The sequence below is a fragment of the Levilactobacillus enshiensis genome (assembly GCF_007115095.1).
Lineage (GTDB): Bacteria > Bacillota > Bacilli > Lactobacillales > Lactobacillaceae > Levilactobacillus > Levilactobacillus enshiensis.
Genome location: NZ_SULH01000013.1, coordinates 57,672 through 109,255, shown reverse-complemented (window position 1 = coordinate 109,255; position 51,584 = coordinate 57,672). Strand labels below are relative to the sequence as shown.

At 46.5% G+C, this 51,584-nt stretch carries 52 protein-coding genes (1 of these 52 only partly in view); 14 read left to right on the top strand and 38 right to left on the bottom strand.

Annotated elements, in window-relative coordinates:
- The 9 genes from FAY32_RS12450 to FAY32_RS12410 all read right to left on the bottom strand — a co-directional run.
- Positions 1-891 (bottom strand): DnaB-like helicase C-terminal domain-containing protein (locus FAY32_RS12450; protein ID WP_143463750.1); only part of this gene is annotated, 891 nt, incomplete at its 3' end.
- Positions 884-1,648 carry a conserved phage C-terminal domain-containing protein gene (locus FAY32_RS14685; RefSeq protein ID WP_158727593.1) on the bottom strand — a complete coding sequence of 255 codons (765 nt, stop codon included), beginning with the start codon at positions 1,646-1,648 and terminating at the stop codon, positions 884-886. The genes FAY32_RS12450 and FAY32_RS14685, both read right to left, overlap by 8 nt.
- Positions 1,649-1,665: 17 nt before the next feature.
- The gene (locus FAY32_RS12440; RefSeq protein WP_143463749.1) at positions 1,666-2,226 is read right to left on the bottom strand and encodes a DUF669 domain-containing protein; all 561 of its coding nucleotides are present in this window, start codon (positions 2,224-2,226) and stop codon (positions 1,666-1,668) included.
- Positions 2,226-2,909, bottom strand: coding sequence for an AAA family ATPase (locus FAY32_RS12435; RefSeq protein WP_143463748.1), 684 nt, complete (start codon positions 2,907-2,909; stop codon positions 2,226-2,228). The genes FAY32_RS12440 and FAY32_RS12435 overlap by 1 nt, the downstream gene beginning before the upstream one ends.
- Positions 2,910-3,824, bottom strand: coding sequence for a DUF1351 domain-containing protein (locus FAY32_RS12430; RefSeq protein ID WP_143463747.1), 915 nt, complete (start codon positions 3,822-3,824; stop codon positions 2,910-2,912).
- Positions 3,814-3,996, bottom strand: a complete 183-nt coding sequence (locus FAY32_RS12425) for a hypothetical protein (protein WP_143463746.1) — start codon at positions 3,994-3,996, stop codon at positions 3,814-3,816. The genes FAY32_RS12430 and FAY32_RS12425 overlap by 11 nt, the downstream gene beginning before the upstream one ends.
- A 198-nt stretch (positions 3,997-4,194) precedes the next feature.
- The gene (locus tag FAY32_RS12420) at positions 4,195-4,416 is read right to left on the bottom strand and encodes a hypothetical protein (protein ID WP_143463745.1); all 222 of its coding nucleotides are present in this window, start codon (positions 4,414-4,416) and stop codon (positions 4,195-4,197) included.
- A gap of 127 nt (positions 4,417-4,543) precedes the next feature.
- Positions 4,544-4,819 carry a hypothetical protein gene (locus FAY32_RS12415; RefSeq protein WP_143463744.1) on the bottom strand — a complete coding sequence of 92 codons (276 nt, stop codon included), beginning with the start codon at positions 4,817-4,819 and terminating at the stop codon, positions 4,544-4,546.
- Between the two features lie 87 nt (positions 4,820-4,906).
- Positions 4,907-5,173, bottom strand: coding sequence for a hypothetical protein (locus FAY32_RS12410; RefSeq protein WP_143463743.1), 267 nt, complete (start codon positions 5,171-5,173; stop codon positions 4,907-4,909).
- A gap of 69 nt (positions 5,174-5,242) precedes the next feature.
- Here FAY32_RS12410 and FAY32_RS12405 point away from each other — a divergent pair, with 69 nt between their 5' ends.
- Complete coding sequence (locus FAY32_RS12405; protein WP_143463742.1) at positions 5,243-5,764, top strand: hypothetical protein; 522 nt, start codon at positions 5,243-5,245, stop codon at positions 5,762-5,764.
- Here FAY32_RS12405 and FAY32_RS15005 read toward each other — a convergent pair.
- From FAY32_RS15005 to FAY32_RS12390, 4 genes are read right to left on the bottom strand one after another with little or no spacing between them, the layout of a single operon-like run.
- Positions 5,761-5,886, bottom strand: a complete 126-nt coding sequence (locus FAY32_RS15005; protein WP_263862557.1) for a hypothetical protein — start codon at positions 5,884-5,886, stop codon at positions 5,761-5,763. The genes FAY32_RS12405 and FAY32_RS15005 overlap by 4 nt on opposite strands.
- Before the next feature lie 33 nt (positions 5,887-5,919).
- The gene (locus FAY32_RS12400; RefSeq protein WP_143463741.1) at positions 5,920-6,762 is read right to left on the bottom strand and encodes a ParB N-terminal domain-containing protein; all 843 of its coding nucleotides are present in this window, start codon (positions 6,760-6,762) and stop codon (positions 5,920-5,922) included.
- Positions 6,752-7,561, bottom strand: coding sequence for a DUF3102 domain-containing protein (locus FAY32_RS12395; RefSeq protein WP_143463740.1), 810 nt, complete (start codon positions 7,559-7,561; stop codon positions 6,752-6,754). The genes FAY32_RS12400 and FAY32_RS12395 overlap by 11 nt, the downstream gene beginning before the upstream one ends.
- Before the next feature lie 14 nt (positions 7,562-7,575).
- The gene (locus FAY32_RS12390; RefSeq protein ID WP_143463739.1) at positions 7,576-7,791 is read right to left on the bottom strand and encodes a hypothetical protein; all 216 of its coding nucleotides are present in this window, start codon (positions 7,789-7,791) and stop codon (positions 7,576-7,578) included.
- 276 nt (positions 7,792-8,067) lie between these two features.
- Here FAY32_RS12390 and FAY32_RS12385 point away from each other — a divergent pair, with 276 nt between their 5' ends.
- The 6 genes from FAY32_RS12385 (at position 8,068) to FAY32_RS12360 (ending at position 12,355) form a co-directional block, all read left to right on the top strand.
- Positions 8,068-8,481 (top strand): helix-turn-helix domain-containing protein, encoded by a 414-nt coding sequence (locus FAY32_RS12385; RefSeq protein ID WP_143463738.1) that lies wholly within the window; start codon positions 8,068-8,070, stop codon positions 8,479-8,481.
- A 3-nt stretch (positions 8,482-8,484) separates the two neighbouring features.
- Positions 8,485-8,961 (top strand): hypothetical protein, encoded by a 477-nt coding sequence (locus tag FAY32_RS12380; protein WP_143463737.1) that lies wholly within the window; start codon positions 8,485-8,487, stop codon positions 8,959-8,961.
- 63 nt (positions 8,962-9,024) lie between these two features.
- Complete coding sequence (locus FAY32_RS12375) at positions 9,025-9,831, top strand: DUF5067 domain-containing protein (RefSeq protein ID WP_143463736.1); 807 nt, start codon at positions 9,025-9,027, stop codon at positions 9,829-9,831.
- A 70-nt stretch (positions 9,832-9,901) separates the two neighbouring features.
- Entirely contained in the window at positions 9,902-10,276 is a 375-nt protein-coding gene (locus tag FAY32_RS12370; RefSeq protein ID WP_143463735.1) for a hypothetical protein, read from the top strand.
- 144 nt (positions 10,277-10,420) lie between these two features.
- Entirely contained in the window at positions 10,421-10,999 is a 579-nt protein-coding gene (locus tag FAY32_RS12365) for an SHOCT domain-containing protein (protein WP_143463734.1), read from the top strand.
- Between the two features lie 231 nt (positions 11,000-11,230).
- Positions 11,231-12,355: a site-specific integrase gene (locus FAY32_RS12360; RefSeq protein ID WP_143463733.1), complete on the top strand. Its 1,125-nt coding sequence runs from the start codon at positions 11,231-11,233 to the stop codon at positions 12,353-12,355.
- A 198-nt stretch (positions 12,356-12,553) separates the two neighbouring features.
- On the opposite strand, the gene typA is transcribed toward FAY32_RS12360, so the two are convergent.
- The 8 genes from typA to pdhA all read right to left on the bottom strand — a co-directional run bounded on the left by typA (position 12,554) and on the right by pdhA (position 21,899).
- Positions 12,554-14,398 (bottom strand): translational GTPase TypA, encoded by a 1,845-nt coding sequence (typA, locus tag FAY32_RS12355; protein ID WP_143463732.1) that lies wholly within the window; start codon positions 14,396-14,398, stop codon positions 12,554-12,556.
- A 138-nt stretch (positions 14,399-14,536) separates the two neighbouring features.
- A complete protein-coding gene (locus FAY32_RS12350; RefSeq protein ID WP_143463731.1) occupies positions 14,537-15,328 on the bottom strand; it encodes an inositol monophosphatase family protein in 792 nt (263 codons plus the stop codon).
- Entirely contained in the window at positions 15,325-15,621 is a 297-nt protein-coding gene (locus FAY32_RS12345) for a UPF0223 family protein (protein WP_143463730.1), read from the bottom strand. The genes FAY32_RS12350 and FAY32_RS12345 overlap by 4 nt, the downstream gene beginning before the upstream one ends.
- 2 nt (positions 15,622-15,623) lie before the next feature.
- Positions 15,624-16,526: a Rossmann-fold NAD(P)-binding domain-containing protein gene (locus FAY32_RS12340; RefSeq protein WP_143463729.1), complete on the bottom strand. Its 903-nt coding sequence runs from the start codon at positions 16,524-16,526 to the stop codon at positions 15,624-15,626.
- A 445-nt stretch (positions 16,527-16,971) separates the two neighbouring features.
- Positions 16,972-18,399, bottom strand: coding sequence for a dihydrolipoyl dehydrogenase (gene lpdA / locus FAY32_RS12335; RefSeq protein WP_143463728.1), 1,428 nt, complete (start codon positions 18,397-18,399; stop codon positions 16,972-16,974).
- A 7-nt stretch (positions 18,400-18,406) separates the two neighbouring features.
- Entirely contained in the window at positions 18,407-19,729 is a 1,323-nt protein-coding gene (locus FAY32_RS12330) for a 2-oxo acid dehydrogenase subunit E2 (RefSeq protein WP_143463727.1), read from the bottom strand.
- Between the two features lie 74 nt (positions 19,730-19,803).
- Entirely contained in the window at positions 19,804-20,781 is a 978-nt protein-coding gene (locus FAY32_RS12325; RefSeq protein WP_143463726.1) for an alpha-ketoacid dehydrogenase subunit beta, read from the bottom strand.
- Between the two features lie 2 nt (positions 20,782-20,783).
- A complete protein-coding gene (pdhA, locus tag FAY32_RS12320; RefSeq protein WP_143463725.1) occupies positions 20,784-21,899 on the bottom strand; it encodes a pyruvate dehydrogenase (acetyl-transferring) E1 component subunit alpha in 1,116 nt (371 codons plus the stop codon).
- A gap of 283 nt (positions 21,900-22,182) precedes the next feature.
- Here pdhA and def point away from each other — a divergent pair, with 283 nt between their 5' ends.
- A complete protein-coding gene (gene def / locus FAY32_RS12315) occupies positions 22,183-22,743 on the top strand; it encodes a peptide deformylase (RefSeq protein ID WP_143463724.1) in 561 nt (186 codons plus the stop codon).
- Positions 22,744-23,021: 278 nt separating this feature from the next.
- On the opposite strand, the gene FAY32_RS12310 is transcribed toward def, so the two are convergent.
- A complete protein-coding gene (locus FAY32_RS12310; protein ID WP_143463723.1) occupies positions 23,022-23,519 on the bottom strand; it encodes a hypothetical protein in 498 nt (165 codons plus the stop codon).
- Between the two features lie 202 nt (positions 23,520-23,721).
- On the opposite strand from FAY32_RS12310, the gene FAY32_RS12305 reads away from it, so the two are divergent.
- The 4 genes from FAY32_RS12305 to FAY32_RS12290 all read left to right on the top strand — a co-directional run bounded on the left by FAY32_RS12305 (position 23,722) and on the right by FAY32_RS12290 (position 28,147).
- Positions 23,722-23,940 (top strand): DNA-directed RNA polymerase subunit epsilon, encoded by a 219-nt coding sequence (locus FAY32_RS12305; protein WP_048735845.1) that lies wholly within the window; start codon positions 23,722-23,724, stop codon positions 23,938-23,940.
- Positions 23,937-25,616, top strand: coding sequence for a ribonuclease J1 (gene rnjA, locus FAY32_RS12300; protein ID WP_143463722.1), 1,680 nt, complete (start codon positions 23,937-23,939; stop codon positions 25,614-25,616). Before FAY32_RS12305 ends, rnjA begins: the two co-directional genes overlap by 4 nt.
- 781 nt (positions 25,617-26,397) lie before the next feature.
- Positions 26,398-27,357: a diacylglycerol/lipid kinase family protein gene (locus tag FAY32_RS12295; RefSeq protein ID WP_143463721.1), complete on the top strand. Its 960-nt coding sequence runs from the start codon at positions 26,398-26,400 to the stop codon at positions 27,355-27,357.
- A gap of 274 nt (positions 27,358-27,631) precedes the next feature.
- Complete coding sequence (locus tag FAY32_RS12290; protein ID WP_143463720.1) at positions 27,632-28,147, top strand: ATP-binding protein; 516 nt, start codon at positions 27,632-27,634, stop codon at positions 28,145-28,147.
- 155 nt (positions 28,148-28,302) lie between these two features.
- Here FAY32_RS12290 and FAY32_RS12285 read toward each other — a convergent pair whose 3' ends face one another.
- From FAY32_RS12285 to FAY32_RS12235, 11 genes are all read right to left on the bottom strand, one after another.
- Positions 28,303-28,509, bottom strand: coding sequence for a hypothetical protein (locus FAY32_RS12285; protein WP_125685667.1), 207 nt, complete (start codon positions 28,507-28,509; stop codon positions 28,303-28,305).
- Positions 28,510-28,671: 162 nt separating this feature from the next.
- Positions 28,672-30,381 (bottom strand): LysM peptidoglycan-binding domain-containing protein, encoded by a 1,710-nt coding sequence (locus FAY32_RS12280; RefSeq protein WP_143463719.1) that lies wholly within the window; start codon positions 30,379-30,381, stop codon positions 28,672-28,674.
- 493 nt (positions 30,382-30,874) lie between these two features.
- Positions 30,875-31,891 carry a DUF1002 domain-containing protein gene (locus FAY32_RS12275; protein WP_143463718.1) on the bottom strand — a complete coding sequence of 339 codons (1,017 nt, stop codon included), beginning with the start codon at positions 31,889-31,891 and terminating at the stop codon, positions 30,875-30,877.
- Between the two features lie 112 nt (positions 31,892-32,003).
- Positions 32,004-32,894 carry a C40 family peptidase gene (locus FAY32_RS12270; protein WP_143463717.1) on the bottom strand — a complete coding sequence of 297 codons (891 nt, stop codon included), beginning with the start codon at positions 32,892-32,894 and terminating at the stop codon, positions 32,004-32,006.
- Between the two features lie 470 nt (positions 32,895-33,364).
- A complete protein-coding gene (gene tkt / locus FAY32_RS12265) occupies positions 33,365-35,386 on the bottom strand; it encodes a transketolase (RefSeq protein ID WP_143463716.1) in 2,022 nt (673 codons plus the stop codon).
- Between the two features lie 312 nt (positions 35,387-35,698).
- A complete protein-coding gene (gene rbsK / locus FAY32_RS12260; RefSeq protein ID WP_143463715.1) occupies positions 35,699-36,616 on the bottom strand; it encodes a ribokinase in 918 nt (305 codons plus the stop codon).
- Between the two features lie 132 nt (positions 36,617-36,748).
- On the bottom strand, positions 36,749-37,756 hold the full coding sequence (rbsR, locus tag FAY32_RS12255) for a ribose utilization transcriptional repressor RbsR (RefSeq protein WP_143463714.1): 1,008 nt from the start codon (positions 37,754-37,756) through the stop codon (positions 36,749-36,751).
- 281 nt (positions 37,757-38,037) lie between these two features.
- A complete protein-coding gene (locus FAY32_RS12250) occupies positions 38,038-39,027 on the bottom strand; it encodes an aldo/keto reductase (RefSeq protein ID WP_143463713.1) in 990 nt (329 codons plus the stop codon).
- Positions 39,028-39,420: 393 nt separating this feature from the next.
- Positions 39,421-40,326, bottom strand: a complete 906-nt coding sequence (murQ, locus tag FAY32_RS12245; RefSeq protein ID WP_143463712.1) for an N-acetylmuramic acid 6-phosphate etherase — start codon at positions 40,324-40,326, stop codon at positions 39,421-39,423.
- Between the two features lie 232 nt (positions 40,327-40,558).
- Positions 40,559-42,208, bottom strand: coding sequence for a peptide ABC transporter substrate-binding protein (locus FAY32_RS12240; protein ID WP_143463711.1), 1,650 nt, complete (start codon positions 42,206-42,208; stop codon positions 40,559-40,561).
- Positions 42,209-42,220: 12 nt separating this feature from the next.
- Positions 42,221-43,708 (bottom strand): amidase, encoded by a 1,488-nt coding sequence (locus FAY32_RS12235; RefSeq protein WP_143463710.1) that lies wholly within the window; start codon positions 43,706-43,708, stop codon positions 42,221-42,223.
- A 580-nt stretch (positions 43,709-44,288) separates the two neighbouring features.
- Between FAY32_RS12235 and FAY32_RS12230 the strand changes: the two genes are divergently transcribed.
- Positions 44,289-45,170 (top strand): transporter substrate-binding domain-containing protein, encoded by an 882-nt coding sequence (locus FAY32_RS12230; RefSeq protein ID WP_143463709.1) that lies wholly within the window; start codon positions 44,289-44,291, stop codon positions 45,168-45,170.
- A 19-nt stretch (positions 45,171-45,189) separates the two neighbouring features.
- The gene (locus FAY32_RS12225) at positions 45,190-45,879 is read left to right on the top strand and encodes an amino acid ABC transporter permease (RefSeq protein WP_143463708.1); all 690 of its coding nucleotides are present in this window, start codon (positions 45,190-45,192) and stop codon (positions 45,877-45,879) included.
- A 93-nt stretch (positions 45,880-45,972) separates the two neighbouring features.
- Here the strand turns inward: FAY32_RS12225 and FAY32_RS12220 are convergent, their stop codons facing one another.
- From FAY32_RS12220 to mnmA, 5 genes are all read right to left on the bottom strand, one after another.
- Positions 45,973-46,956 carry a ribose-phosphate diphosphokinase gene (locus tag FAY32_RS12220; RefSeq protein ID WP_143463707.1) on the bottom strand — a complete coding sequence of 328 codons (984 nt, stop codon included), beginning with the start codon at positions 46,954-46,956 and terminating at the stop codon, positions 45,973-45,975.
- Between the two features lie 88 nt (positions 46,957-47,044).
- Complete coding sequence (gene recD2 / locus FAY32_RS12215; RefSeq protein ID WP_143463706.1) at positions 47,045-49,603, bottom strand: SF1B family DNA helicase RecD2; 2,559 nt, start codon at positions 49,601-49,603, stop codon at positions 47,045-47,047.
- Positions 49,604-49,620: 17 nt separating this feature from the next.
- On the bottom strand, positions 49,621-50,304 hold the full coding sequence (locus FAY32_RS12210; protein WP_143463705.1) for a tetratricopeptide repeat protein: 684 nt from the start codon (positions 50,302-50,304) through the stop codon (positions 49,621-49,623).
- Between the two features lie 10 nt (positions 50,305-50,314).
- A complete protein-coding gene (locus FAY32_RS12205; RefSeq protein ID WP_143463704.1) occupies positions 50,315-50,971 on the bottom strand; it encodes a histidine phosphatase family protein in 657 nt (218 codons plus the stop codon).
- A gap of 453 nt (positions 50,972-51,424) precedes the next feature.
- Positions 51,425-51,584 carry the end of a tRNA 2-thiouridine(34) synthase MnmA gene (gene mnmA, locus FAY32_RS12200; protein WP_143463703.1) on the bottom strand. It continues 968 nt past the right edge of the window, so only the last 160 of its 1,128 coding nucleotides appear in the window; the start codon falls outside the window, past its right edge; the stop codon is at positions 51,425-51,427.

The window sequence follows — 51,584 nt, the reverse complement described above, 5'->3', positions numbered from 1 at the left end:
AATATAGTCGACAAACGCAACATACTCATTTTGCTTAGCCTCACTCGCATGTCGTCGAATCACACTAGCAATTTGAGCAAGCGTCTTCGTCTGGTCATAAACGGCTAAATTTAGCCTCTCCATCTTCTCTGACGACTGCTTGACTACTTGCTTAATAGTTGGCGTCAATTCGTTAGCATTCGCACGCAGAGCCGTGCTAGGCACTCCAGTGTCACGACTGATAAAACGATTCAACATCTCACGTTTCGTCATTTCTAGCGTGAAATAGTCGACATGAAGCTTGGGGTCCTTAGCCATCATTTGAGCGGCCAGATTGACGCTGTACGCCGTTTTACCAATGCCAGGTCTTGCACCTAGGGTAAATAGCATACCGCCGTAAAAACCGCCTGCCAGACACGTATCCAGTTGCGGATATGACTTGATACCAGACTGGACTGGGTGTTCCAAGTTATATCGCAGTTCTTCCGCTTCGGCGTCAATGCTCCCGTCGTCAACATGCTCGTCAATTGAGTTGACGTTATTAATGGCAACCGATAATTTTTCCAAATTGTCATCGTAAGGTGCATCTTGGTACATTTGAATCACTTGGTCTAACTGGTCTTCAGCGTAAACACGGTGTAAGTCCCTAACCATTTCGCCGATGTGCGCATCAGTGACGGCACTACCCCGTATAGCAATCACGTCACTGTAACTTAACGTCATTTGCTCAAATAAGGTCTTGGCCTTCCCAAAAATTGTCATGAGCGAAGGATCGTTGGCTTCCTTCAATGCCAAGTACAAAGCTCGATAGTTTCTGTCAGAGAACCACTCGGGATTGATGTTTACCAATTCAACGTCTTTTGGCGTTTTAAGCAAAACTGCAATAATCCCTTGTTCAATTTCATCATTCACTTAGCTCACCTGTCCCATATCTTTTTTCCAATTCCGCCATGTAGTCGGCGGCGCGGGCGGAACCTTCTCCAACACTTAAACCCGGTTGTTCAGGGGTCTTACCCTTTTGCTTTCTACTCTGCTTAGCTTCATCCAGATACTGGTCAAACTTCTTAGATGATCCAAATAGTGTCCCTGGTCTCAGGTATTGTTCCATCTTTGAATCACCTAGCCATTGCTTACACTTGAAGACAATGACTAATGCAAAGTCATGTTCCGAATACCCTTCATTGATTCTTGCTCGAATTAACTTTTGATTACCTTCAACATTCTTGAAGTCTCTTCCAGCCTTTTCATTCAAGAAATCAATAATTTCTTTATAGTGGATGGGGTCTTTCTTTTCTTCTGCCCCACTATGGTTCTTATTAATACTTGTACTATTATCTCTAAAGTTTTTTTGGGTAGGGGTACCCAAATTTTTTTGGGTAGGGGGTACCGACATTCGAATGAATCGATGCTCGATTTCTCGCGTATTTTTCTTGTAAGTTACCTCTCGTGAAATGTACCCGTTCTTCTCCAGAGACTTAAGCCAGTTTTGAATGGACATCTTTGTTACGCCGTATAGCTTCGCAAAATAATCATCGCTGGCCCAACAGAACCCCTTTTGATTGCAAAGAGCTGTAATTTCTCCGTACAGCAGGATTGCTTTACCAGGAAGACTTTTGTCATACCTAACGTTAGCTGGAATGATGGCATAGTAATTAGGTGCTTCTACCATCAGCTTTCACCACCCTTCTAGAACGGCAAGTCGTCTTCACTGATATCAATCGAATCACCCGTGTTAGCAAATGGATCACTTGATGTTGCTGAAGGTGCAGCTGTTCCTTTACCTTTTCCGCTTGGTTGGCTTTCGTTTGGACGACGAACGCCATTTGGCTTACTACCTTCAGGGTCCAACAAATGGTAACCGCGAACTTCCAAATACACGTTCCCCTTGTTGTTAGGTTCAGCCCAGTCAACATCAACAGTTAGTTTTTTGTTGAGCACTGACTTAGCAAGTTGTGGAATAGATTCAATCTTTACACCGTCGCCAACTCCTAGTGCTACGACTAGCGTATTGAATCGACGAATTGATTGTTTTAGCTTCTCGTTGTCATCATTAATCCAGGTCATGGTCTGATAACGAATTTCCCCGCCAGCATATTTTCCATCCAATACTTGGTAATCGAGAGTTAATTTTTCGCGGCCACTGTTGGCCTTTCCAGCTTCTGCCTTAATAATTTGAACGTTATAAGACCCCGCTTCTTGAACCCCTGTACCAAATACGTTGTTGCTATCTGTCGTAAATAAACTCATTATTTTTTAGTCTCCTTTTTTGTTGTTGCTTCCTTTGGCATCAATAGTTCATCGGCACTAATCAGTTTCCGATTATCCAGTCGATTCTTGGCATGGTTCCCGTTTTCGGGATCTAAGTCAATCATTCGCTGACCATCTTTAAGGTAGATACGCCCGACAAGGTCAAACATCGAAGTGAAAGCATTGAACGTCTTTTCATTCATGTCAGCCGCAAAACGTCCCTTACTGCTCAATCCATCTCCATTACCGGTGTCGATTTGGTGTGCCGTGGCATAGACGGTCTTGCCACTTTCCTTAAGCGCCATCCCCAGTTTGCGGAACCAGAGCTGAAGCTTTTGGTAATTTTGACGACCGTCCTTAGATGCGCCGTCGATATTTTCTAATACCAGATTTTGGAGCGAAGTCATGTTATCCAAAACAATCACGTCATACTTTTCATTGGCGAAGGCTCGAACAATCATCGTCGACACAATATTCTGAATTTTCGGCGCATCCTTTTCTTCAATAAGAGCCACGTCAACGTCCTTGTCGCCGATTAGCACATTACTAGACAGGTCGAAGCTAAACACGAGCTTATGGCCCTTAAACTGCTTAATCAGCGTTGTCTTACCTGTACCTCCATCTCCGTAGATGAAGTACATGTTAGGAACGGGCTGAATCGCGCCATCCTTATAAAATTTCATCTAACCCTCCTCTTTGACTAACTCGACCTTGACGCCTAGTTGCTTAGCACCAGCCCATACTTGACCGAGAGCTTTGTGCGTCCCAGTCAGCTTGACGGTAATGGATTGTGGGACAACCTCGCCGGTGTCAGTATCGATAGTCTCACCGCCTTGTTTGACCTGATGTGTAGCGTCAATGGCCGCTTGTGCTTCCTTATGCTTGGCCTCACGGTCAGCCTTCTCTTTGACCTCCTGATCACGTTTGGCAGCAGCCTGGTTGATTTGCTTGAAGATATCCGTCAAGGACACACCCTGATTCAATAACGCCGCCCAGCCAGCAGGCTCAATATCCATTTGGTCAGCATAGGTCTTGATAGTTTCAATGTCGGTAGCTCGTTGATCCTGGTCTTTCTTGAGCTGTGTCATATCAGCCGCAATCTCATCAATGGTAGATTTGGTCAGTGCTGTATCAGCCGAATTGGTGGCCGCCTTATTCAGCCATGCCGGCCGTACTTCAATGTCGCTAGCTGACACACCATAGTTCGGAGCCATTTCAGCGATTGTGTCGGTCACCAGCTTGTAGCGTGCTTGGCGTTCCTGCTCGGCAACCTCGGTAATCTTTTCATCCAGTGGGTCAATGATGGCTTTAATACGGTCCTTGTAGCCATTCATGATGGCGTCAAATTCAGCAATTGGTTTCTTGTACTCACGATTAGTTGCCAGCCGCGTATCGTTGACGGCCTTCATAATCTTGTTGATGTGAGTGCGCATCTTCTTGGTTTCCGTGATGTTGTCGGCGGTTACCACGAAGTCCTGCCCGTACTTAGCAACGACCTCATCAATAGCTTTCTCGACCTGCTCACGGTTGTTGATGACAATGGGTGAAGGATTAACCTCAATGCTTGGTTTGAAGTCTACAAGCTCGTTATTTGCCATTGACAATCACCCCTTTTAACTTGGCCAATTTCATCTGAGTTCGATAGAGTTGTGTGAAATCGTGCATGAGAGGCTTGTGTTGGCAAACTTGCGTAATGGCAATCCGATTTTTAAGTGTTCTCTCAATCGTTTCATATGCTTCAATCAAGAATCCTGTGTTCTTACGTTTCATTAGTGCCCTCCTAGTTTTAGAAACAGTTGCAAAATTCGTCGTTTCCGTCTACTCTTGGAGTAGATAATTCTCGCAAAGGAATTTCTACCGCTCGTTGGCACTGCAATGCTGACGGGCTTTTTTCGTGCATTTAATTGCTCAAAGCCAGCAATTCTTAACTTGTGAACCGTCTTTTTACTTATGATGTCTGTCACCTCCTCAATAAAAATCCCGATAAAATAAGCCGCGAATGACCATTTGATATTCAAGATCATTTGCCGAGAGAATAAACATTTCATTAATCATTCGGTTAGTGATTCGTAAACACTTCAAGTTGGCCCAATCGACATAATCCATGAGGTTATTCTTAACGAATCGCCGTTCAGCAGGTTTTGCCATGTAAAACGGCTCGTCAATTTTCTTTGCTACTCTCTTATTCACTATTCCGTCACCACCTCTCAAAAATGCCTGTCATACCAGAACCTCAGTAGTCCGCCGATTCCAAAAATTAAAACGAAGATAATTACTGCTACCATTTCATCACCACCTGACGCTGCCCGCGACTTGATTAATCCATGAGGGATAAAACAGCTTGTTTTAATTCGTTTGGATCGTAGAAGACTTTCTTCGAGCCCGGTACATGATGCTCAATCAACTTGAGTTGCGGTTGTTTGTACAAATACTTCTCGAAGAACGTTCGTGACATCGACATGAGCTCACATGCCTGGTTACGGTCAACCATCAGGTATTCGCGTGTCACACGCTCAACCAATGGTTCCAACATCCCTTTGGCTTCCACTCTAACCAGGTCGTCGTAATGCTGGATTAGTGCTTCATCAGCCATGTAATCACCTCCTTTAGTTGAATAAGTTGCTACCGTAGTGACCAATGACAATACCTAAGGCTAGGAAGAAAACTAAGCGTAAAGCAATCATTCGTAATCACCCAATTCACTAATATCAAATTCTGTAGTTACACTGTCATCGGAGTTATGAGTAATTCCTGCAAAGTGAATATTTCGAACATCTAGCGCGTCCAAAACCTCTTGAGGAAATACACCATCAGTTGTGACTGAAAACTCTGTCTTGTCTGTGCCAACGGCAACCATTAGCTTAGTTTGAAATTTTTCGTATTTTCGCCGGTCTTTGGCTAGTAAAGCTTCGGCTTCCATTTGTTGTGCAAAATATTCTGCGTTCATAATGATTCCTTCTTTCAATAATTTTTAAGGTATAATTCAGTTAGTCCAATTAACCGAGGTGAATTACTAATGCTAAAACTTGAAATTGACAATTTTGAAATGCAAGTTTCTGATTATAAATTGCAAAACGGAGCATTCTTTTTTGTTGGGACAATGACCGTAGATACGATTGTGTCTGAATTTATTCCATTCCTTTCGAAACACCAAGATAACCCTGCCACTGTTAAATTCGACGCTAAGCAATACAGTTTATATGCTGGAAATGCTTTCTACGACAAATTTGGGAATATTGAAGTGTCCTTCTTCACACCTGAGGTAAAGAAGAGTGCTTTTGAAGATGTTGGATCAATGGTTATTACAGAGTCAGACGTGTCGTATACGAATCTTCAAAAGATGGTTGGATTACAGGACAAAGTTCTACGCAAGCTTTTTGAACTGCTTCCCAATCTAAAGAATTCTCCTGAAGGAACTGCTTACCTTGAACAGTTCCCAAACATTGGAATCTGGTCTCGTCAAGTTGATAATCTTACTGATTGGCGAAACTCAGAGAATGGAATCGACTTCATGGATGGGCTTCAGCTAGATGACTAGAATTTCATCATTTGTCGTCTACGAATTTCATCCTTGCTTTCTCTACGCAAGACCTTCGTATTGTTTGCGATAATGCGAAGGTCTTTTTCTATTGCCCATAAAACGTTGATTAACTTCTTCATACGTTGGTTCCTCCTTTGTAGGAATTTTGTTGTCTATTCTTGAATAGCCCAATCAGACATCTCTTCATCAATTACAATTGCTCCGGTACTGGCGATATGATAATTGATATACTTCGAATTTTTTGGAGAGAATCGAGCATTGTAGGAATCAATTAGTTCCTTTAAAATGTCTGAATGATTAAAGGTCTTAATTTTGATGTCTTCGTTAAGTCCTGTAGCAATAACTTTTTTAGCCATTCGATCTTTATCAAACTTTTCAATTTTAAAAAGTGTATACAATGCTGTCGTTACAGTCGAACGTTTCGGGGTCTTCGTCTTCTTACGAAAGCTCTCGTAAAAATGCAGAAATTCAACAGTCTTCCCATAGTTGAAGAACGCGAATTTGCCATTCTCAATCTTTTCTCGGGCACCGGAAGGGCTTAATAGATTAACCGCAACTTCGACAGTAGTTGTAATATCAGCATATTTTTGATTAATGAGCGCTGCCAACTGAACATATGTTGGATTGCCTTGATTAGCAAAAGCATCAACATAATCTTCAAGACTCCATTTACGCTGAATCGTATTCATTCGAACAATGTCATTCTTCCCTAAACCGGGTTTAACAATGTACTCAACCGGAACTTTGGCGACTTTTGAAGCGGCTAAACGATGTTGCCCATCAATCACAACAAAGTTTTCATTTACCACAATTGGCGCAATTAATCCTTCTTTCGCTTGTTCGATCATCGCCTTACGGAGAATAACTGTTCGATTGAATTTGCTCAGCTTGAACAGGCTGTAGTCATCCGTCTTAAACACTTCGCCAATCTTGTATCCCCGATTAGGACGAATTACATCTTTGGCTGAAAATAAATTAAAATCATCATTTGTCATTTGAAAAATCTCCTTCGATTACGGTTGCATTTCTAAAACGTTCTTGAAGTTCCTTACACCACTTATCAATAGCCGCAATGTTTATTCGGATTGATTTAGCTTGGCTTGGGTCTCTCATCAACGCAGAAAACTCATCTGAATCCACCAGCGGGAATGCCTGGCCTATAAAGTTAGCAAGTAGGTCATTAAATGAAGACGATGTCTCTGGTTCAGCATTCGCTAGCTGCTCATGTAGACCGTCTATTTCATTTCGCAAATCAGCATTGTCTTTCACATATCTATCAAGTGTCGCCTTCTGGTTATCGACCATGCCTTTCAACATGTCATAGTCCTCAGGAAGCTTCTCGACCACCTCAGGCTCTTTATCAGATAGCTCTTGGATTTGTGCATCCTTATCGGCAATCTCACTGTCACGTGCTCTAAGCTGCTTCTTAGCCTCGCGCAGTTCACGCACAGTCATTTCATCAGGCTTCTTGACTTCGCCAGACGGAAGATGCTGTGGCTTGTCACGTTCGGATTCAGGCATGGTGGCAATTTCGCTTAGAACTCGCATTCCTAAATGTTGGTACGTGCCATCATTAGGAAGCTCACTTACTATCTTGATAAATCGACTTGCTTGTGTCCTATCCATATGAATAGAAGACAACCATTTAAGATATTCTCCATGAGCCAAATCATTCTCTTTCACCCATTTCAATCGACGACCAATCTCAAAGATTGCTTGTCCACCAATTGACTGGTAAGTCTTAATCTCAGTTGTTAACTGGGTTAAATCATTTGTTAACGTAACTTCTTCCAATCAGGTTCACCTTCTTAAATTCCATATTTTTCTACAAGATATTCATAGATGTCATTAACAATCTGTTCAGACGCCTTAGTTACAGATTGCTTATTTAATGACAGGCTTACAAATGTTCTTGATTTTCCAAACCGGTTAGCCAAGCTCTTTTGCGTTTCTTGCTTCTTATGCGACCCAAGCCAAGATAGGACTGATTCTGCTTTAGTATTCGTTTCACTATGAATAAACAACTGTGTACCTCCTTTCGCAGTTTCGTTAAACGTTGTTAAGAAATTATTCTAGACATGTTGATTTTTCTATAAAATAGTTCTAGAATAAAGCCATAGTTAAATAAGCATTGAACAGCTACTTATCTCCCGCCAAGTTGATTAATAGCACTTTTTCTTTGCCTAGTTTGTTAACAATATTTCTTAACAACAATTATTCTAGAACTTATTTATAGATTTGTCTGGCTATTTCTATAATTGTTTTCTAGTTAATTGTTGTAGACTGGAAGGAACGCCGATATGACACTGTTTGAGCGTACAAAAGAAATTGCCCAAAAAAGAGGCTATAGTATTGCAGAAGTAGAGAGAAAAGCCGGTTTGAGTGAAAACTACTTATATACGTGGAAGCGAACTGATAATCCCCGTAAAGCTAGTATTGAAGCTGTTGCTAATGTACTAAACGTCTCAACTTCCGAATTACTTGGTGAAGAACCAACTGATACAAGTAACACTGCTCCAGACCATATCGACGTCGAAGACATTGTCGACAACGCTGCTATGCTAACCAGTCGTAATCACGCTCTCTCTGACGAAGATCGTTCCGCTATTAAAGCCATGCTTACTGGCTACCTGAACTCCAAGGAAGGTCAACGCCGACTGAAGAAATATGGTGGTTATGGGGATAAAAATGTTGGGGAGAACGGGGACGATTAGTTGATGGCACTTTTTGATGGTTTGGACTCGGCTCTTGCCGACATCGATACATTACAGGATTATAATTTGGATAGGCTCATAGATAGGTATGACATTGATTTCCAGAGTGTTCTACTCCCTGCTGATATTAATGGCTATAGCATGCCTTTAACACGTACCATGTTTATCAACCAAAACGCTGAGTACACTGACCGCGTAAAAGCACATGAATTGATTCACTGCTTGGTTGATAACTCAGTAGAACCATTGATAGAAGGAAGTCTTGTCAACGGTTCAAAAATTGAACGACGGGCTGACTGGGGAGGTTTCTACTTGATGGTCAAGGAATATCAAAGCCTATATGATGTTGAACCAGAAGTCTTTAATATTGTGAATTTCTGTGAGTTCGCGCATGTGCCAAGTAAGTATTTCTATACGGCCGCTGATGCTGCCGAAAAGGTATTTAATATCACTATTTCGGATAAAGCATTCTATAGATAACGAAATCGTCCAAAAACTGATAGACGTTAAAAGCTGTACATATTCATTAGGAGGAGAAACAACATGAAACATATCATTGTTAAGTCGTTGTTAATAACCAGTATGGTAGTGGGATCATCCATTCCTGCTAACAATGTATTTGCAAAGAAACATTCACTAAAAACACAACATCTATCCAGCCTCACCTTCAACAATTACCAAATGAAAGGTAAAGGAACTAAGGGTTCTAAGATTAGTGTTTATCATGGTAAGAATAAACTCGGGTCAACCACTATTAAGAAGTCTAAGTTTACGTTCAAGTGGTCTAAACTAAAGACTGTGAAAAATAACTGGAAGCTCAAAATCTCTGCAACGAAAAAGGGATACAAAAAAGCTACAGTCAATATGACTGTCTTTGTATCCTCAGCTAAAACTAAGACGCCAAAAGCAACATCAACCGTCACTAAAATTGTTCAACCTGTGAAAAAGACTGCCTATCTTTCTGGAAGCACATTATATACGGAGGAAGGAAACATTACGTTTGCTAACTCAGTTCGTGAATCAGATGGTGTTGATGGTACAAATTTACTAGTCTTCATGACTTACACCAACACAACCAACAAAATGCAAGATCTTAGCAGCATAGTTTACTATGATTGCACTCCAACTCAGAATTTAGGGGCCATTACTAAGGAATTAGATATCAGTAGCGTTGATATTGATTCTCAATATTACGACATGGCGCAGGTCATTGATGGCGAGGAATATGTCAATCCTGGTCAAACTGTTTCAACCGTAGCTGCTTGGACATTAGATAATCCAACCACTCCAGTTAAAATTGACCTACAAGCGCCTTCTGTCTACAAATCTTTGGGCAGTATTTCGTACTAAACCAACGGTCTGTATCGTCCAAAAAAGTTGATGACGTAAAAAGCTAATTACATAAGGGAGGTTGTTTTCTTTGAAAACGACAAAATTAGTAACTGGTATCATCATGATTATCTTCGCTGTCTTTATTTTCTTCCAGTCCATGGCTGTCGGTGTCGGTGACGCATTGGAAGGTGGAAAGCATGTCTCTGGAACATCTGGTATGTTCGTAGCTATTCTGTATCTCGCTTCTGGCATTGTTTATTTAGCCACTCGAAAAGCAGAAAAGATGGGTGGAGATATTGCTACTTTCGTTATGATGATTCTCGCTTGGATCATCGGCTTGTCTGATGTTGGCTTCTACACCGACTTACAAATCTGGGCTTGGTTAGCATTCATTATCGGAGTTGGCTTCTTCGTATGGCATATCATGGCTAATCGCAAACTTAAGCACATTAGCAACAACTAGCTTCTGTCTGGTGACTCTTCACGGTTCGATTCCGTGAAGAAGCGTTGCTTCAACCTGATTATATGAATCATGCTGTACAGAAATCATAACAAATGATTCTAAGTGATTCGTTGATTAAATTGCAATTGGAAGGATGTGCTTACATTGTCTGATCTCATCGGAATAGTTATATCCGTAGTCGTTTTTGCTGTTGGTGCACTGTACCCTTTTTACCTCTATGAACACTTAAGCATGATAGAACAAAGATTATTAACAGAGAACAAACGGTACAAAATTGCACTTACAACAACGGGGGTAATTATGCTTGGTGCGCTTATATACAGTGTGATAGCCCTTTATTACTTTCAGATTAAGGAAAACCATCCAACCCTTCTCACTGTGTCCCTGATAATAATTTTAGTAATTTATGCCATCGTAATGCTTTTAGATCAAAGAGAAAAAAATCAAGAAATTATTTTAATCCCTCGAAATGATGAAACCAGTTTAGCTAATTATCGACTCAGATCACGTCTTGATAACGATCACCTCACAGTTGAGAACCCTGTAACTGGAGGAATCATATCCATATCTTTTAGCAGCATTACCAACTACGAGTTAATAAAAGAACCAAAGAAAAGATCCAAAATACCTGCTGAATTACGGGAACTTAAAAGATTGCTTGATGACGGTGTAATTACTCCAGAAGACTTTGAAAAAGCAAAGAAAAAAATTCTTGGAATTTAATTGAGAAAATAACTTTCCACCGTCACATCAACGTTTCTTAGACATATGTATTTAATTCAGAAAATAAAAAAAGCGCACCCCCTACCCGCCAAGATAATGAGATGCGCTAACATATAAGCTCCAAGGGATAAGTACACCCTTTTTACATATTCAATTATAAATTAAAGGAGGTGATGCCACAAGTTTCTTCTAAGAATTGACGCTGCCCGCGCAATTAAAGGAGAATTTAAAATGAAACTAACAAAGGTAATCAAATACAATAACGTCTACTCTTACGTCACAAATAAAGGCACCCTCTACGCCTTTCGCTATCCTTACTATGATTCTCTTGGTAATCGGCACGAAAAGCAACAGCGGGGATTCAGTAGCCCCATGGCAGCACATAAAGCTGAACTTCAAGTTGAGATGCAAGTTGCAAATGATGAGCTATCCGCCTTGGAAAATTCAGATATAACCGTTAAGGAATGGTCCAAAAAATATTATGAAATGACCAAGGCAAAATGGCGGCCAAGTACCGAACAGCATTATCACGTTATCATAAATCGGTATGTCATCCCCTTAATTGGCGATAAAAAGCTCTCTAAGCTCAATCGAATGGAATACGAGTACCTTTTCATTGACCCTCAGCTAAAACACCTGAAATCTTCAACTGTTAAGACTTGTCATACGATGTTTATGGCAATTGTTAATTCAGCTGTAGCCAATGACGTTATCCCGCGCAATAGGCTACACGGTGTCAAGTTCAAGCCCACTCCTAAGAGGCGTGCGTTCAGTGAAACTGATCTTGCTAAAATAAACGACCAACTAAAACAATCATCTTTAGCTGACCACACCTTTTTCATGTTGCTTGAGCTGACGGGCATGCGCGATGGTGAAAGCTTGGGCTTGAAATGGAGTGACATAAATCTCAAAGACAAAACCATTTCCATCAAGCACTCACTTTCCGTTGGCGAGCTTGGTCCCACTAAAACGCCGGCCGGTGTCCGAACTATTTCAATTCCAGAAACGTTGGTTAAGTTGCTCAAGGAATATCGCTTGGATCGTAAAAAGGTGGGTATGAAACGTGGAAAAATTGTTGGCAGAAACAGCTTCGTGTTTACCTTCAAAAAAGATATCATGTACAAGCACTTCAAGACTCTACTAGAAAATGCCAACGTTGAAAAAGATAAATACGTTGTCTACAGTTTTCGGCATACTCATGCTACCTTGCTCATTGGAGCCGGGGTAAGTCCAGTCGATGTGGCTAAAAGACTAGGCCATTCTGACCCATCAGTGACGCTAAAAAATTATGCGCATGCTATCGAGGGGAACGACCAAAAAGATGCTGAACTTTTTGCTAAAATTGCCAACGTTTAGAGCTGTGGGAGATTCTGTGGGAGATTTTTAAACAAAAAGCGTCAACCCACTGATACCAACGGGTTGACGCTTATGTTTTACGATTTGAGAATGTTTATATTATAGCATAGCTCCCTAGCAATTTTACGACAAAAAAACCGGCAGGACACGTGGTTAACCCACTTATCCTACCGGTAAAGATTCATTTAAAATTTAGGTTTACTTCCGAGCAGCAGTCTTCCGCTTCTTGGCAGCCTTTTCCCGTTCGCTCGTGTTCAAGATTTGCTTCCGCAGACGAACATGGTCTGGCGTGATTTCACAGTATTCATCTTCGTTGATGAATTCAAGAGATTCTTCCAGAGACATCTTCAATGGCGTCTTAACCTTGGCAATATCTTCTGAACCAGCGGCACGGACGTTGGTTTGGTTACGACCACGCGTGATGTTGACAGAAATGTCGTTATCACGGCTGTTTTGGCCGATAATCATCCCTTCGTAAACTTCAGTCCCAGCTTCAGTAAAGATCGTTCCACGGTCTTGAACGGCCATGATAGCGTAAGTCGTTACCTTACCAGAGTTGATTGAAACCAGAGTCCCGTTGTGACGACCAGGGTTCCAGTTCTTAATAACTGGCAGATACTTCGAGAACGTGTGGTTCATGATCCCGTATCCACGAGTCAAGGACAAGAATTCAGTTGAGTAACCAATCAACCCACGTGATGGGGCCAAGAAAGTCAACCGAGTTTGACCGTTACCAACGGCCTCCATGTTCTTCATTTCACCCTTCCGTTGAGAAAGTGTGTCAATGATTGAACCGGTATATTCGTCAGGCGTATCGATCTGCACAGATTCGAATGGTTCGCAACGAACGTTATCGACTGTTCTGTAGATAACTTCTGGACGAGAGGCTTGTAATTCGTAACCTTCACGACGCATCGTTTCAATCAAGATGGACAAGTGAAGTTCACCACGACCAGAAACGACCCAGGCACCAGGATTGTCGGTGTCATCAACACGCAAGGAAACGTCAGTATGCAATTCACGCTTCAAACGTTCTTCGATTTGACGAGACGTTACAAACTTACCTTCACGACCAGCAAATGGTGAGTCGTTGGTCCGGAAAGTCATTTGCAGCGTTGGTTCGTCAATCCGCAGAACTGGTAGTGGTTCCAACGTGTCAGGAGCAACAACTGTTTCCCCAACGTTGATTTCTTCCATCCCGGAAACGGCAATCAAGTCACCAGCTTTGGCTTCCTTGATTTCCAAACGCTTCAAACCGAAGAAACCAAATAACTTGGTAACTCGGAAGTTTTGTTTCGTACCGTCAAGCTTCATAACCGTAACGCTGTCGCCGACTTTGATCTTACCCCGGAAAATCCGGCCGATCCCAATCCGACCAACGAAATCGTTGTAGTCCAGCATGGCAACTTGGAATTGTAAAGGTTCATCTGTGTTGTCGATTGGTGCTGGAATGTGCTTAACAATGGTGTCAAAGACTGGCTTCATGGTGTGTTCTTGCGTGTCGAGTTCTGGCTCGTAGCTAGAAGTCCCGTTCATAGCAGAAGCGTAAACCACTGGGAAGTCCAGTTGGTCTTCGTCAGCACCTAATTCGATGAAGAGGTCCAAGACTTCGTCAACAACTTCGCTAGGGCGTGCGCCTTCACGGTCAACCTTGTTGATAACAACGATTGGCGTTAAGTGTTGGTCTAAGGCTTTCTTCAAAACGAAACGGGTCTGAGGCATCGTACCTTCGTAGGCGTCAACAACTAATAAAACGCCATCAACCATGCGCATGATCCGTTCAACTTCACCACCGAAGTCGGCGTGTCCTGGGGTATCCAAGATGTTAATTTGCTTGTCACCGTACCGCACAGCGGTGTTCTTGGACAAGATCGTGATGCCCCGTTCTTTTTCGATAGCGTTTGTATCCATGGCACGGTCCTCGATTGACGCATGCTCATCCAACGTATCGGATTGTTTTAACATTTCGTTAACTAGGGTCGTCTTCCCGTGGTCAACGTGGGCAATGATGGCAATGTTGCGGATATCATCTCTGATTTTCAAGTGTATTTCTTCCTTTCGTGCTTGGTGAAATTAGATGGATCACGGCATGCTTACCTCAGTAAGTACGCTTATTGTAGCTTTTCTAGCTGGTAAAGTCCATCCGTACCAGCCAGCCGCATAAAAAAACTGTGACAGGTGTCACAGTGAGACGTCATCTTCTTCAATTTGGAGAATATCACGTTGCGCTTTTTCCGTCGCTACTAGTACAAGGTTAGATGATAGCATATTCAGCGGCTGGCCGTCAATAGTTGAGACCCGAACACCCAAGGTATTCAGTAAAACTTGTCCCGCTGCGAAGTCCCAAGGCTTGAGATGTGAAATATAGCCCAGGGTCTTTCCTCGCAACACATTAATCATTTCAATCCCGGCACTGCCGTAGATTCTCATCCCCGCACTGGCGTGAACTATTGTCTGCATGTGCGCCACGTCATGGATGACCAAGGGACCACTTGCGCCAATCAATCCGTCACGTAAAGCCAAATTAGCCGGCGCTTTAACGGGTTCTTGATTGGCCCAGACACCGCCAAGTTGTGGTCCACCATGATACAAGACGTCACGCATCACATCATAGATGTAGCCCAACTGGCCGACACCATCCTGGTAGATACCGATCATCATGGCGAAGTTATCTTGCTGTTTAACAAAATTCATGGTGCCATCAATGGGATCAACAATCCAAACGCGACCTTGAACATCCGTCAACTGATCCCCAAAACCTTCTTCACCCAACACCTTAGCATTGGGATCAATTCGGCGAATACCCGTAATCAAAAACTGCTCATTACCCTTATCGACGTTGGTAACTAAGTCTTTGCGTCCGGTCTTCTCATCAACGGTCAAGGGATCCCGCATTTTCTCCAAGACACGTTGCCGGGCTTCCTTTAACAATGCTGTAACGTCTTGATCCAACTGTTGCCAATCCAAACTCATGACCTTGTCGTCCCTTTCATCTTGACCTGACCATCCTGCTGACGCGCTTGCTTCATGGTACGATAAATGCTGTAGCCAGAAACCGCTTCAAACTCTTGATCGATGTTCTTTTCTTCAAATTTTTGAGGTACAATCGTTTGAAATTTCCGGTAAGCCGCAATAAGCTCTGCCGCTTGAACACCCTGTGACCGCTCATAGGCTGCTTCTATCAATTGATAAAATGTCGTGACCGTCACGATCTCTGCCGTTGTCCAATCCGCACGCAACGGATAGGCATAATCTTCTTCCGCCATCGCTATTTTCCCTCCGTTTGTTGATTTTCAATCGTCTGAATCGTCGTCTGTAACTCTGCCGTTTGGGCGGCATAATCCTGTTGTTCATCTTCCGATAAAGCCAATGGCATGAGGTCCTTGACTCCATTTTTGGCTATCAGTACCGGTGCAGCCGCCGCAAACCCGAGTTCTTCGGGATAAACGTGGGTCACCGCCGCAATAACGGGTTGATTCTCCACAGCCGCTTGGAGTAAGTGAATCAACGCCAAGAAACGTAACGTCACTTGCTGTTCCCCCGCCTCACGTGCCAACCAAGTGCCCATCTTGGACAAATCATCCGCACCAAACTTAGCATCTGCATTGGCTAAATACATTAAAAGTGGTGTCGGTCCAATGGCCGTCCGACTCCAGGCCACGATTGGCGCACTCGCTGTTCCCACAACGGTCGCTTGCACCGTTGAATGACCAACATGCAGGCGTTCTGCTAGTCGGGCTGTTATCAGCCGTGCCAACGGATACGTGCCGAGTCCCCAAATTTGTTGACGTGGAAACCCAGAAAATTTCCAAGCAAAATACGTCAAGATCTCATCCTGACGGCCACAGAAAATCAATTGGCCGCCAAAGCCATTCTCAACGATTCTATTCATCAGGAGCCGCAGTTCCGCCACACGCTCATTCGCTGGCGTCTCTACCGAATCCCGGTCCAAGACAACTAACCAAGTCGCCTGGCCATAATCTGCCGTTGTTCCCACGCGAATCGTCAAATGTGGACACACCGCACTTGCAACCACCAAGGGTTGGTAACGTGGTGTGTCATCAGTCGTATTCGGCATGATGACGCAATCAAGTGGCAAATCCGCTACTAGTAATTGTTGCAGTAATTGATTTGCTTGATCAAAGTTCCCCTGAATCAATAACGTTGGCATCTTGATGACCTCCTCTTTCAAGCTAAAGCCTGTTTTCTCCGTAATAACTGGCCAGTGGCCACCCCATTGGGATCCCTTAGCCACTGGTTATGATGCTGAAATACCGTGCCATATCCACGTGCGTCGCGCTCTTCAATCCCACGCGAATACCGTCATAGCTCCATTATAAGTGAACGGTTGGGGATAGCAAGCCGTAACCGTTATCTTTAAGGTTCTGTTCGGTACCAGTTCTAAAACAGACTGGTTTTTCTGTCCAGCCTGTTAAAACATGGCGCTACGAGCCGATTTTATGCCCCCTTATCCCGCACTTTTCTCGTGAAGCCCTGCTTAAAGACCGGTGACATCGCTGCCAGATACAGCACCCAATGATGTCTGTCACGCATATCGCCACAAAAAAGGACCCCCGCCCGCAAGCAGAGATCCTTTTTTAAGTTCAATAGTCGCTTTAGAGATGTGTTGGGAAGCCCAGCGCAATGTCCGCAGCTTCTTGAATTGGTTCGTTTAACGTTGGGTGTGGGTGAATCGTCAAAGCAACGTCTTCAACGTTCAAACCGTCGTTAACGATGATTGAGAGTTCACCAGCCATCGTGCTGGCTTCAGGGCCAACCGCTTCGGCACCAACGATATTCTTGTTGTCGTCATCCGTGTAGATGAACCGAACAAAACCATCTGGTGCGTCCAAGGAAACAGCCCGAGCGTTCCCAGCAAATGGGAACTTCGCAGTCTTAACCTTGATACCCTTGTCCTTGGCAGCAGCCTCGCTGTAACCAACTGTAGCGATTTCAGGATCGGAGAAGCAAACCGCTGGAACACTTAACCAGTCATTAGCTGTCTTCTTACCAGAGATTGCGCCAGCGGCAGTCTTAGCTTCAGCAAAGGCCTTGTGAGCCAATGCAGCACCAGGAACAACGTCACCAACGGCCCAGATGTGTTCTGAGGCAGTCCGACCTTGGTTATCAACTTCGATTTGACCATGGTCGTTCAACTTAACCTTGGTGTATTCCAAGCCTAAGTCATCAGTGTTTGGCCGACGACCAACGGTGACCATGCAGTAGTCAGCCTTGATCGTAGATTCCTTGCCGTCAACGGCATAGGTTACACTGACACTCTTGTCGTCTTGCGTAGAACCCTTAGCCATAGCGTTGGTGATAACATCAACGCCCTTCTTCTTTAGCTTCTTCAAGACAACGGCAACCATGTCCTTTTCGAAGTTAGGCAGAATTGACTTCGTTCCTTCGATGATCGTTACGTGAGCGCCTAAGCTAGCGTATGCACCAGCTAATTCGGTTCCGACATAACCCCCACCAATAACAACGAATTCTTTAGGAATTTCAGGTAAGCTCAAGCCACCAGTAGAATCGATAACCCGACCATCAAATTTGAAGCCAGGGATTTCGATTGGGTGCGACCCGGATGCAATAATAATGTTATTGTACTCGAAAGTCTGGCCCGTATCAGTGGACATGAATTGCTTTTCGCCCGTAGGCATTACCCGTAATTGGGTGTCACTTAAGAAGACCGCTTCCCCGTTAACAATGTCAACGTGGTGCTTCTTCATCAGCATCTTAACGCCGCTGGTCATCCGATCAACAACCTTAGTCTGCTTCCAGTCTTGCGTCTTCTTAAAGTCAATAACGGCTGATTCCGTAGAAATTCCGTAAGTCGAACCGTCTTTGGCTTGTTCCAACCGGTGACCCGCTTGAATTAAGGCCTTAGAAGGAACACAGCCAACGTTTAAGCAGACACCACCAAGCGTATCGGATTTTTCGACTAAAGTGACCTTTTGGCCTAATTCAGAAGCCCGAATTGCGGCAACGTAGCCGCCGGGTCCGGCACCGATGATGACGGTGTCCTTTTTTTCAACATCTGCCATATTTTTCCTACCCTTCCATTAACAGTAATTCTGGATCATGAAGCAATGCCTTGAACTTGTTCAAAACATTTTGAGCTAAGGCGCCATCGATCAAACGGTGGTCGTAACTCAAGGAAATCTTCAACATCCGGCCAACAACAATGTCACCATCGTCGTTAACGTAAGGTGCCTTTTCGATTCGGCCAACACCTAAGATAGCAACTTCAGGTTGGTTGATAACTGGTGTGAACCAGCCACCACCAATTGAGCCAACGTTACTGATGGTAATTGAACCACCGGCCATGGAAGCAGGACTCAACTTGTTGTCGTAAGCAGCTTGGGTGTTTTCACTAATTTCCTTAGCGATTTCAAACATACCCTTGGAATCGGCAGCCTTGATGTTTGGTACATAAAGACCATCATCAGTGTTGGTAGCGATACCAATATTGTAGTAGTGCTTGTAGACAATTTCCTGAGTCGTGTCATCGATGGAAGCATTCAATTCAGGGAATTCCTTCATAACAGCAACCAATGCCTTAACCATGTAAGGTAAGAAGGTCAAGTGAATGCCCTTATCAGCAGCGGCTTGCTTGTACTTCTTCCGGTTAGCCATTAAAGCAGAAACTTCAACTTCATCAAATGAGGTAACATGTGGGGCAATGTCCTTGGAAGCACGCATGCTCTTAGCAATAATCTTCCGCATAGGTGACATTGGTTCACGAGTTTCCAGATCTGGTTGGTCAGACTTCCAAGGCTTGATAGCTTGGCCAGTAGTGGCTTTGCCTTCAGAAGCGGCAGCAGCTGGCGCAGCAGCGGCTGCAGGAGCAGCGGCACCGTTAAAGTTATCGATGTCAGCCTTCAGAATTTGACCATGGTTCCCAGTTGGGGCAACCAAAGTAATGTCAACGCCCTTGTCCCGTGCGTATTGACGAACGGAAGGCATTGCCAAAACTAACTTATTCGGGTCAGAAGCAGCTGGAACACCAGTAGGCGCAGCGGCTGGAGCTGGGGCAGCAGCAGGTGCTGGGGCAGCAGCTGGTTCTGGAGCAGCTTCTTCAGCTGGGGCAGCAGCGGCTTCATCCCCACCCTTACCTAAGTCAGGTGGCGTATCTGAACCGTCATCAATCACAATCAGTGGGTCGCCAATTTCAACGGTGTCCCCTTCTTGTGCAACAATTTGTGAAATAGTGCCATCAACTGGTGATGGTAATTCCGAAACAGACTTATCGTTTTGGATTTCGACTAACGTGTCGTCTTCCTTAACAGTGTCTCCTTCTTTAACAAGCCATGAAGAAATTTCACCTTCGGCCATTCCTTCACCAAGCTCAGGGAGTTTGAACGTATAAGCCATGGGAAAACTTCCTTTCTTTCATCTAATGCAGGATGTCTCCCACATCGTTTTTTATCGTTTAATTTAGATTTAAATTAGTAGTTAACGATTTCGCGTACCTTGGCTTCAATGTCATCGGCATTTGGAATCCAGTCATTTTCAGCTTGGGCAAATGGGTAAACACTATCTGGTGCAGCTACCCGGCCGATTGGGGCGTCCAAGGACATGATCTTTTCTTCAGCAATGTCAGATGCCACAACGGCACCAACACCAGCCATCCGCTGTGCTTCTTGAACGATAACAACCTTGTGGGTCTTATCAACAGAAGCAAAGACAGTATCCGTGTCAATTGGTGACAGAGAACGTAAGTCAATCACTTCAGCAGAGATGTTATCCTTTGCCAAAGCATCAGCAGCAGCTAAGGATTCGTTAACTTCAGCACTGTAAGCAACAATCGTGACATCAGTACCTTCACGAACAACCTTGGCAGTGTCTAACGGAACCGTGTACTTTTCATCTGGAACTTCATCCTTCATTGAACGATAAAGCTTCAAGTTTTCCATGAACAGAACTGGATCGTCGCTTTCAACAGCGGAGATTACTAAGCCCTTAGCATCGTATGGGTTAGCAGGTGTTACAACCCGCAGACCTGGGGTGCTAACGAAGTAGTTTTCCAAGTTGTCGGCGTGCATTTCAGCGGTATGGGTCCCACCACCAAATGGTGTCCGTACAGTAACAGGGAAGTTCTTTTGGCCACCGAAACGGTAGTGATCACGAGCCAATTGCCCAACAATCCCATCCATTGCTTCGAACGTAAAGCCCATGAATTGGATTTCAGGAATTGGGCGCCAACCCGTTAAGGATAAACCAATAGCTAATCCAAGAATCCCAGATTCAGCTAATGGCGTATCGAAAACCCGGTCTTCGCCGTACTTGTCTTGTAAATCAACAGTTGTCCGGAACACACCACCGTTTTTACCAACGTCTTCACCGAAGATCAACGTCTTAGGATCGTCTTTCAAAACTTGATCCAGACCAGAAGTGATCGCTTTGATATACGTCATTTTAGCCATGATTACTTCGACTCCTTTGCTTCGAATTCTGCAATTTGCTTCTTAACAGCTGGAGTAGGCACATTGTAAGTCCACTTCAAGAAGTCAGAAACCTTTTGTGCAGGTGCTGCTTCAGCTTCCTTCATTGCTTCCTTAAATTCGTCTTTGTATTCGTCGACTAACTTGTCTTCTTGATCTTGTGACCAAACGCCCTTGTCAGTTAAGACCTTCCGTAAACGAATCAGTGGATCAGCATCGAACCAAGGCTTTTCTTCTTCCTTAGTCCGGTAACGAGAAGGATCATCACCAGCAGAGGAGTGAGCGCCGTAACGGTAAGTCAATGTTTCAATGACGACTGGACCATTCCCGGCTGCGGTAAATTCACGAGCTGCTTTAGAAACTTCGTGAACGGCCACGATATCCATCCCATCAACTTGGACGGAAGGAACACCCATGGCAACGGCCTTTTGTGCCAACGTTTCAGCTGCGGTTTGCTTGTAACGTGGTACGGAAATTGCCCAACCATTGTTTTGAACGAAGAAGACAGCTGGTGCTTGGAAAGCACTGGCAAAGTTAACCCCTTCGTACCAGTCACCTTGTGATGTCCCACCATCACCGGTGTAAACGAAGGCAACGCGGTCTTCATCGCCGTTCTTCTTAATCCCTAAAGCAACACCGGCGGTTTCAACGTATTGCGCGCCAATGATGATTTGTGGGAATAACATGTTTGGATTTTCATGTTGATTGCCTTCAACATGACCTTTGGACCATAAGAAACCTTTTGCAACGGTAGTCCCGTGTTGAATCATTTGTGGCAAATCACGGTAAGCTGGTAATAAGAAGTCTTGTTGCTTAAATGCAGTAACACTTCCCATTTCACTAGCTTCCTCACCGGCAGTTGGAGCATAGAAACCGAGGCGACCCTGACGGGAGAAGTTCATTGTTTGTTCGTGTAACGTACGCTCCCAAACCATTTTCTTCATGAAGTCAACAAGTTGGTCATCTGAATATTTTGCCAACGTGTCTGGATCAACGACCTTGCCTTCACGATCGATGACTTGAACCGGGTGCTTATATGGGTCAGCCATCGTAGCTTTGATCTTGGCAAAGTCTACAATCTGTTTGCTTCCATTAGCCATAAGTAACACTTTCCTTTCACTTGATATGAAATTGTTAACTAGAGTGAGTTAACGTTGCGTTTCCTGACTACGTTTATAAAGTACCATTTTTTCAGAAGCCATGCAAGCCCTTTCATACGGACAGATAAAGGGATTAGGCTAAATCCCTACGGCGCGTTGTGATTTTTTAGTTTCCACTTTTTTTGAAAATAGAAACCGTTTTCTTTTCATTTCATTTCTCCTAGTGGGTATGTTAAAATGAATGGTAACTAACAATATTTTTATTTTTGCGGAGGTAATGCTTTTGTTTCTCATGAAAGATATTGTCCGCGACGGTGATCCCGTCTTGCGACAAGAAGCAGCAGACGTGACTTTCCCTCTCTCAGAGGAAGATCAACAGCTCGCTAAAGACTTAATGGAATATTTGGTGGTCTCTCAGGACCCCGAACAATGTAAGAAATATGGGTTACGGGCCGGCGTTGGCTTAGCTGCGCCTCAAGTTGGCGTCTCCAAGAAGATGGCCTCCGTCTTGGTTCCACCGACGGAAAAAGATGGCAAATCACCCTTTACCGACGTCATCATCAATCCCGTTATCGTCTCCGAATCCGTTCAGGAAGGCGCTTTGACTGAAGGTGAAGGTTGTCTATCCGTCGACAAAGACGTTCCTGGCTTCGTTCCCCGTCACGATCGCATCACCTTACGCTACTATGATGTGAACGGCGAAAAGCACCAATTGCGTTTAAAGAACTACCCAGCCATCGTCTGCCAACACGAAATCGATCATTTACACGGCATGCTCTTCTATGATCACATCAACAAAGACCAGCCGTTTGCACGTGACGATGACATGATTATGATTGAGTAATTTATGTACAACTTTTGTGTAACCACGCTGATTATTTTCAGATAGCTTACAACTATAGTAGGTAAGTAAACTTCCCTACCGTTTTGCAGGTAGGCCCCCTAACAACTCGTCTTCGGGGTGAACTTGCGTAAGTTTTCACTCAACCAGTTGGTCGCTTGTTAAAAAGTAGGCATCGTCATCAAATTCCCTTAGGGGACAATTGATGACGATGCCTATTTTCAATAGTAGAACTCTTTTTAAAGCGAAAAGATAACCCTGTTTCTTCCATATATAGTGCATCATTTCACAGCAGGATCATTTAACTTCTTGAGGTCTTTTAAATATTCAACCGTTGACTCATTCATCAAATTAGCCACATCCACATGCAGGTGGCCTTCGTAGACCCAGATATCGCTGACAACAAATGCCGATCCCGCAACGACCGCTTTGACCTGGTGATCCGCACTAAAACTGGCGAGGGCGTCATTAAAAGCCGCTTCAAGTTCTGGTAGCCGGCGTTCCGTATCGATACCACTGGGCATGGTGTATTCAAAAGCCATGACGCCCCGGCCCCACACATCGGCGACCGTTTCCGTTGGCTGCAACACACACTCATCTTCTGACAAAACATCGTCATTCACTAATCGCTGCAGGGCCGCCTTCACCGCCACGTCCGTGTCATCTTCTGCAGAGCGCCGCACCATTCGTGTCGCTCGCTGAACAATCATCCGACGAATCATTTCATAAATTATAAAGGCAATGATGATGCCAATAATGACTTCCACTATTAGAGCCATGGCGTCTCCTCCGTTCACTTCACGCTAGTTTAATCATAGCATGTTTTGTCGTCTAGGGGTACTTCTATACAAGTGGCTGAAATTATGCTAAAATTGTGCTAATTGTTGTGTAAGCAACCCGCAGTTCGGCAGGACATAAATAATTCGCTGTTCACTCACGATTAGCGAGTTAAATCGTTTAAAATTAAAAGGAGTTTTGTCTGTGATTTACAAAGTCTATTACCAAAATGATAAAAAGCGGAATCCTAAGCGCGAGGATACCCATTCACTTTACCTAGAAGCCCCAACAGAAGTTGAAGCCCGGGCATTAGTGGAAGCTCATACGGAACACAATATCGAATTCATCGAAGCCATCGAAGGTAAAACATTGGCTTACGAACAAGAGAATCCGAATTACAAATTAACGGAGTTCAATGAATGAACAAGTTAAACGTCAAAAATAACGAAGCCGCTATCTTTGGCGTGGGTGGACTTGGTGAAATTGGGAAAAACACTTACGGCATCCAATTTCAGGACGAAATTATCCTGATTGATGCCGGAATTAAGTTCCCCGAAGACGAGTTACTGGGAATCGACTATGTCATTCCAGATTATCAATACCTCGTTGAAAACCAAGCCAAAATCAAGGCGCTTGTGATTACCCACGGCCATGAAGATCATATTGGCGGTATTCCTTATTTATTAAAGGCACTCAACGTCCCTGTTTACGCAGGGCCGCTCGCCTTGGCACTGATCAAGAACAAGCTTGAAGAACACGGATTACTTAAATCGACTGAACTACACACAATTGACGATGACACTGTGCTCAAATTTCGGAAGATGAGTGTCACCTTCTTCCGGACCACCCACTCGATTCCTGATACCTTAGGTGTCGCAGTTCATACCCCGGTCGGTACGATCGTGGAAACGGGGGACTATAAGTTCGACTTAACCCCTGTTACGAACCAGCCGCCTGATCTACAAAAGATGGCTAAGCTGGGTGAAGAAGGCGTTCTGTGCTTGATGTCTGATAGTACGAACGCTGAACGGCCAATCTGGACCAAGTCGGAAAAATGGGTCGGTAAATCGATTCGACGGATTTTTGACCAAGTTGAAGGTCGGGTTATCTTCGCCACCTTCGCTTCCAACATCTCACGGATTGAAACGGCTTGTGAAACGGCGCTGGCCCACGGACGGAAAATTGCCGTCTTCGGTCGGTCCATGGAAGCAGCCATCGTTAACGGTCGGGAATTAGGTTATCTCAACATTCCCGATGACGCACTAGTTGATGCCAACGCTATTCGTTCCCTCCCTGCTGACAAGGTCATGATTCTATGTACCGGCTCACAAGGGGAACCAATGGCCGCCTTATCACGAATCGCAAACGGTACCCACCGGCAAATTTCCATTCAGCCCGGTGATACGGTCGTCTTCTCCAGCAACCCGATCCCTGGGAACACCATTTCGGTCAACCGGGTCATCAACGAACTAGAAGAAGCCGGCGCCAACGTTATTCATGGTAAGGTCAACAACATTCACACATCTGGTCATGGTGGTCAAGAAGAACAAAAGTTAATGCTGCGACTCATGCAGCCTAAGTTCTTTATGCCCATTCACGGTGAGTACCGGATGTTAAAGATTCATACGGAACTCGCTGAACAATGCGGTGTGCCGTTGGATCACAGTTTCATCTTACAAAACGGGGATGTCCTGGCCTTAACGCAGGACTCTGCCCGGGTTGCGGGTCACTTCACCGCCGGAGACGTCTACATTGACGGATCTGGTATCGGTGATATTGGCAACGTTGTGTTACGTGACCGCCAACTCTTGTCCGAAGAAGGACTTGTCGTTGTCGTTGCCACTATCGATTTGAAGAATCAGGAAATTAAAGCGGGTCCTGACCTACTGTCACGTGGATTCGTCTACATGCGCGAATCTGGTGAACTTCTCAATGAGGGTCGCCGCCGCGTCTTCCAGACGATTCGGCGGGCTATGCGTAACCCGAAGGCTACCGAAGCTTCGATTCGCAATGCGGTCATTGATGATCTGCAAAACTTCCTGTTTGAAAAGACGGAACGTCACCCAATGATTTTACCTATGTTTATCATGACTAAGTAAAGTTGGTTAAAGGAGTCTGAGCCTTGCGCTCGGGCTCCTTTTTAAATTTTACAGCTAAAGAAAGTGCCAAATTACGGCTCATATCTGTTCTTCCGATGACAGTGACCCTAAAAGTCGGCAACTCGGTGGTCTATTCGCCTTACCGGCCGGCGGATATGGGCTGGATTAGTGCGAACGACGCGCCTGAGTCCATATCTGCCGACCTCTCGGCTTACATTGTACGCTCAGACAACTCTGAGAATAACCGTAACGGTCGTTATCAGTCGAATCCAAAAATGACAAGTAGCTGTGGTCTACAGCCGTTGTCTTGATAGAACACCGTCCGCGCCGGAGGAGGCCAGGGATGGCCCCAGCCGTGAAAGTAGTATTAGCTGGCTACGAATTTTTAGCCAGCTTACAGCACAGGCGACTTTGGAGACACGTGATTTTTCGTGGCTTCAAATCGAGTGAGAAGACTGGTGTTCTTTCAGTCTGAAACGTCCCCCACAGCACGTGGAATCTCTGACAGCCGGAGTGCGCCCAATTTAGCCTAATTTAACGGTGCGACTGTTGACCCACACTGAGATGAGGCCTGAATTTTATCTAGTTTTACAGCTTAGTAACCTGTTTCAGGGAATCTCATTCAGCTAGTAACGTTAATTAACCGTCTTCTGGTTGCCGTTCATTTTACACAATTCCTGTATAATTTCTTACAACCAAGGAAAGTTCTGCCGGAATCACTAGGCACCACTAAAGTTTTCGTTTATAATGAAAAGGATTAAATTTTGAGAGGAGCAGTACGGTGAGTGTCCAGTTCTATATTATACTAAACGAGCACGCAGGAAGTGGCCGCGCCGGTACACTGTGGCCAGAAATCAAAGAGCAGCTCGATGCCGCCCAGGTCTCCTACCAGCTAGCAATTTCGGAATACCCGAATCATGCCGTTCTTTTGAGCGAACAATTTGCCAAACGAATTCCGGATGATTCCCACCAAAACTGGGTCGTCATGGCCGTCGGTGGTGATGGCACGTTGCACGAAGCCATCAATGGCTTGACACAATTGCCACGCCAGCACCCCATCCCTGTGACCTACTTGCCAATTGGTTCCGGTAATGATTTTGCCCGGGGGGCTGGCATGGCCCTGAAATGGGAAGATGCCCTGAAACAGATTATTCAGTGCACCCACGCGACCGACTACGACATCGGCAGTTACGACGAAACGATCAAGCAGGAACGCGGCGTTTTCACGAACAATTTAGGCATTGGCTTCGATGCCGCCATCATTTCACAGGCCAATCAATCTAAGGCCAAGGTTTGGCTCAACAAGCACCATTTGGGCTCCTTGTCCTATTTAGCGTCGGCACTTGATGTTTATTACAACCAAACAGGGTTCACCCTCACCGTTCACGTGGGTAATCAACGGGATATCTATCCCAATGCCTTCCTCGTGACGACGACCAGTCATCCCTACTTTGGTGGTGGTGTTGGGATTGCACCAGGCGCAACAATTACGGATCATAAGCTACACCTAGTCGTCATTGAAAAGCCTCACTTCTTCAAATTAATTTGGCTGGCCTTGCGTTTAGCATTTAAGCGTCATTTAACGTCTAAGGCCGTTCACTACTATCAGGCTACCCAAGTCCATTTAACTGTCCCGGCTATCGAATACGGGCAATTAGACGGTGAAGAAATGGGTGGTCGGTTCTTTGACGTCTACATTGGGGTCAAATCCTATCCTTTCTGGTTCGATATCACCATTTAACCAATATAAATAACTAGTTTCGGATGTGACTTTCAGTGATGAGGGTCACATTTTATTTTATCGAAAGTATGATCAAACAGTTTATTGATGGCATTCAGCCAACTATTAAAATAATGCAACTTGACCGAGAAAGTAGTCTAAGTGTTATTGTTAATCTGAAAGGAAAGATATTGAGGCCCTCTGAATGAGCTAAACTAACTAATAAGATTTACCTGTATTTATTAATATTCAGAGGGTCTCACTCGCTTAGAAATTGTGGAGGTGTCTGAGAAATATGATTGTTCTAATCGCTGGCGCATCACACACCGGCAAAACGGAACTTGCGCAAAAGTTGCTGGAGAAGTATCACTATCCGTACCTATCAATCGACCACCTAAAAATGGGATTGATCCGCAGTAGAAATACAGCGCTTACGCCAACCAGCGATGATCAGGATCTCATCGCATATTTATGGCCTATTGTCCGTGAAATCATTAAAACGGCCATCGAAAACCAACAAAATCTTATCGTTGAAGGGTGTTATATTCCTTTTGACTGGTCACTGGATTTTGAAAGCAACTATCTGAACAATATCAAATACTATTGTCTTGTAATGAGCCGCGATTATATTATTAATCATTTTGACGATATCAAAAAATATGCCAATGTTATCGAAAATCGCCTTGACGATGAAGATTGCACTTTGAAAAGCGTTTTGAATGATAATGCACAGGCATTAGAACTTGCGAAAAAATATAAAGTTAATTATGAATTGATTGATGACCAGTATGAAATTGATATTGACTTGTGACAATATGGTTTTTGCCGCCCATTTCAACGATGTCCATTCAGCGTACAGAAAGAGCCTGACATCTCACTCTCAAACATTGGCGCATCTAAAAAAGCCTCACCGTTAGTTTTAGCGGTGGGGCTTTTGCAGGTGGCCAAATCCACCCGCAGCTTATTTTAATCTTCTGAAGCGTCCATTGCTTCCAGAATCATGTCGAGCTGAGCGCACTTATCGGACAAGTCGTTCATTTCTTTGCCGTAGCGTGGTTCAATCTGCACTGTCTCCGAACTCCACTGAACGCTCTCAGATTCCTTCCGTTTTAACGTGGCCAACTGTGAATTAGCCTGCCGGTACTCTTCCAGAATCTCCATACGATTACTCACCTTTTTGACAACTCCTTTAACAAGAAAATTTAATTATGTTGACTCGTCTCTAAATGACTACGAGAAATCATAACACTTGCTATCGGATTTGTTAACGATTATCTTAACATTTTTCAGCGGATTGCCAAAAATGGTCAGAAAAGCGGATTCATGTCACTTGACTTATTTCACAGTTCCTGCAAAGGAAGGCATAAAGTACTGACTGATCGAAGCAACTTCGACATTTTGACCTGGTGTTGGCGCTGCAACGTACTGACCGTTGCCAATGTAAATGGCATCGTGGTAGGTTGACCCTTTGGATCCCCAGAACAGAATGTCCCCTGGCTTGGCAGAAGCAACCGAGTGCGTTGATACACGGGATTCTTGCGATACCGTGCTGTGTGGCAAGCTGATGCCTAACGCATGTTGATAAACGTAAGCCACTAGACCTGAGCAGTCCATCCCGCTGAGAGATGCGCCACCCCAAACATAAGGGATATTCGCCGAAGCCAACTTCAATGCCAAACTCGTCACGGATCCCGTGGTCAAATTGCTGTTTGCCGTTGTCTTAGCACTACTGCTACTCGTAGCAGCCGTTGTCGCAGATGATGACGAACTAGTGGTCGTCTGTTGACTTGACTGTGCAGCCTGTTTAACGGCTGATTGGGTCGTTGTACGAATCCGCTTTGTCTTCTTCGCCTTCGTCGTAGCCGTTGCGCCAGCACTAGCCTGGCTAACTGCTGAACTTTGCGAACTAGAAGCTACCGACTGACTGGTTGCGGTTGACGTTGTCGCTTGGCTACTGCTGTTACTCTGAGTAGCCTGTGTTTGCGTTTGTACTTGTGACTGACTCGTTGCACTAGCAGCTGAGCGCGTTGCCCGTTTCTTCTGCACGGACTTGGTTGCAGTCGCACGAGACGTTGGCGTTACCGTGCTAGAGCTGGCCTTCGTAACCGAAGCGCTACTGGTCCCCACTGACTGACGACTTGAGCTGACAGGTGCCTGACGTTTTTGTGTCTGGCTGGTAACGGCGCTACTAGTCGTTGCATTATTTTTGACTGAATCACTTTTAACTGAACTGCTCTGCGCTACTGAGTTGCTCGTCGCATTGCTACTGGTCTCACTCTGAGCACTAACCCGACTCGTCTTAGTTGCTGGTTGACTGGCAACTGAACTGTTGCTTGCAGAGCCAGTAGCCGGACTAGTCGTCGACGTGCTGGTAGACGAAGCTGGCGTCGTACTTTGTGTCGTTGCACTTTGACTTGTAGAACTGGTTGCGGCTGGTGTCTGATTATTAGTCTTAGAAACGAAATCTGAACGCGTCTCCTGACCACTCGTAACGGTCGAACTTGAGGTTGCTGCGGCAGCTTGCTGCTTTTGCTTGCTAGCAGCGGCTTGCTGTGCGGCAACGATCTGTGCTTGCACGGCATTTGCCTTTTGCGTCGCTTGTTGCCGCGTGCTTGGCGTGGTCGTTTGTTTCGTAGCAGCACCTTTAACAGCGCTAGCTTGTGGAATTTCCAACTTTTGGCCAACGCTTAACATATCACCAGTTAGGTCATTAGCTTTTTGTAACTGTGCAACTGTCAAATGATACGTCTGTGCTAAATCCCAAAGCGTATCACCAGACTTGACTGAATACGTCTGGGTCGTCTTTGCTGATTTGACTTGAAGTCGTTGACCAACAAAAATTAAATCGGTCTTTGCGTCAATCGAATTCTGCTGTTCTAAATCTTGAATAGAAACGCCAGTTTGCTGTGAAAGACCCCAAATGGTGTCCCCTTGCTTAACTTGAATGGTATCAGCATTAGCGGTCATGGATGCTCCAGCTGCTAATGCACCAATGGCCCCAACGACGCCAACAACTGCTTTGGTTTTTCGTTGTCCTGTACTCATCTTCACCAACACGTCCTTTTATGACTTAAGATTTTCAAACTCATCACGGAACGCAACCTGCCTCTCAAAAACCAAGCAGGATAACGTTCGTTCACAGTAAATACGAATCACAAACTAATCTTACCACACGTTTTCCCAGTTTCTTGTGAAATATTAAGGAATTATTAACGGAATTTGGGCTTTGAATGTATGTTCCCCTTAAGCGTTTTCAATTATTTCAACGCTACTGTAATCTGGCTGTGTCGGCATTTCCAGCCATTCCAGTAGCGAACTATTGTTCTATGTAAGATTCAATCAAAAACGATGCCGGTCGCGTATATTTATCCACCTTTTCCTAAGTGTAAGCAATTGTACGATACAAGATATTATTGGAAACGCTTTTTGTATTTTACAACTGTCTATAATGTTCCTGCACTTGTGAAATCTAAAAAAGTGTACAAAAAAACGGGAGAAATCTCCCGTTACTTTGTTATTTCACCGTTCTTACTTGAATTTAGCCGAGTAAGCCTTTGAAGAAATTAACGATTTTATTCCAAATTTGCACAATAAAATTCTCGGCTTTCTTCGCATCCGCACTGTTGGCAAAATCTTTCACGCTAGCCATTTTATCCCCAATACTATTGGCGAGGTTATTAGCTACGTTAGTCACGTTTGTCACGTACGTCTTACTAGTTGAAACGGGTGCCTGCTGAACCTTACTGAGAGCAATGGAAATATTGTTGATTTGTGTTGAACTCGTCTTGCCATCAATTCCCTGTTTGGCCAAAGCCTTCTGCAACATGGCCTCAATATCAGCCTTGGTCGCCAAATCATCGCCATTTTGTCGCTTCTTAGCTAGATCTGAGGAAACCGACCCCACAGCTGACATCAATTTGCCAGGATATTTGCTATCATCACTGTTCGAATCAATGGCTGGTTGGGTCGCATCTAAGACGCCGTTAGCCGCCTGTGTGTTTTCCGAATTTAACGCTAATCCGTCCGCAGCCAGAGCCTTGTAGACCCCCGTTAAAGCAGATTCACCGGAAACGGTTTTGTCAGCCGTCACCGTGATGATAACATCTTTGACCCCAGCCATAGTTGCGACCATGGCATATTGTTGGGCGGTGACTTCGGTAATATTATTTTTTCCATTGTACTGGGCAATATTGACCTTAACCCCAGTACCAGGATCTGCTGGGGCTAGTGCCACCGAACTGATCATACTGGCATCACTAGTTCCAGCTGAATTCAGATACGTTGCATAATCGTTCCCCGTCGCGGTCAAGACTGTGTAGTTTGACTTCACTCCCAGCGCTGAGGCAACCGTATCCTTGTCCTCACTAGCCAAGCCAGCCCCGTAGACCACATAAGCCTTGGAGAGTGCCTTGGTTTGAACGGTACTACCACTAGTTGCTGAGCTACTTGTACTCCCGGTATCCGTCGTATCAGCAGCAGCGGACACCGCGCGACCGCCCAGAGTCATGGCCAAAGTTACGGCGACAACACCAAGCAAAATTTGCTTTAATTTCATGGTTATCCCTCTCTTTTCGCTTTCATTATACTGCTCCCATAAGGCAGTATAGCATGTCCTCAGTCCGCGAATGAGCTTTGACCATGACCTTACAAAATTCTTCAACTTCCATTTATTGCCAGAACCGCCGGGCACCAGCGTATTCAGGGGCTAACTTCCCGGTTAGCGGGGCTAATTGAACCGCCTCTCCTGGCTTAGGTGCATGTAACATCTTCCCACTGCCAGCATAGATGCCGACGTGATGAATTTCGCCGGTCCCGTGTTCACGGGCAAAGAAGACCAGATCACCCGCGGCTAAGTCTTCCGGGGCAACGGGGTAGCCATTGGCAAATTGGTCCTGTGCATCCCGAGGAATGTAGTAGTCCAAAGCCCGGTGTAAAGCGTAGATAAACCCAGAACAGTCAAAGCCTTGTGGCGTGACCCCGCCCCAAAGATAAGGCGTACCAATAAACTGCCGGCCCAGCGCTAGTAACCGATCACCATCATCGGCACCCGTCACGCCCAGGTTAGCAGCATCAGCAGCAATCCAACCCTTACCTAGTGGCGTGACGACCTGAATCCAGTCACTGTCCTGCCCAGTCGTTGTCAGCAAGGTTCCTAATGGTAAAATCGTCACGGGTTGCCGGTCCTCATTTAACAGTGTCGTCTCGGCGTGAACCAGTCGAACGGTCGTCGTAGGATAGGCCAATTCTTCGTCGGCCGGCGTCAATTGCGTCACTGGCACCCAGCCTGGGTAGCCGCGCCGTTCCTGACGATTACTTTGTCGCGTCACAAACACGTGCGCCCAATCGCCATCAATACGGTCCAAAATAACGCGATCGTTAAACAACGCCTCCGTCACGATACAATCATTGTCAGCTAACCGGTCTTTGTCTGCTGGTTTCAGTGCCGCTAGCCACGCCGCCAAATCGCCAGTTTTCAAATAAGCTTGATCAGTCTTTGTCACCGCTGTGGGCGCTGACCACACTAACGCCGTGGGCACCTTGATCCGCCGAATTTCCATTAAAACCGCCTCCAGTTTCTTTACCCCCAATATACCAATAATTTTACAAACTTACTAGATTTTCGGGATACGTTTGCCATATTTCTTGTAAAAGCACCGCTCGGCCGGCGTCACCTTGCCTAATCGCCAACCAATATGGACTCAACTTGGGGCTCAAAGACATTGGCTGCTTTCTTTCTAAAGTCAGGCAGTAGCCGGACAACCGTGCCTCCCATATATGCTCACCACTACGGCTAAGTTTTACAACAACGTGATCAGCGCTACAAAAGGGACCCGAACCGATTACACGTTCGCGCCCCTCACCTTGATTACGATTAGTTTTCAGAGACCAGCTAAAGTTCACCGGTCACATTGACTATTATTTTTCATTTTGTCTAACCACAGCTGATGTAAAAGCAATCGCCGTTCTAGCATAGCGCCAATTTCAAACGAAACCTCTGACATTTCCGATAACCAGAGGACACCCCACTTTAGTTCAATCCCAAATAGGCTTGAACCACGCGGTCGACGGTGAAGCCAGCCATTTCCATAACTTGTTCGCCAGGACCACTGGCACCAAACTGTTCCTGCGTCAGCATTGCGCCATCGAGGCCAACGTATTGACACCATCCTAATCCGCTAGCCATTTCAATGGCGACCCGCCGGCGTAATGTCGTTGGCAAAATACGCTCACGGTAAGCGGCAGACTGTGCATTGAACTGTTCAAAGCTAGGCACGGATACAACCCGCACGTCATGACCCATTTCTGCAAGTTGTTCTTGTGCACCCAACGCTAATTTAACCTCTGACCCCGATGCCATCAAAATACCTTCTGGATCCCCCTGGGCATCACGAACGATGTAACCACCGCGTTTAACGCCACCGCGAACCCGTGCAGCTGCTTGCGGTAGGGTTGGTAACCCCTGACGTGACAGCACGATGACCGTTGGATGATCAACGGCCTGTAACGCTGCCTGCCAAGCCGCCACCGTTTCATTACCATCGGCTGGCCGAAAGACCGTCAGCCCCGGAATGGCACGCAACGCCGCCAGTTGTTCTACGGGTTCATGTGTTGGCCCATCCTCCCCGACGGCCAATGAATCATGCGTGAACACGTAAATGACTGGTAGCTTTTGCAGCGCGGCCAACCGAATCGCTGGCTTCATGTAGTCCGAGAAGACGAAGAATGTCGACCCGTAGACCCGGGTGCCACCATGTAAAGCAATCCCGTTCATGGCAGCCGCTTCGGCAAATTCCCGCACACCAAACCACAAGTTTCTGCCGCGTGGATTTTCGGCACTAAACCGGTCATCCTCAGCAACCGCCGTTTTATTTGAGCTAAAGAGATCGGCTGATCCGCCCCACAAGTTTGGCAGTGCCGCACTCAGTTTCTGGAGAACCGCACTCCCGCTGGCCCGAGAAGCCAAATTATCCTTCTTGTAATAGATTGGCAAGTCGGCTGTCAGGTCGGCCGGCGCGTCTTGGCTTAACCCCTTAGCAAATTGGCTGGCCAATTCTGGTTCTACCGCCGCATACCGGGTAATCAAGTTCGACCACTCCTGGTGACTCGCCCAGCCCCGTGCTTTGATTGTCGTCATGAACCGTTCGTGGACTTCGGCCGGTACTGTAAACGGATCGTTGTCCCACTCATAAGCAGCCCTTGTCGCTGCCAAATCAGCCGCATTTAACGGTGCCCCGTGGACCTTGTTTGTTCCGGCATTTGGACTACCGGCCCCGATCTGTGTCTTAACTTCAATCAGGGTTGGCCCATCCTGGTTCTGCTTGGCTGCGGTAATTGCATCGTCAATGGCGTCCAAGTCATTACCATCCGCTACCCGTGAATAGTTCCACCCATAACTCAGAAAACGGCCCGCAACATCGTCGTGACACGCGTTACTCAGTGGCCCATCCAGCGAAATATCGTTGGAATCGTACAACACGATCAATTTATTTAATTTTAATTGGCCGGCCAAACTCGCAGATTCGGCCGCAACCCCTTCCATCAGATCGCCATCCCCACATAAAGCGTATGTATAGTGATCGACAACGTTCAAATTCGGTTGATTATAGTCAGCTGCTAAGTGCGCTTCGGCCATGGCCATCCCCACGGCCATACCAATGCCTTGGCCCAGAGGACCGGTCGTGGCGTCCACTCCCGGTGTTACGCCATATTCTGGATGTCCCGGTGTCTTACTGCCTAACTGCCGGAAATTCATCAGGTCTGTTCGACTCAGTGAGAAGCCACTCAGGTGCAAGAGACTGTATAACATTGCCGACCCATGGCCTGCCGAAAGCACAAAGCGATCGCGGTTAAACCACTGTGGAAACGAAGGATCGACCCGTAAGTGGCGGGAAAATAAAACATAAGCCATCGGTGAAGCACCTAATGGCAACCCCGGATGGCCTGACCGGGCTCGCGAAATCATATCCATACTCAGCATCCGAACCGCCGTTACGGCCAGATTGTCTGTATCATCAAAACTTACTTGCTGCATTACTTTTTCATTCAACATCAGAAATAACCTCACTTTAAGCGACCAGACCATTCCGATCGTCAGTTAATTGGTAGATGAGTTTTATGCGTTGATTTTACCGGTATAATCGACGTTCACTATCGACTTTCATAACTATACCAATTTAATAGTAATCATGCAACCCCTTTTGTAAAACTTATTAGATAGGCATTTGTAAGTTACAAAAATATATATATTGGATATACCAATATTGAGATGTTGCAACCGGTTGTTCTCAGAGCACAAAAAACGACCTTTTACCGAAATAATTGGTATAGGTCGTTGTGTCAACTATTTTATTTTCTGAAAAGCTTACTTGCTGGCCGCTTCAATCTGCGCCAACGTTGGGATCGATGGCATTGCTCCCAGGCCTTGAACCGTCAAGGAACTAGCCCGTTGTGCGAACACCAAGGCCGTCGCAATGTTGCTAAGATCTGGCTTCAATTGTGAACTCAAAGCCCCAATGAAGGTATCACCAGCAGCCGTCGTGTCGACAGCGTTAACTTTGAAAGCAGGGACAAAACCAGAACCATCGGCGGTGGCATAGTAAGCTCCCTTGCTCCCAATGGTGATGATCAGATTCTTAACGCCCAATTCGCGGAACTTGGCAGCGTTAGCATCCATGGAAGCTTCATCCGTCACTTCAATCCCAGTTAAGATAGCACTTTCACTCTCGTTAGGAACAACGAGATCGGTCACCTTTAAGATTTCAGGATCAATTTTAGCAGCAGGTGCTGGGTTCAAAATTGTCGTCACGTTATGCTTCTTTGCCACCGTAAAGGCAGCTAAGGTGGCATCTTGTGGCGTTTCAAATTGGGTAATCAAGAAGTCCGCCTTAGCGATTTCATCTTCAACAGCCGTAACTTCCGCTGGTTTGATCTGTTGGTTAGACCCACCGTAGACCAAGATACTGTTTTGGCCCGCTTCGTCAAGTAAGATGAATGCAGAACCTGTGCCGATTGTTGCGTCAGTGATGATGGCACTCGTGTCGATACCGTCGTCCTTTAAAGATTCAACCATGAAGCGACCTGCATCATCGTTACCAACCTTGCCGATGAATCGTGTTTCGGCACCAGCACGGGCTGCAGCAACGGCCTGGTTAGCACCCTTCCCACCAGCGGCACTACTTTTGTTTTCAGTGGATAGCGTTTCCCCTGGTTGTGGCATCCGGGCAACCCGCAATGTCGTATCAACGTTGAGACTACCTAGAACCGTAACTTTGTTTGACATAATTAACCTTCACTCCTTAACCAATTTGTTCGTTTGTAAAACGTTTTACGTATTGCCGACACGCCGGGCAACACGTTTTGCTTATCCCTAGCGTATCATGTTTCGAAAAGGCTTACAAGAAAAAGATGAAATTTATTTCAGTGGTCCCGTACTTTCCCGCTGGTGAAGCTCTACGGGTAGATCCACCAGTTGGGCCGGTTGCCGCTGATCTTGAATGCGGTTGATCAATAACGTTGTCGCCTGCTGTCCCATAGTGACCACAGGCTGACGAATACTACTTAATTTCGGCACCACGTACTCGTCCAAATCAATATCATCGTAGCCCATCACGGAAATATCCGCCGGCACACGCAAGCCCTGTTCATGGAGACCCCGCATTAGCCCCAACGCCGTCTCATCGTTAATGGCAAAGACCGCCGTTGGCTGTTGTGCCATGACCCCAGCCGTCGCCTGATAGCCACCCAATTTCGTCATCGGTGAAATAACGACGGCAGAATCCGGTAACATGACCCCCGCCTCCGCCAAACGTTCTTTGAACCCCGCTAAACGAATCACCAGGTTATCGGTTGGCTGCTCCGGCATCACGACCGCAATTTTACGGTGTCCCAGTGCCAACAAATGTTCGGCGGCCAGTTGGCCTCCCTGCTCATCATCGATTCGAATCCGATCCAGACTAGGTCCCCCGTTTTGATCGATCAACAGGTAGGGAATCCCATTCTTCTTAAGAATGTTATCAATTGCTTCCGCCGTGATTGACGCACTCGCAATGATCAGACCATCCACGGCCCGTTTGATCAATTCTTCCACGTAGTAGCTCTCCAGTTTTTCATCGTGGTTCGCACCAAAGATCAAGGGAATAAAGTGGCGCTCCCGACTGGCCTCTTGGACACCGCGAATGAACATACTAAAGAAGGGATTCCCCAGGTTAGGAACCAGCACACCAATGGTCTGTGCAGACTTCATGATGAGGTTCCGGGCATTAAAATCCGGAACATAGCCCAATTCTTCTTGCAACTGATGGACGCGCCGCCGCGTATCGAGACTAAAGCGTTCACCCTTACCATTTAAAATTTGTGAAACCGTTGTTACCGAAACACCCGCTGCTTCAGCAAGGTCCCGAATCGTTACTTTGCGTGTCATAGCAACCTCCATCATCCGTTTTCATACTAAACCTTATTATACCCCACCAAGCAATGATATCTACGGTCAATTTAGGTTCAGCTAAAGGTTGAACGTTCCAAAGTACCGGCTATGCCTGCTCTAGCAACAACAAAGGGCGTAAAACTAGGCCGCATAGTGGTTGCATCGCCTTGCCAGCTGGCAGCTATGAACTGAATCTGTACAAACACAACTTGTAGCCATGAAGAATATGCAGCGCCAACAAAAAAGCACCGCCCACAACTGGACCGTGCCATTAATAATTAAGCCTTTAAAATTTTATCGATTGCTTGTAATTGGTCATCATCGAAGGTCAAGTTTTGAACCGCCTTGATGTTTTCCTTCAGGTGAGCTGGCTTGGATGCCCCAGTGATGACACTCGTGATGACTGGGTTGTGTAATAACCAAGCTAATGCCATGTGAGAAAGCTTTTGCCCTCGGCTTTGGGCAATCTGGTTAAGTGCTTGTAACTTCTGCACCATCTTGTCGCGACCGTTATCCAAGACGAACTCGTTAGACCAGTGAATATCCACATCTTCTGGAATACCATCTAAGTATTTGTCCGTCAAGAGACCCTCTGCCAGAGGACCGTAGGCAATCGCACCAGCATTGTTCTTTGCTAACATGTCGAATAAGCCATCATCATTAGCGGTCTGGTTCAACATGTTATAAGAAACTTGATCCACCACGAATGGCGTATGCAAGTCCTTAAAGATTTTGATCATTGCTGCGGCTTGCGGTTCGGTGTAATTTGAGATTCCCACGTACAACGTCTTGCCTTGGCGAACCAAGTCATCTAGCGCAACAGCCGTTTCTTCCGGTGAAGTTTCTGCGTCGAATCGGTGACTGTAGTAAATGTCAACGTAGTCCAACCCCATGGCCTTCAGCGAACGGTCTAAAGAGGCCGTCAGTGCCTTGCGAGAACTCATTTGGCCGTATGGTCCTGGCCACATGTGGAAACCAGCCTTACTACTGATGACCAGTTCATCCCGGTAAGGCATTAATTCACGTTGCAACACTTGACCAAAAAGACTTTCAGCTGCATACGAGCCTGGGCCATAATTGGCAGCAAGGTCAAAACTAAAGATTCCCGCGTCAAACGCCTTCAAGATCACGTCACGCGTGTCCCCATAGTTAGCGTTTTCGCCGAAGCTGTGCCACATTCCAAATGAGATTGCGGGTAATTGGAACCCGGTGTTCCCTGCGCGCCGAACTGGCATCTTCTCGTAACGTTGTTCATCTGCTAAATACATGTCTTGCCACATTCCTTTCCAGTTATACCTAAAGTAAAGTATAGAGAATTGGTGTGGACCAGTCAAGTTTCCGCGTAAAATTGGTCTAACCACTGTGGCCCTACTTTCTAATGGCCCTGCTGTAAAGCCGCCCACCAATCCACTTTGCTAATTAATTACTGTATCCTCTAATCCCCTAGTTGGCCCCAAATTATCGTGTCTCAAATTTAATTGTAGGATACATGTATTTCAGGACTAATCCGTGCTTTTTTGTTAACTGGTCGGACGATACTTTGAAGCCATTCTCGCAAATTTGTACGATACAAATTTGCGAGAATATAGGCTTCTAGCCAAAACAAAAGGAGTCCTGCAGTTACTCGGACTCCTCGAAAAACATACGATATTTGCTTAAATCTAACCCTTATCACTCAACTTGACCGCCTGGGAGACGTGCCCATTCGTCGCATCCAGCAGCGTCTTTGCCTCCGCAATCGTCCCCTTGGTTTCAATCAGAACAATTGCCAGTGGCACGTTATTGCCTGCCCGATCTAGCGCACGCTCTGCCGCTAACGTCGAGGTTTGGGTCGCTTCCGCAATGATCTTCTTGGCCCGCTCAAAGGTCTTACCATTTGTTGGGACCACATTGATCATCAGATTTTGGTAAACCTTCCCCGTCTTGATCATAATCCCCGTCGACAGCATGTTAAGCACCATCTTCTCAGCGGTCCCCGCCTTCAGTAACGTTGCCCCTGTAATAATTTCGGGTCCAACAACTGGCGTGATTGGGAAATCTGCTAGCTTGGACAGTGGGCTGCCTTCAATGCAAGAAAAGCCAATTCCGAGTGCGCCCTGATCTTGCGCAAATTGAAGCGCCGCCAATGTATATGGCGTTTGACCAGACGCAGCACTTGCAATCACCACATCCTTGTTCGTCAAATGAACGGCACCCAAGTCAGCTTGGGCCAATTCAGGCGAATCTTCGGCTGCCTGGACCGTGGTCGTCAAGGCCTGAGTCCCTCCAGCAATCAGACCAAACGTCTGTTGGGACGTCAGTCCATAAGTTGGTTGTAATTCCGTCGCATCAATCACGCCTAAACGACCAGAGGTCCCAGCGCCAACATAAATCAAACGCCCACCCTCGTCAAACTTTGGGTACGCCGCATCAATGGCTGCCGCAATCTGGGGCAACTGCTTCTGTACGGCTCGCGCAACCCGGTGATCCTCCCGGTTGATCGTTGCAACCATTTCTAGCGTGGACTCTCGATCAATGTGCGTCGAGCGGTGATTCCGTTGTTCAGTGAGTAAGTCATCAAATTGCATGGTGTCAGCCTCCAAGTTTCATCAACTATTTCTATATGTATTCGCTTTCATTGTAACTATCTCAGGTATAACATGTTTCATAAATAATTTCAATTCCGAATTTAGAAATCGCCTGGGTGAAATATTTTCAAAGACTGAAAAAAAGCGAACGACCAAGGCCGTTCACTTTCAAGAAAAGATATTCAATTTCACTGTAAAGATTGCGTAAACGCTACTCAGCTTGCTGAAAAATCTACTTTTCGACCTTCATCCACTGGTAACCACGACTCATCCCTGCTGGGTTCCACACATAACCGCTGACCTTAGAATTCCACATCTCAGCCGTTGCTGGTTGATACAGCGGAATGACCCCTTGTTGCGTCATCAGCCGCTTCTCAGCCGCAACCAAGTCGTTGTAGCGGGCAGTCGGATTATTGGCATCCTGATTCTCAGAACGCTTAATGGCCGCATCGTACTGTGCATCGGAGAAATCACCGTTGTTATTGGTGTTTCCCGTGCTCATCAACGATAAGAAGTTGATTGGATCAGCGAAGTCAGCGCCCCAACTTGAGAGCACCAATTCAAAGTTACCTGAATTTGACCGACTCAGGCGGGTCTTATACGGCAAGCTGTTGATGGTAACCTTCACGTTTGGAAGTTTCTGTAATTCGGCTTGAATATATTGCGCCACCGTCTTGGTTACAGAAATATCATCTGCCATCAACGTCAGGTTCAACTTCTTCGTCCCGGTTGCCTTTAAACCAGCCTTCATCAGTGACTTAGCCTGCTTCAAATCGTAGGTGACCCCACTCTTAACGTAAGCGTCTGTCGCAAAGTCTTTCTTAGTCTTGGGGTTTTGTGATAAGTTCTGCGATACAAATCCCAGGGGTGCCTTGGACCCATCCCGCAGAACACTCTTAGCCAACTGCTGTTTGTCAATAGCCATGGACAGGGCCTGCCGAACTTTTAAGTTTCGTAACGCCTTGACCTTTTTCTGGTTCATCTGCATGTAGTAAGTGGTCCCACCGACAAATGTCTTCAAGCTGGGGTTGTTCTTCAGGTTCGCAACCTGAGTCCCATCCAACATCGTCGCGTCGAGATCTTTCTTCTGGAACAGACTTAACCCCGTCGATGGATCGGCCACGACCTGGAAGTTCATCTTCTGCAGGGTAATGTTCTTCTTATCCCAGAAGTGGGTGTTCTTGACGAGCTCCCAGTTCTGGTTGGTCCCCTGCCACTTGGTCATGACGAATGGCCCATCGTAAGCAGTCTTACCACTGGTATGACCATAGTCACTACCATAACGTTCAACTACCCGCTGTTCTTGCGGGAAGAACGTTGGGAAGGCCAGCAAAAGTTTAAAGTAAGCAACGGGCTTGCTCAACGTGACCTGGAGCGTATTCTTATTCAACGCCTTAACCCCTAATTGACTCGGCGCAAGCTTCCCATTTTGGACCTGATCATAATTCTTGATTCCCGCCATCAGGTAGGCATACTCGGACGCGGTCTTCGGATTGACCGTCCGTTGCCAAGAATAAACATAATCTTTTGCAGTGACCGCCTGACCATCATTCCAACGGTTATTCGACCGCAATTTGAAAACGTAGGTCTTACCATCCTTAGACACGGTCGTCTTAGTGGCCATGGCGTTAATCAATTTCTCTTTTTTACCCAACCGATACAATCCCTCTTGCGTATGGTAGAGCATCGTCAGACTCGTCGAATCAGCTGCCTTCGAGACATCTAACGTGGTTACTTCGGACTTAGCCGACAGCTTAACGACTTGTTTCGCTGCTAACTGTCCCGAGTTCCCAGTTGACGACGTTGACTTGCCGCATGCGGCTAATCCGCCCACGACCAGTAACGTCAATCCCATTAAAATTCCAAATTGCTTTCCCTTCAAAATCTTCTCTCCTCATTCCAATTTAGTTGCATGTAACCATTCTAACTTTCTGGCGCCTTCAAATAAAGCACCAAGCCTCAATAATGCCAATTCCTGTCCTTTTGCCGCATTAAATTGAATACCAAGGGGTAAACCGGCCTTCGTGACCATCGTTGGTAAACTGATTGCGGGTTCCCCCGTCAGATTGGCCTGCTGGGTAAAAGGAGAGCGCGTCAATGCTGGGAGCCATTGGTCATAGATCACCTGCTGCTGTGCCCGTGGACTAAAGCTCTCAATGGCTGCCATCTTCTCCTCATTTTCTGCCGAGACCAACGTGTCACCCACTTTAGGTGCGGTCCACGCCGTCGTTGGGGTTAAAATGATGGGGTAATCGACGTGCAATTTAGCCATCGTCCACGCCGCCTGGTCCCACTTGCTTAGCGCCAAGCTGTAGTCAGCCGCACTCGTGTGACGACCCGTCTGATACAGCGCCCAGGTCAGCAATTCCATGTCAGTTTGATTTAACGGTCGGCCAATACTATCCGCGAGTTCGCTCATAAAGGCCGCTGTCTCACCGGCATTCATGGTGTAATAACTTTCCATAAGCGCAACCCCATCGATTGGGATATGAATTTCCTCAACGTCAAATCCCTGTTCATTGAGAAATTGCGCCGCCGCTTCGACGGCATGAATGGCTGCCGAACTCACGGGCGTCCCCACTGGCGATTCGGTGGTGAATCCAATCTTAACGCGCTTCATCGGTTGTTTTAATTGCGCCAGGTATCCGGATTTTTCTAGTGGTGTCTGAAAAACTGCAGCCGGTTGAATCGTTTGTAAACTATCCAGAAGAGCAGCGGTGTCCGCAATCGACCGGGTCAGGGCAAAGTCGATTGCAGCCCCCTGCCAAGAACGCCAGTCGCTGGGGCCAACTGGCACCCGACCACGAGTGGGCTTTAACCCAATTGTCCCGGACCACGATGATGGAATCCGAATTGAGCCACCACCATCACTGCCCGCAGCAATCGGCACAAACCCAGCCGCCACACTGGCCCCAGCTCCACCAGATGATCCACCGGGCTGATAGTTCAGGTCCCAAGGATTACGCGCTGGGCCATAGATTTCGGCGTCCGTAATATTCTTAAAACCGAATTCGGGAAAATTAGTCTGGCCGATAATAATGAAGCCCGCTTGCTGCAACGCTTTAACGAAAAAACTCGTCTGTGTTGCCACGTTATCCTGTAAGAGGCGTGACCCGCTTGTGCTTGGTGCTCCCTTTAACTGTTGGCCAAGCCCCTTCAGTAGTAGTGGTACCCCTAGAAAAGGTTGGCCCGTGTCGACCTGGGCTGCCGCCTCTTGCAACGCCGCTGTCTTTCGGGTAGTAATGACCGCATTCAACTGCGGGTTCTGGCGGTCTATCTCCGCAAATGCCGCTTCCACCAGTTCTTGGCTGGTGACCTCACCATTGCGAACCCGCTTAGCCCACGTCAATGCTGGTACCCCAATCCACTCTAATTGACTCATATGAACCGCCCCCTATAAGATTGAAAGTTAATGACACTGCGCTCGTTGATCTTGTCCGTCACAAATTGATTAGAATTATCCACCAGTCACCTGAGATAACTCCCTGTCTCGGACTGAGAAACCGTTATCCTCCTTAATTGGATACTAAAGTCTGCCCACACGACCTTCGCCTTAACTGCAACTAATTTCAACACGCATGACCTAAGTAGACATTGAAAATACGCGTCGGTAACTAGTCGCTGGTCTAACCAGATCCAACACTAAACTTAACTGGCATCCATCAGTCATACCACAAAAGTTACGTTAATCAATTAGCCAAGCCTCTGAAAGTCATCTAATTGTGAACTTTAAGCGACTACATTGTAAAATGAGAAACCTAACCCCCTTAACGAATGACTGATTGCTATCACATCGCTACTGGCCTGCCGGCTACGGTAACGTTCATAAATGATCAAATTGGGCCTAAATTTTACTGAAAAACGGCACCTATTCGTTTTTCACAATACCCGGTTGTAAAAGCGTTTTCAAGTAGTTATACTTAAAACCGTCTTAGGTCACAATTGAAAGGACTGAATACTTGATGAATAAGACGAAGAAATGGTTGGTTTTAGGGTTAGGGTTAAGTTTAGTGATGAGCCTCGGTCTCGTTGGTTGCGGGAAGACCTCATCGTCGAAATCGACAAACACCAAGGTTGCCGACAAGAAAACACTGATTGTCGCAACCTCAGGGACACTGTATCCCACGTCGTTTCACATGTCCAAGAACAGTAAATTAACGGGCTTTGACGTGGAGGTCGTGCGGGCCGTTGCCAAAGGTTTAGGCAAAAAGGTCAAATTTCAAGAACTCAGTGTCGATGGTCAATTAACGGCGGTCAGCTCCGGTAAGGCTGACATGGCCGCAAACGACTTCGGTCTCTCCCCTGCACGAAAGAAGCAGTTTGCCCTCTCAACGGTCTACAAACACTCGTTTAATAGTATCGTTGTCCGCAACAAGGACGATTCTGGCATCCATAACTGGGCCGATATCAAGGGGAAGAAAGCCGCTGGAGAGGCCGGAACGAGTTATCAACGCTTAGCCCAACAACTGGGTGCTAAGTTGGTCAACTACGATAATGTCTCTAACGATGTCTACCTAAAGGACCTCGAAAAGGGTAAAACCGATGTTATTATGAACGATTATTATCTACAGAAGCTGGCACTAGCAGCTGTGCCCAACAACGGCTTACACATTGTGAAAAACATGTACTTCACGACCACCGATGACGGGCAAGGTGTCGGCATCTTGATGAAGAAGAGCAACACCAAGCTCAAGCAGGAAGTCGACAAAGAGATCAAGAAGCTCCTGAAAGACGGTACGATTAAGAAAATCGCCGAAAAGTACTACGGTGCCGACGTCACGAAGAAACCTAACGTCCACATCTCCAAGAACTTTACGATCAAGTCCACATCGACTGGCCAATAGGACTTGAGGGGGAACACCCATGTTAAAGTACGTTTCAATTCCCGGCTTTTTTAATGCCCAGTTGGCTTGGTCATCCATTCCGCAAATTCTAAGTGGCCTGCCCATGACCATCTATTTGACCGCAATGGCGTTTGTCCTGGCTACGATCTTAGGCATGTTGCTGACCCTGGCGCAGCTGAGTCATATAAAACCACTCCACTGGCTGGCGCGTGCTTACATCTCCTTTATGCGGGGGGTGCCAATGCTGGTCGTCTTGTTTATCATCTACTTTGGCTTTGGTCTAGATGCCATGCCAGCGGCGATTCTCTCGTTTACGATTGGTGCCGCGGCCTTTATCTCCGAGGTTTTTCGCTCAGCATTCATGGGCATTGACCCCGGCCAATACGAAGCTGCCTATTCGATTGGACTATCTTATCGCAAGGTCATGCGCTTCATCATCATTCCACAGGCCTTTCGCATCAGCATTCCCGCCCTCGGCAACATTTTACTCGACATGTTCAAGGGAACCTCGCTCGCAGCCATGATTACCGTGACCGAAATGTTCATGCAGGCTAAGATCGTCGCTGGTGCTAATCAGGATTACATGACGATCTACATCACGATTGCCATCCTGTATTGGCTCTGCTGCGTCATCATCACGGCTGGCCAAAATCAGTTGGAACGTTGGTTGGACTACGACCGACCTAAGGAACATTTAAAATTGTTATAGGTTCAAAACACCGGTCCTGCCTGTTTTAAAAAAGCACCGAAACCATCTGATTTTTCAGACCGTTTCGGTGCTTTTCGTTTACTTTAAAAATTTTTACTGTTCCTGACGCTTGGGTGCTGGATGGAATAAGGAATCCACTGGTTCTTCATGGTAAATCAGGTCAATCGCCTTCCCAAACAAATCGCCCACGGACATCACCACGAACTTGTCGCTTTGTTTGTCCTCTGGCAACTGAATGGAGTCTGTAATGACTACTTTTTTCAAAACGGAATCGTTGATTCGTTGGGTAGCATCCCCAGACAAGACCGCGTGCGTTGCACAAGCGTAGACGTCTGCTGCACCGGCCTTCTTGAGGGCATCGGCTGAAATGGTAATCCGCACGGCCGTATCAATGATGTCATCCACTAAGATCGCATGCTTCCCCTTCACGTCCCCGATAACGGCCTCTGGATGGGCCGCATTTTCGGCATCGTCACGATTGTCAATAATGGCAATTGGGGCACTCAGCAGTTCTGCTAATCGACGGGCCCGACTCACACCGGCGTGATCAGGTGCCACGACCACGATGTCTTCATCAGCCATGGAACTGTTCTCAAAGTAGCTAGTCAACAACCGGTCGCTTTGTAAGTGGTCAACCGGGATATCGAAGAACCCTTGTAACTGTGCCGCATGTAAGTCCAGCGCAATCACTCGGCTCACACCATCCATCTGCATGAGTGATGCAATCAATTTAGCCGTAATGGGCTCCCGTGAACGGGCCTTTCTGTCAGCTCGTGAGTACCCATAGTACGGAACGACTACGTTGATTTTATCCGCACTTGCCCGACGTGCTGCATCGACCATGATCAAAAGCTCCATCAGGTTGGTGTTGACTGGGTCAGAGACGGATTGAATAATGAACAATTCATCGCCCCGGATACTTTCGTCAATACTGATCTGAATTTCACCGTCACTAAAGTGCTTGATCGTTGCTTTTCCCAGTTCAACTCCGGCGGCCTTCGCAATCTTTTCTGCGAGTGGTCGGTTTGAGTTCAAGGCAAAGACTTTCATTCTGCCAGCTTCGACGTGTTCTGCCATAACAGCCTCCCAGTGGGGATTACCCACAATTCGTTAATTTTTACTGTCTATATTATCGCAATCTTTGTCACGAAACGCAACGCCTGAGCTAGCTATTTTGAGCCGATGGCATAAATTGTTGCGGGGTGACGCCCTGCATGCCGATCATGGGGTCAATCCCCCCAGCCAAAACCAATTCCGGCGTTAACCGATAATCCTGTGGTTCGGTCGGTGTTGGCGTTATTTCAGCCGATGTTGACTCCGCTGATGACGGCGATTCGCTCGCTTCACTCCCTTGTGACTCGCCCGTTGTCGCCGGTTGTTTTGCCTCAGTTGTTTTATCAGCGGATGCCGGCGACTGCACCGGCTTTTCGTCCGGTGCGATCACCGATTGGATTCGTAAGGTCAACGTCGTATGCCGGTTGACCGACAAATTGGTCACACAGGTCTCAAATGCCTGGGGTTCCCCAATTAAAATCAGCATATCCGCCGCCCGTGTCACCGCCGTGTACAGCAGGTTGCGTTGCAGCATCCGACTATACTGATTGACCATTGGTAAAATGACCAGCTTGAACTCAGACCCCTGCGACTTATGAATCGACATGCAGTAGGCCAAGGTCAGTCGGTTCCAGTCATTTCGTGAATAGGTCACTTCAGTCTGCTCAAAAGCAATCGTTAAGGCATCGGACTTAACCTCGCTGTGTTTGTCACTAGCCAGGTCAATTCCCGTAATGGTCCCAATATCACCGTTAAAGACGTTATTTTCGGGACTATTCACGAGGTGTAAGACCTTGTCACCAATTCGAAAATGCTGATTCCGGAATTCAACTTCCTTTGACCGCTCGCTCTTCTTCGGATTTAAAATGTCCTGCAAAACGACGTTCAACCGATCAATACCGGCTGTTCCACGGTACATTGGCGCCAATACTTGAATGTCGGCGGCCGAAAAGCCCTTGGCATGCGCCTTGGCAACGATTTGATCGATCACGGCGGGCACCTGACCCGCGTGGCAGGCAATAAATGAGCGATCCGCTTGATTCTTAGTAAAGTCAGCAGGCAATTGACCCTTCTTAATCGCATGAGCCAGTGGAATGATCGACGACCCATCCCCCTGACGGTAGATCGTATCCAACTGAATCTTGTCCAGATGGTCGCTAGCCAACAAGTCATGGAAAACCTGTCCAGGACCAACTGATGGCAGTTGATCCTTGTCACCTACGAAAATAACCTGCATTCCATCGGGCACGGCACGCAACAATGTCTTCATGAGGTAGACATCGACCATCGAAACTTCGTCGATGATCAGGAGTCCCCCTTCAAGATCCTTCGTTGCCGCCGCATCCGCATCGTTTTCCCGACCCGTCAGCCCCAGCAATCGGTGAATCGTACTAGCGGGCAATCCCGTCGATTCGCTCATTCGTTTGGCGGCCCGACCAGTTGGTGCGGCTAATAAAATTGGAAATGGCTTGTCCTTATACTCATTGATGTCCAATGACACGTCGTATAGTCGGGCATACAGATTGACCAGGCCACGAATGATCGTCGTCTTCCCGGTCCCCGGCCCACCAGTCAAGAGGAGCACCTTGGCGCGAATAGCGGCTGCCAAGGCCGAGGTCTGCGAGTCGTCATAGACAATGTCCGCTTGATTTTCCACAATGCGTAGTTGCTTCTTAATCGCGGTTTCGCTAAATTCTGGTCGGTGGTCATCGGCTTGGAGCAAGCGCTGAAGATGTTCGGCAATTTGCCATTCTGCATCATACAAGGATTTCAAATAAATGCGTTGTTCATCGCCAACGACCTTCTGTTGCTTGGCTAACTCGAGCAATTGATCCGCGAGACTCTGTGGATTTAGCCGCACATTCCGCGAATTCTCAAGCAGACTCAAAGCATTGTTCAAGAGTGGCTTGGCCGTCGTATACGTATCTCCGTTAGCCACCGACAAGTCGTTGAGCGTCTGGAGCAACCCCGCCCGCAACCGTTCCGGTCGATCCGCTTCGTAGCCTAACTGCGTGGCAATCTGGTCGGCGCGCTTAAAGCTGACCCCGGTGATATCCTCGGCCAGTTGGTAAGGATTGTCGTGAATCACATCCAACGTTTTCTCCTGGTAACGGTTATAGATAGCCGCCGCTAAAGTACTCCCGAACCCATAGCCGTTGAGGCCAATGATGATCTGCTCCATTCCATTATTAGTCTGGAGCTGACTCACCAACGTTGCGACGACCTTAGGTGACAGGCCAAGGGGGGTCAAGACACTGCTATCGTTTAAGATTTTTTCAATGGCGTTCGTCCCCAGGCCGTCGACAATTTTTTCCGCCGTTTTCTTCCCCAATCCCGGAAAGTCATCACCACTCAAATAGGCAATGAGCCCACTGCGAGAAGTCGGCGTCTCATTTTGATAATTGTCGGCCTGAAACTGGACACCATATTTTGGATGCTCAACGCGTTTCCCAGTGAAACGGTACGTGACGTCATCCTTAATGTCCGCAAAGTTGCCAGTCACGACGATCTCGTCCTCGTGCCAATCCAAGCTAGTCTCCGATACCTTGACCAACATTACCTTATAAAAGCTATCATTACTGGCAAAGAAGACCGCACTGACGGTGCCGACCACGTAATCGGCTTGTCCAGCGTTATCCGCTGCAAATAAATCCAGTGATTCGGTTGCCATCTGCTTGCCTCCCTTCGTTACTTGTCCGTTTTCCCTTGTTGCGCTTGCACAAATCGTTCAATGTCAGCCAAACGCTGCTGCCCTTTTTCAAAGTAACCAGCGTCCTGTTGCTTGGCCAGATCAAAGTAAGTCGCATAGGGCTCGCCTTGAACCATTGCCACTAAGCCCCGATCAAAATTGGCGCGACCGTTCTTAGGATCCAACGCCAATACCTGATCATAGTACTGCGCCGCTTGCGCCATATCGCCCAATGCCAATAAGTTTTCAGCAACGACCTGTAACGTTGCCGGATCCTGTGGTTGGCTGGTCAACGCCGTTAAAGCAAAAGCCAGTGCCCGCTTGTGATCCCCGTTGGCCATGTAGCTCTGCGCTAACATAAGGTAACCGGCACCCTTCCATTGACTCCCCAACTGATCAAACTGCTGAATTGCCTTCGTGTAATCCTGCGCCGCATAGTACACGTTACCCAACCCATACCGGAGTTTCTCCACAACGTCAGTTTGGGCTGCAAACAATCCCAAAGCCTTCATCAATAGCTCCTCTGCCTGTGCGTAAGAGTTTAGGTCGACTAAGACCGTTGCCAACTCATAATAGGCATCGGCATCCCCAGGATGGGTATCAATGCGCTGTACTAATTGATGAACTAAATGTTCTGAATGCTGCTTGTCTGTGTCACGACTCTTTTCATTTTTATCTGTCATTATTTATCACCTAAATTGTATCGGTCGGCGTTGCCGCGGCCGTCAAAAAGCTTGTGTCATTCCAATCGATCAAGTCGAAATGCTGACCATCAGTCGTTTCCAAAATAGTCACGCTAGTATTCCGAATGCCGCCACGTTTCCGCAAATCAGCAAGTGGTGTTCCGAGTAAGGCGTTAATCTCGGCGTTCAGCGCTGCCCCGTGACTGACGACCAAAACATTGTCCGTTGGCCGTGGATTAGCTGCCACAATCGTCTGAATCGCAGGCGTCATCCGGTCGATCACTTCAGTAAAGGTCTCCCCACCGATAGTCGCCGCGTCGTACTGATCCGGATGGTTACGAAACGCGTCTAATTCAGCTGGAAACTGCTGCCGAACGTCGTCAAAGGCCATGCCTTCCATTTGGCCCAAGTGAAACTCTTCTAAGCGACTCATCAATGTTAGGGGAACCCGTTGATGAAGTTCGCGGACAACGCGACGCGCGGTCACCCGCGCACGCTTGATGGGACTTGCATAGGCGTGTGTAAACGGCGTGTCACGTAGAAAATGACCGACTTGCACCATCTGTTGGTAACTTTCAGTCAGCAAGGGTGAGTCGCCCCCGGCTCCTTGGAAACGCCCCTCCAAATTCCATTGGGTCTTCCCGTGACGAATAAAGTATAATTTCAACGTATAATCTTCCCTTCTCTGCTCGCTCTAATGCCACTCTTATCAATTATTTGGATACTACAATTTGTTTAAATACTGCGGTTATGCTAACTCAGTTCTGCGTGTGTTCTTCCCATTTAATCGGGGAAACCAAGTATGCGCCAGCTCACGGGCGAAGTGTTAACAACCAGCCAACTGCTCGCCAATGTCGCGACAAGAAGTCCTAACGGCTACTCCCGTTGGCCTGGTAACCGGTAAATCGCGCTCCTCATTGCTGAGAAGCACGTCAATTACCATGAGGCCATCGTGCAAGACGATCACAAGTACATCCTATATATTATGCCAGTTTTATGCCTTATTTCAAAGAAACTCCGCCAGAAAATTCGATTTTCTCTTGATTGTTAACTTCCAGCAAGTAATTGTTACTTACAAAAAGGGCCTCTTCACCGTTTAAGTGAAAAGGCCCTGTTAAATCTAGATTAACTGTAATTCACGTTCCTTGTTGTAGGCAGCGTCAATGATGGCGCTCCCCAGGCACTCGTCGCCGCTGTAGAAGACAACGGCCTGACCAGGTGTAATAGCACGGGCTGGGTCGTCAAACTCAACCGTAACCTGCTGACCGTCATCACTCAAA

Excerpts from the sequence above, each read along its gene's own strand:
- FAY32_RS14685 (WP_158727593.1), bottom strand. The coding sequence starts at position 1,648 with ATGGTAGAAGCACCTAATTACTATGCCATCATTCCAGCTAACGTTAGG.
- FAY32_RS12440 (WP_143463749.1), bottom strand. The coding sequence starts at position 2,226 with ATGAGTTTATTTACGACAGATAGCAACAACGTATTTGGTACAGGGGTT.
- FAY32_RS12435 (WP_143463748.1), bottom strand. The coding sequence starts at position 2,909 with ATGAAATTTTATAAGGATGGCGCGATTCAGCCCGTTCCTAACATGTAC.
- FAY32_RS12430 (WP_143463747.1), bottom strand. The coding sequence starts at position 3,824 with ATGGCAAATAACGAGCTTGTAGACTTCAAACCAAGCATTGAGGTTAAT.
- FAY32_RS12425 (WP_143463746.1), bottom strand. The coding sequence starts at position 3,996 with ATGAAACGTAAGAACACAGGATTCTTGATTGAAGCATATGAAACGATT.
- FAY32_RS12415 (WP_143463744.1), bottom strand. The coding sequence starts at position 4,819 with ATGGCTGATGAAGCACTAATCCAGCATTACGACGACCTGGTTAGAGTG.
- FAY32_RS12410 (WP_143463743.1), bottom strand. The coding sequence starts at position 5,173 with ATGAACGCAGAATATTTTGCACAACAAATGGAAGCCGAAGCTTTACTA.
- FAY32_RS12405 (WP_143463742.1), top strand. The coding sequence starts at position 5,243 with ATGCTAAAACTTGAAATTGACAATTTTGAAATGCAAGTTTCTGATTAT.
- FAY32_RS15005 (WP_263862557.1), bottom strand. The coding sequence starts at position 5,886 with ATGAAGAAGTTAATCAACGTTTTATGGGCAATAGAAAAAGACCTTCGC.
- FAY32_RS12400 (WP_143463741.1), bottom strand. The coding sequence starts at position 6,762 with ATGACAAATGATGATTTTAATTTATTTTCAGCCAAAGATGTAATTCGT.
- FAY32_RS12385 (WP_143463738.1), top strand. The coding sequence starts at position 8,068 with ATGACACTGTTTGAGCGTACAAAAGAAATTGCCCAAAAAAGAGGCTAT.
- FAY32_RS12380 (WP_143463737.1), top strand. The coding sequence starts at position 8,485 with ATGGCACTTTTTGATGGTTTGGACTCGGCTCTTGCCGACATCGATACA.
- FAY32_RS12375 (WP_143463736.1), top strand. The coding sequence starts at position 9,025 with ATGAAACATATCATTGTTAAGTCGTTGTTAATAACCAGTATGGTAGTG.
- FAY32_RS12360 (WP_143463733.1), top strand. The coding sequence starts at position 11,231 with ATGAAACTAACAAAGGTAATCAAATACAATAACGTCTACTCTTACGTC.
- FAY32_RS12350 (WP_143463731.1), bottom strand. The coding sequence starts at position 15,328 with ATGAGTTTGGATTGGCAACAGTTGGATCAAGACGTTACAGCATTGTTA.
- FAY32_RS12345 (WP_143463730.1), bottom strand. The coding sequence starts at position 15,621 with ATGGCGGAAGAAGATTATGCCTATCCGTTGCGTGCGGATTGGACAACG.
- FAY32_RS12340 (WP_143463729.1), bottom strand. The coding sequence starts at position 16,526 with ATGCCAACGTTATTGATTCAGGGGAACTTTGATCAAGCAAATCAATTA.
- lpdA (WP_143463728.1), bottom strand. The coding sequence starts at position 18,399 with ATGGCAGATGTTGAAAAAAAGGACACCGTCATCATCGGTGCCGGACCC.
- FAY32_RS12330 (WP_143463727.1), bottom strand. The coding sequence starts at position 19,729 with ATGGCTTATACGTTCAAACTCCCTGAGCTTGGTGAAGGAATGGCCGAA.
- FAY32_RS12325 (WP_143463726.1), bottom strand. The coding sequence starts at position 20,781 with ATGGCTAAAATGACGTATATCAAAGCGATCACTTCTGGTCTGGATCAA.
- pdhA (WP_143463725.1), bottom strand. The coding sequence starts at position 21,899 with ATGGCTAATGGAAGCAAACAGATTGTAGACTTTGCCAAGATCAAAGCT.
- FAY32_RS12310 (WP_143463723.1), bottom strand. The coding sequence starts at position 23,519 with ATGGCTCTAATAGTGGAAGTCATTATTGGCATCATCATTGCCTTTATA.
- rnjA (WP_143463722.1), top strand. The coding sequence starts at position 23,937 with ATGAACAAGTTAAACGTCAAAAATAACGAAGCCGCTATCTTTGGCGTG.
- FAY32_RS12290 (WP_143463720.1), top strand. The coding sequence starts at position 27,632 with ATGATTGTTCTAATCGCTGGCGCATCACACACCGGCAAAACGGAACTT.
- FAY32_RS12280 (WP_143463719.1), bottom strand. The coding sequence starts at position 30,381 with ATGAGTACAGGACAACGAAAAACCAAAGCAGTTGTTGGCGTCGTTGGG.
- FAY32_RS12275 (WP_143463718.1), bottom strand. The coding sequence starts at position 31,891 with ATGAAATTAAAGCAAATTTTGCTTGGTGTTGTCGCCGTAACTTTGGCC.
- FAY32_RS12270 (WP_143463717.1), bottom strand. The coding sequence starts at position 32,894 with ATGGAAATTCGGCGGATCAAGGTGCCCACGGCGTTAGTGTGGTCAGCG.
- tkt (WP_143463716.1), bottom strand. The coding sequence starts at position 35,386 with ATGTTGAATGAAAAAGTAATGCAGCAAGTAAGTTTTGATGATACAGAC.
- rbsK (WP_143463715.1), bottom strand. The coding sequence starts at position 36,616 with ATGTCAAACAAAGTTACGGTTCTAGGTAGTCTCAACGTTGATACGACA.
- rbsR (WP_143463714.1), bottom strand. The coding sequence starts at position 37,756 with ATGACACGCAAAGTAACGATTCGGGACCTTGCTGAAGCAGCGGGTGTT.
- FAY32_RS12250 (WP_143463713.1), bottom strand. The coding sequence starts at position 39,027 with ATGTATTTAGCAGATGAACAACGTTACGAGAAGATGCCAGTTCGGCGC.
- murQ (WP_143463712.1), bottom strand. The coding sequence starts at position 40,326 with ATGCAATTTGATGACTTACTCACTGAACAACGGAATCACCGCTCGACG.
- FAY32_RS12235 (WP_143463710.1), bottom strand. The coding sequence starts at position 43,708 with ATGAGTCAATTAGAGTGGATTGGGGTACCAGCATTGACGTGGGCTAAG.
- FAY32_RS12230 (WP_143463709.1), top strand. The coding sequence starts at position 44,289 with ATGAATAAGACGAAGAAATGGTTGGTTTTAGGGTTAGGGTTAAGTTTA.
- FAY32_RS12225 (WP_143463708.1), top strand. The coding sequence starts at position 45,190 with ATGTTAAAGTACGTTTCAATTCCCGGCTTTTTTAATGCCCAGTTGGCT.
- FAY32_RS12220 (WP_143463707.1), bottom strand. The coding sequence starts at position 46,956 with ATGGCAGAACACGTCGAAGCTGGCAGAATGAAAGTCTTTGCCTTGAAC.
- recD2 (WP_143463706.1), bottom strand. The coding sequence starts at position 49,603 with ATGGCAACCGAATCACTGGATTTATTTGCAGCGGATAACGCTGGACAA.
- FAY32_RS12210 (WP_143463705.1), bottom strand. The coding sequence starts at position 50,304 with ATGACAGATAAAAATGAAAAGAGTCGTGACACAGACAAGCAGCATTCA.